54 protein-coding genes (1 of these 54 cut by a window edge) are annotated in these 56,398 nt (G+C 70.0%); 35 read left to right on the top strand and 19 right to left on the bottom strand.

Features of this window, described 5'->3' with window-relative positions; genetic code table 11:
* Both SPR02S_RS25755 and SPR02S_RS25750 read right to left on the bottom strand, forming a co-directional pair.
* On the bottom strand, positions 1-250 hold the 5' portion of the coding sequence (locus tag SPR02S_RS25755) for a hypothetical protein (RefSeq protein WP_019059891.1). 8 nt of this gene lie to the left of the window's left edge; only the first 250 of its 258 coding nucleotides appear in the window; the start codon lies at positions 248-250; the stop codon falls past the left edge of the window.
* A 204-nt stretch (positions 251-454) separates the two neighbouring features.
* A complete protein-coding gene (locus tag SPR02S_RS25750; RefSeq protein WP_026150866.1) occupies positions 455-1,330 on the bottom strand; it encodes a 3-hydroxybutyryl-CoA dehydrogenase in 876 nt (291 codons plus the stop codon).
* A 169-nt stretch (positions 1,331-1,499) separates the two neighbouring features.
* On the opposite strand from SPR02S_RS25750, the gene SPR02S_RS25745 reads away from it, so the two are divergent.
* Positions 1,500-2,744: a glycoside hydrolase family 10-like protein gene (locus tag SPR02S_RS25745; protein ID WP_026150865.1), complete on the top strand. Its 1,245-nt coding sequence runs from the start codon at positions 1,500-1,502 to the stop codon at positions 2,742-2,744.
* Positions 2,745-2,859: 115 nt separating this feature from the next.
* Positions 2,860-3,870 carry an FAD-dependent oxidoreductase gene (locus tag SPR02S_RS59000; protein ID WP_158697867.1) on the top strand — a complete coding sequence of 337 codons (1,011 nt, stop codon included), beginning with the start codon at positions 2,860-2,862 and terminating at the stop codon, positions 3,868-3,870.
* 81 nt (positions 3,871-3,951) lie between these two features.
* On the opposite strand, the gene SPR02S_RS25735 is transcribed toward SPR02S_RS59000, so the two are convergent.
* On the bottom strand, positions 3,952-4,878 hold the full coding sequence (locus SPR02S_RS25735; protein WP_026150864.1) for a DMT family transporter: 927 nt from the start codon (positions 4,876-4,878) through the stop codon (positions 3,952-3,954).
* Between SPR02S_RS25735 and SPR02S_RS25730 the strand changes: the two genes are divergently transcribed.
* From SPR02S_RS25730 to SPR02S_RS25715, 4 genes are all read left to right on the top strand, one after another.
* Positions 4,877-6,379, top strand: coding sequence for an aminotransferase-like domain-containing protein (locus tag SPR02S_RS25730; protein ID WP_019059886.1), 1,503 nt, complete (start codon positions 4,877-4,879; stop codon positions 6,377-6,379). The two genes, SPR02S_RS25735 and SPR02S_RS25730, sit on opposite strands and share 2 nt — an antisense overlap.
* Before the next feature lie 17 nt (positions 6,380-6,396).
* Positions 6,397-6,834 carry a GNAT family N-acetyltransferase gene (locus SPR02S_RS25725; RefSeq protein ID WP_019059885.1) on the top strand — a complete coding sequence of 146 codons (438 nt, stop codon included), beginning with the start codon at positions 6,397-6,399 and terminating at the stop codon, positions 6,832-6,834.
* Between the two features lie 104 nt (positions 6,835-6,938).
* Positions 6,939-7,532, top strand: a complete 594-nt coding sequence (locus SPR02S_RS25720) for a histidine phosphatase family protein (RefSeq protein WP_019059884.1) — start codon at positions 6,939-6,941, stop codon at positions 7,530-7,532.
* Between the two features lie 641 nt (positions 7,533-8,173).
* Positions 8,174-8,989, top strand: a complete 816-nt coding sequence (locus SPR02S_RS25715; protein ID WP_019059883.1) for a class I SAM-dependent methyltransferase — start codon at positions 8,174-8,176, stop codon at positions 8,987-8,989.
* Positions 8,990-9,756: 767 nt separating this feature from the next.
* On the opposite strand, the gene SPR02S_RS25710 is transcribed toward SPR02S_RS25715, so the two are convergent.
* Together SPR02S_RS25710 and SPR02S_RS25705 are read right to left on the bottom strand one after the other, a co-directional pair.
* Positions 9,757-10,200 carry a DUF6314 family protein gene (locus SPR02S_RS25710; protein WP_019059882.1) on the bottom strand — a complete coding sequence of 148 codons (444 nt, stop codon included), beginning with the start codon at positions 10,198-10,200 and terminating at the stop codon, positions 9,757-9,759.
* A 2-nt stretch (positions 10,201-10,202) separates the two neighbouring features.
* Positions 10,203-10,457 (bottom strand): hypothetical protein, encoded by a 255-nt coding sequence (locus SPR02S_RS25705; protein WP_019059881.1) that lies wholly within the window; start codon positions 10,455-10,457, stop codon positions 10,203-10,205.
* A 252-nt stretch (positions 10,458-10,709) separates the two neighbouring features.
* Here SPR02S_RS25705 and SPR02S_RS25700 point away from each other — a divergent pair, with 252 nt between their 5' ends.
* Positions 10,710-13,226, top strand: a complete 2,517-nt coding sequence (locus tag SPR02S_RS25700) for an alpha-L-arabinofuranosidase family protein (protein WP_019059880.1) — start codon at positions 10,710-10,712, stop codon at positions 13,224-13,226.
* Here the strand turns inward: SPR02S_RS25700 and SPR02S_RS25695 are convergent.
* Together SPR02S_RS25695 and SPR02S_RS25690 are read right to left on the bottom strand one after the other, a co-directional pair.
* On the bottom strand, positions 13,213-13,653 hold the full coding sequence (locus SPR02S_RS25695) for a carboxymuconolactone decarboxylase family protein (RefSeq protein ID WP_019059879.1): 441 nt from the start codon (positions 13,651-13,653) through the stop codon (positions 13,213-13,215). The genes SPR02S_RS25700 and SPR02S_RS25695 overlap by 14 nt on opposite strands.
* Positions 13,650-14,108 (bottom strand): MerR family transcriptional regulator, encoded by a 459-nt coding sequence (locus SPR02S_RS25690; RefSeq protein WP_043258478.1) that lies wholly within the window; start codon positions 14,106-14,108, stop codon positions 13,650-13,652. The genes SPR02S_RS25695 and SPR02S_RS25690 overlap by 4 nt, the downstream gene beginning before the upstream one ends.
* Positions 14,109-14,237: 129 nt before the next feature.
* Between SPR02S_RS25690 and SPR02S_RS25685 the strand changes: the two genes are divergently transcribed.
* Positions 14,238-15,440: a DUF6745 domain-containing protein gene (locus tag SPR02S_RS25685; protein ID WP_106437009.1), complete on the top strand. Its 1,203-nt coding sequence runs from the start codon at positions 14,238-14,240 to the stop codon at positions 15,438-15,440.
* A gap of 37 nt (positions 15,441-15,477) precedes the next feature.
* Positions 15,478-15,975: a DUF8820 family protein gene (locus tag SPR02S_RS25680; protein ID WP_019059876.1), complete on the top strand. Its 498-nt coding sequence runs from the start codon at positions 15,478-15,480 to the stop codon at positions 15,973-15,975.
* 13 nt (positions 15,976-15,988) lie between these two features.
* Here the strand turns inward: SPR02S_RS25680 and SPR02S_RS56260 are convergent, their stop codons facing one another.
* Together SPR02S_RS56260 and SPR02S_RS25670 are read right to left on the bottom strand one after the other, a co-directional pair.
* Entirely contained in the window at positions 15,989-17,608 is a 1,620-nt protein-coding gene (locus SPR02S_RS56260; protein ID WP_019059875.1) for an SMI1/KNR4 family protein, read from the bottom strand.
* A gap of 26 nt (positions 17,609-17,634) precedes the next feature.
* Positions 17,635-18,291 carry a TMEM175 family protein gene (locus SPR02S_RS25670; protein WP_026150861.1) on the bottom strand — a complete coding sequence of 219 codons (657 nt, stop codon included), beginning with the start codon at positions 18,289-18,291 and terminating at the stop codon, positions 17,635-17,637.
* 73 nt (positions 18,292-18,364) lie between these two features.
* Between SPR02S_RS25670 and SPR02S_RS25665 the strand changes: the two genes are divergently transcribed.
* The 6 genes from SPR02S_RS25665 to SPR02S_RS25640 all read left to right on the top strand — a co-directional run bounded on the left by SPR02S_RS25665 (position 18,365) and on the right by SPR02S_RS25640 (position 24,189).
* The gene (locus tag SPR02S_RS25665) at positions 18,365-19,204 is read left to right on the top strand and encodes a hypothetical protein (RefSeq protein ID WP_019059873.1); all 840 of its coding nucleotides are present in this window, start codon (positions 18,365-18,367) and stop codon (positions 19,202-19,204) included.
* A gap of 97 nt (positions 19,205-19,301) precedes the next feature.
* On the top strand, positions 19,302-20,330 hold the full coding sequence (gene argC / locus SPR02S_RS25660) for an N-acetyl-gamma-glutamyl-phosphate reductase (RefSeq protein WP_019059872.1): 1,029 nt from the start codon (positions 19,302-19,304) through the stop codon (positions 20,328-20,330).
* Positions 20,327-21,481 (top strand): bifunctional glutamate N-acetyltransferase/amino-acid acetyltransferase ArgJ, encoded by a 1,155-nt coding sequence (gene argJ, locus SPR02S_RS25655; RefSeq protein ID WP_019059871.1) that lies wholly within the window; start codon positions 20,327-20,329, stop codon positions 21,479-21,481. The genes argC and argJ overlap by 4 nt, the downstream gene beginning before the upstream one ends.
* Positions 21,478-22,437 (top strand): acetylglutamate kinase, encoded by a 960-nt coding sequence (gene argB, locus SPR02S_RS25650; protein WP_019059870.1) that lies wholly within the window; start codon positions 21,478-21,480, stop codon positions 22,435-22,437. The genes argJ and argB overlap by 4 nt, the downstream gene beginning before the upstream one ends.
* Positions 22,434-23,630 (top strand): acetylornithine transaminase, encoded by a 1,197-nt coding sequence (locus SPR02S_RS25645; protein WP_019059869.1) that lies wholly within the window; start codon positions 22,434-22,436, stop codon positions 23,628-23,630. The genes argB and SPR02S_RS25645 overlap by 4 nt, the downstream gene beginning before the upstream one ends.
* A gap of 19 nt (positions 23,631-23,649) precedes the next feature.
* Positions 23,650-24,189 (top strand): arginine repressor, encoded by a 540-nt coding sequence (locus SPR02S_RS25640; protein WP_019059868.1) that lies wholly within the window; start codon positions 23,650-23,652, stop codon positions 24,187-24,189.
* A gap of 93 nt (positions 24,190-24,282) precedes the next feature.
* On the opposite strand, the gene SPR02S_RS25635 is transcribed toward SPR02S_RS25640, so the two are convergent.
* The 5 genes from SPR02S_RS25635 to SPR02S_RS25615 form a co-directional block, all read right to left on the bottom strand.
* Positions 24,283-25,086, bottom strand: a complete 804-nt coding sequence (locus SPR02S_RS25635) for an FAD:protein FMN transferase (protein WP_019059867.1) — start codon at positions 25,084-25,086, stop codon at positions 24,283-24,285.
* A complete protein-coding gene (locus SPR02S_RS25630; protein WP_019059866.1) occupies positions 25,079-25,864 on the bottom strand; it encodes an FMN-binding protein in 786 nt (261 codons plus the stop codon). The genes SPR02S_RS25635 and SPR02S_RS25630 overlap by 8 nt, the downstream gene beginning before the upstream one ends.
* A 19-nt stretch (positions 25,865-25,883) precedes the next feature.
* Positions 25,884-27,266 (bottom strand): ferredoxin reductase family protein, encoded by a 1,383-nt coding sequence (locus tag SPR02S_RS25625; RefSeq protein ID WP_019059865.1) that lies wholly within the window; start codon positions 27,264-27,266, stop codon positions 25,884-25,886.
* A 75-nt stretch (positions 27,267-27,341) separates the two neighbouring features.
* Positions 27,342-27,797 (bottom strand): FMN-binding protein, encoded by a 456-nt coding sequence (locus SPR02S_RS25620; RefSeq protein ID WP_019059864.1) that lies wholly within the window; start codon positions 27,795-27,797, stop codon positions 27,342-27,344.
* Between the two features lie 7 nt (positions 27,798-27,804).
* Positions 27,805-29,157, bottom strand: a complete 1,353-nt coding sequence (locus SPR02S_RS25615) for a ferredoxin reductase family protein (protein ID WP_019059863.1) — start codon at positions 29,155-29,157, stop codon at positions 27,805-27,807.
* A 151-nt stretch (positions 29,158-29,308) separates the two neighbouring features.
* Here SPR02S_RS25615 and SPR02S_RS25610 point away from each other — a divergent pair, with 151 nt between their 5' ends.
* Complete coding sequence (locus SPR02S_RS25610) at positions 29,309-30,046, top strand: response regulator transcription factor (protein WP_026150857.1); 738 nt, start codon at positions 29,309-29,311, stop codon at positions 30,044-30,046.
* Positions 30,046-31,554 (top strand): sensor histidine kinase, encoded by a 1,509-nt coding sequence (locus SPR02S_RS25605; protein ID WP_019059861.1) that lies wholly within the window; start codon positions 30,046-30,048, stop codon positions 31,552-31,554. Before SPR02S_RS25610 ends, SPR02S_RS25605 begins: the two co-directional genes overlap by 1 nt.
* A gap of 114 nt (positions 31,555-31,668) precedes the next feature.
* Here SPR02S_RS25605 and SPR02S_RS64955 read toward each other — a convergent pair whose 3' ends face one another.
* Both SPR02S_RS64955 and SPR02S_RS25595 read right to left on the bottom strand, forming a co-directional pair.
* Entirely contained in the window at positions 31,669-32,370 is a 702-nt protein-coding gene (locus tag SPR02S_RS64955) for a L,D-transpeptidase family protein (protein WP_019059860.1), read from the bottom strand.
* A 144-nt stretch (positions 32,371-32,514) separates the two neighbouring features.
* Positions 32,515-33,402, bottom strand: coding sequence for a hypothetical protein (locus tag SPR02S_RS25595; protein WP_019059859.1), 888 nt, complete (start codon positions 33,400-33,402; stop codon positions 32,515-32,517).
* 251 nt (positions 33,403-33,653) lie between these two features.
* On the opposite strand from SPR02S_RS25595, the gene argH reads away from it, so the two are divergent.
* From argH to SPR02S_RS25575, 4 genes are all read left to right on the top strand, one after another.
* On the top strand, positions 33,654-35,084 hold the full coding sequence (gene argH, locus SPR02S_RS25590; RefSeq protein ID WP_019059858.1) for an argininosuccinate lyase: 1,431 nt from the start codon (positions 33,654-33,656) through the stop codon (positions 35,082-35,084).
* 196 nt (positions 35,085-35,280) lie between these two features.
* On the top strand, positions 35,281-36,252 hold the full coding sequence (locus SPR02S_RS25585; protein ID WP_019059857.1) for an aldo/keto reductase: 972 nt from the start codon (positions 35,281-35,283) through the stop codon (positions 36,250-36,252).
* 86 nt (positions 36,253-36,338) lie between these two features.
* Positions 36,339-36,905, top strand: coding sequence for a TetR/AcrR family transcriptional regulator (locus tag SPR02S_RS25580; protein ID WP_019059856.1), 567 nt, complete (start codon positions 36,339-36,341; stop codon positions 36,903-36,905).
* Positions 36,902-38,425: an MFS transporter gene (locus tag SPR02S_RS25575; protein WP_019059855.1), complete on the top strand. Its 1,524-nt coding sequence runs from the start codon at positions 36,902-36,904 to the stop codon at positions 38,423-38,425. The genes SPR02S_RS25580 and SPR02S_RS25575 overlap by 4 nt, the downstream gene beginning before the upstream one ends.
* 81 nt (positions 38,426-38,506) lie before the next feature.
* Here the strand turns inward: SPR02S_RS25575 and SPR02S_RS25570 are convergent, their stop codons facing one another.
* The gene (locus SPR02S_RS25570; protein ID WP_019059854.1) at positions 38,507-39,178 is read right to left on the bottom strand and encodes a lysophospholipid acyltransferase family protein; all 672 of its coding nucleotides are present in this window, start codon (positions 39,176-39,178) and stop codon (positions 38,507-38,509) included.
* A 319-nt stretch (positions 39,179-39,497) separates the two neighbouring features.
* Here SPR02S_RS25570 and SPR02S_RS25565 point away from each other — a divergent pair, with 319 nt between their 5' ends.
* From SPR02S_RS25565 to SPR02S_RS25555, 3 genes are all read left to right on the top strand, one after another.
* Positions 39,498-40,682, top strand: coding sequence for a glycerophosphodiester phosphodiesterase (locus tag SPR02S_RS25565; RefSeq protein ID WP_019059853.1), 1,185 nt, complete (start codon positions 39,498-39,500; stop codon positions 40,680-40,682).
* Positions 40,683-40,755: 73 nt separating this feature from the next.
* The gene (locus tag SPR02S_RS25560) at positions 40,756-41,262 is read left to right on the top strand and encodes a sigma-70 family RNA polymerase sigma factor (RefSeq protein ID WP_019059852.1); all 507 of its coding nucleotides are present in this window, start codon (positions 40,756-40,758) and stop codon (positions 41,260-41,262) included.
* A gap of 46 nt (positions 41,263-41,308) precedes the next feature.
* Positions 41,309-41,806: a GNAT family N-acetyltransferase gene (locus tag SPR02S_RS25555; protein ID WP_019059851.1), complete on the top strand. Its 498-nt coding sequence runs from the start codon at positions 41,309-41,311 to the stop codon at positions 41,804-41,806.
* On the opposite strand, the gene SPR02S_RS25550 is transcribed toward SPR02S_RS25555, so the two are convergent.
* Together SPR02S_RS25550 and SPR02S_RS25545 are read right to left on the bottom strand one after the other, a co-directional pair.
* Complete coding sequence (locus tag SPR02S_RS25550) at positions 41,796-42,254, bottom strand: hypothetical protein (RefSeq protein WP_019059850.1); 459 nt, start codon at positions 42,252-42,254, stop codon at positions 41,796-41,798. The two genes, SPR02S_RS25555 and SPR02S_RS25550, sit on opposite strands and share 11 nt — an antisense overlap.
* A gap of 1 nt (position 42,255) precedes the next feature.
* Complete coding sequence (locus SPR02S_RS25545; protein WP_019059849.1) at positions 42,256-42,615, bottom strand: hypothetical protein; 360 nt, start codon at positions 42,613-42,615, stop codon at positions 42,256-42,258.
* 50 nt (positions 42,616-42,665) lie between these two features.
* Here SPR02S_RS25545 and SPR02S_RS25540 point away from each other — a divergent pair, with 50 nt between their 5' ends.
* The 11 genes from SPR02S_RS25540 to SPR02S_RS25490 all read left to right on the top strand — a co-directional run bounded on the left by SPR02S_RS25540 (position 42,666) and on the right by SPR02S_RS25490 (position 56,311).
* On the top strand, positions 42,666-43,316 hold the full coding sequence (locus SPR02S_RS25540; protein WP_019059848.1) for an HAD family hydrolase: 651 nt from the start codon (positions 42,666-42,668) through the stop codon (positions 43,314-43,316).
* A gap of 332 nt (positions 43,317-43,648) precedes the next feature.
* Positions 43,649-44,683 (top strand): methionine ABC transporter ATP-binding protein, encoded by a 1,035-nt coding sequence (locus SPR02S_RS25535; RefSeq protein WP_019059847.1) that lies wholly within the window; start codon positions 43,649-43,651, stop codon positions 44,681-44,683.
* On the top strand, positions 44,680-45,405 hold the full coding sequence (locus tag SPR02S_RS25530; RefSeq protein ID WP_019059846.1) for a methionine ABC transporter permease: 726 nt from the start codon (positions 44,680-44,682) through the stop codon (positions 45,403-45,405). Before SPR02S_RS25535 ends, SPR02S_RS25530 begins: the two co-directional genes overlap by 4 nt.
* Before the next feature lie 91 nt (positions 45,406-45,496).
* Entirely contained in the window at positions 45,497-46,333 is an 837-nt protein-coding gene (locus SPR02S_RS25525) for a MetQ/NlpA family ABC transporter substrate-binding protein (RefSeq protein ID WP_019059845.1), read from the top strand.
* Positions 46,334-46,353: 20 nt separating this feature from the next.
* Entirely contained in the window at positions 46,354-47,190 is an 837-nt protein-coding gene (locus SPR02S_RS25520) for a MetQ/NlpA family ABC transporter substrate-binding protein (protein ID WP_019059844.1), read from the top strand.
* A gap of 145 nt (positions 47,191-47,335) precedes the next feature.
* A complete protein-coding gene (locus SPR02S_RS25515; RefSeq protein ID WP_019059843.1) occupies positions 47,336-47,974 on the top strand; it encodes a GNAT family N-acetyltransferase in 639 nt (212 codons plus the stop codon).
* Between the two features lie 115 nt (positions 47,975-48,089).
* Positions 48,090-49,313: a precorrin-6y C5,15-methyltransferase (decarboxylating) subunit CbiE gene (cbiE, locus tag SPR02S_RS25510; RefSeq protein ID WP_019059842.1), complete on the top strand. Its 1,224-nt coding sequence runs from the start codon at positions 48,090-48,092 to the stop codon at positions 49,311-49,313.
* 384 nt (positions 49,314-49,697) lie between these two features.
* Positions 49,698-53,624, top strand: a complete 3,927-nt coding sequence (gene cobT, locus SPR02S_RS25505; protein ID WP_026150856.1) for a nicotinate-nucleotide--dimethylbenzimidazole phosphoribosyltransferase — start codon at positions 49,698-49,700, stop codon at positions 53,622-53,624.
* A 149-nt stretch (positions 53,625-53,773) separates the two neighbouring features.
* The gene (gene cobA / locus SPR02S_RS25500) at positions 53,774-55,006 is read left to right on the top strand and encodes a uroporphyrinogen-III C-methyltransferase (RefSeq protein ID WP_019059838.1); all 1,233 of its coding nucleotides are present in this window, start codon (positions 53,774-53,776) and stop codon (positions 55,004-55,006) included.
* Positions 55,007-55,088: 82 nt separating this feature from the next.
* Positions 55,089-55,907 carry a TrmH family RNA methyltransferase gene (locus tag SPR02S_RS25495; protein ID WP_019059837.1) on the top strand — a complete coding sequence of 273 codons (819 nt, stop codon included), beginning with the start codon at positions 55,089-55,091 and terminating at the stop codon, positions 55,905-55,907.
* An 8-nt stretch (positions 55,908-55,915) separates the two neighbouring features.
* On the top strand, positions 55,916-56,311 hold the full coding sequence (locus SPR02S_RS25490; protein ID WP_019059836.1) for an NUDIX domain-containing protein: 396 nt from the start codon (positions 55,916-55,918) through the stop codon (positions 56,309-56,311).
* The last annotated feature ends 87 nt before the right edge of the window (positions 56,312-56,398 follow it).

The raw sequence follows: 56,398 nt of genomic DNA, 5'->3' as shown, positions 1-56,398 counted from the left end.
CCAGCACCTGCCAGACCGTCACGACGAGTGCGCCCACGGCGGTCAGTGCGGCGATGGCCGGCAACGGCCACCGGGTGTGCTCCAGTGCAACGATGCGTGCGCTCAGGTCATCCACTTCCTTGTCCGTTTCCTCAGTGCGATGGCTGAGCAGCGCCAGCCCTCCCTCGACCCGCGCGTAGGCGACGTCGAGGCGGCGGCGTAACTCTGCGAGTTCTCCATGGACCACGGGATGCTCGGGGTCGGCGGTCACGGGTCCGCTCCTTTCCGTAGTCGGAACATCCCTTGCATGCGCATGAAGAGTCAACTCGCCTGGTGGACACCGGGGGAGAGTGTGCGAGCGGCATATGCGGGCCCGGCGCGCACACGGTGTGTGAATGGCGCGGGCCCGGCGCTCCGAAGAGTGCCGGGCCCGCAACCGCCAAAGTATTACGGTGAGTTGCCGCGAGGGAAGTGCTCAGCCGTAGGTGTAGAACCCCGAGTTGGACTTACGGCCCAGGCGTCCCGCGTCGACCATGCGCTGGAGCAGCGGCGGAGCGGCGTACAACGGCTCCTTGTACTCGTCGTACATCGAGAAGGCGACCGAGGCGACCGTGTCCAGGCCGATCAGGTCGGCCAGCTTCAGCGGGCCCATCGGGTGGGCGCAGCCCAGCTCCATGCCGTTGTCGATGTCCTCGCGGCTGGCGATGCCCGACTCGAACATCCGGATCGCGGACAGGAGATAGGGGATCAGCAGCGCGTTGACCACGAAGCCGGAGCGGTCCTGCGCGCGGATCGCGTGCTTGCCGAGCGCCTTCTCGGCGAACAGCTGGGCGCGGCTGAGCGTGCCCTCGGAGGTGGTCAGCGCCGGGATCAGCTCGACGAGCTTCTGCACCGGGGCCGGGTTGAAGAAGTGGATGCCGATGACCTGGTCGGGGCGCGAGGTGGCGACCGCGAGCTTCACCAGCGGGATCGAGGAGGTGTTGGAGGCCAGGATCGCGTCGGGGCGGGTCACGACCTGGTCGAGCACCTGGAAGATCTCGGTCTTGACCTGCTCGTTCTCGACGACGGCCTCAATCACGAGGTCGCGGTCGGCGAACTCGCCGAGGTCGGTGGTGAAGCTGAGCCGCGCCTGCGTCTCCGCCAGCTCCTCCGCCGAGACCTTGCCGCGCTCGGCCGCCTTGGTCAGCGAGTTGAACAGCCGGGTCCGGCCGATCTCCAGGGCCTCGCCGGTGGTCTCGGCGACCTTCACGTCCAGGCCGGAGCGGGCGCACACCTCGGCGATACCCGCGCCCATCTGGCCGCAGCCGACCACTCCGACGCGCGCAATGTCTCCCGCTGGGATGCCCGTCACATCGTCCCCTTCGCTGATCTACGGCTGGTCGCAGGACCCCGTTGTTCGACGCCTGCTCCGATCGTGCACGTTACCCGCAAGTATCGATGATCGATCGCCGGGGTCGGGCATTCTGGGGCGCGGAGACGATCCGTGACGGCACGGATCCACAGCGTATGGGGGTGTGCAGATGGGGCGATTGTCACGTCGGGCGTTCGCGATGGCCGCGCTGTCGACGCTGGCCACGACGGGCAGCGCGGCGGCCGACACCGGGTATGCGTCGAGGCCGGCAGGGCGTCCGCGCGCGGTCACCGAGATGCGGGGCGTGTGGCTGGCGACGGTCGCCAACCGGGACTGGCCCTCCCGCCCGGGTCTGACTCCGGCACAGCAGCGCACCGAACTGATCGCCCACCTCGACACGGCCGTCCGTGACCGCCTCAACACGGTGATGTTCCAAGTACGGCCCACCGCCGACGCGTTGTGGCCCTCGCCGTACGAGCCGTGGTCGCAGTACCTGACCGGCACCCAGGGCGTGGCCCCCGGCTGGGACCCGCTGAAGACGGCCGTGGAAGAGGCGCATGTGCGGGGGCTGCAGCTGCATGCCTGGTTCAACCCGTACCGGATCGCCAACAACACCGACCTGACCAAGCTCGTCGCCTCGCACCCCGCGCGCAAGCACCCGGACTGGGTGGTGGCGTACGGCGGGAAGCTCTACTACAACCCCGGGTTGCCTCAGGTCCGGGCCTTCGTCGAGGACGCGATCCTCGACGCGGTGGAGAAGTACCCGGTCGACGGGGTCCACTTCGACGACTACTTCTACCCGTACCCGGTGGCCGGCCAGACCTTCGACGACGACGCGGCCTACGACAAGTACGGCGGCGGATTCGCCGACCGGGCCGCCTGGCGGCGCGACAACATCGACAAATTGATCCGCGAGACCGCGGCCCGTATCGAACAGATCCGCCCGGGCACGCGCTTCGGGATCAGCCCCTTCGGCGTGTGGCGCAACATCGCGACCGACCCGCGCGGCTCCGACACCCGCGCGGGGGTGCAGACGTACGACGACCTGTGCGCGGACACCCGCAAGTGGGTGCGGGAGAACTGGATCGACTACATCGTCCCGCAGCTGTACTGGAACATCGGCTTCGCCGCCGCCGACTACGCCAAGCTGCTGCCCTGGTGGGCGGAGGTCGCGCGCGGCACGAAGACGCGGCTCTACGCGGGTGAGGCGCTGTACAAGGCGGGCGACCCGGCGCAGCCCGCGGCCTGGCAGGATCCGGCCGAGCTGTCCCGGCATCTGACTCTCGCCGCCATGTACCCGCAGTTCGGCGGGCATGTGTTCTTCGCCGCCCGGGACGTCGCGGTGGACCCGGTCGGCGCGATGGCGCGGGTGGTCGCCGACCACTACCAGCAGCCGGCGAAGGCTCCGCGCTGACGGGCGGCTCCGGGGGGACCGTGAACCGCATTGCGGTCATGCGCGTAGCGACGCATGAGCAATGGCTTCCCCCTAAGGGGGCCCGGTCGCGCAGGAGCTGATCACGATGCACGCCATGCACGTACTGGTACTCGGAGCCGGTCCGACCGGGCTCGGCGCGGCGATGGTGCTGGCCAAGGAGGGGCATCGGGTCACCGTCGTAGAGCAGGATCCGCCGCCGCCCGTCGGCGGTGCCGACCGGGTCTTCGCGGACTGGAAGCGGCCAGGAGTGGGGCAGTTCTCCGTCGCGCACATCCTCCTGCCCGCCGGATACGGCCGACTGCGCCACGAACTTCCCGACGTCGTCGACCACGTCCTGGAGCGGGGCGGCCGGCCCCACAACGTGATCGCCGGAGCGCTGCGTCTGATGCCCCGGGGGGTGGCCGAGCCGGACGACGCGCGGTTCGCGACGGTGGCGGCGCGGCGGCCTGTCCTGGAGGCGGCGTTGCTCGCCGCGGCGGAGCACACCGAAGGGGTCACGGTACGGCGCGGCACCCGCGCCCGAGGACTCCGCACCGAAGTGCCGTCCGGCGCGGGCGTCTCGCATGTCACGGGGCTCGTCCTGGACGAGGGCGAGCACCTGTCGGCCGACCTCGTCGTCGCGGCCTCGGGCAGGTCCGACCTCGCCGCGCTGTTCCCCGAACTCGGCAGACAGCCGCGGCACATCGAGCGAGGGTGGCGCTACTACACCCGGCATTTCCGGTCGTCCGACGACGGCGCCGCCCCGCACATGCCCTGGCCCCTGCACCACCACAACAGCGTGTCGATCATCGTCGTGCCGGGCGACAGCGACACCTGGTCCGTCTCCCTGGTCACCTCGGACCGGGACCAGGACCTCAGAGGCCTCGCCCGGGAGGACGTCTGGCACCGCGCGATCGCGCTGTACCCGGGGCCGGCACCGTGGGCGAAGGGCGAACAGGACGCCGCCGTCATGCGCGCGATGGGCGAGATCGGCTTCCTGCTCGTGGACCCGGCGACCGCCATGTCGAAGCCCGGCCTGACCGCCCGTTTCACCGAACTGGCGGCCGGCGCGCCACGCTACGCCGAGGGCCCGGACCGCGGCGAACTCCTCGCGGCCGTGGGCTGAACCACCGTTCCGCATCCGGGGACTTGAGGGCCTGGTGCCTGGTGCCTGATCTCGCAGTCGGTGTCGGTACGCGCGCGCCGCTCAACTCCGAGCCCGCTGGGTGACGGCGATGCACACCAGCACCGCCGCCGCGGTCAGCGGGGCGGCGACTGTCAGGTGCTCGCCGAGCAGCAGCACCGACCACACCAGCGTGAGCAGCGGCTGGGCCAACTGCAACTGGCTCGCCTTCGGGACACCGATGGCGGCCATGCCCCGGTACCAGACGACAAGCCCGAGGAACTGCGAACCGGCGGCGACCCACAGCAGCCCGGCCACGCTGTGCGCGGTGAGCTGCGGGGTGTCGTACGACAGCGCGATCGCGGCGGCGGGCACGCTCAGCGGCAGGCACAGGACCAGTGCCCAGGCGATAACCTGCCAGCCGGGCATGACCCGGGCCAGCCGGCCGCCCTCGGTGTAACCGGCCGCGCAGACCAGCAGCGCGGCGAGGAGATACAGATCGGCGGTGGTCACGGCGCCGCCGCTCTGCTGCACCGTGAAGGCGAGCACCGCGCCGGCGCCCGCGAGCGCGGCCGTCCAGAAGGTGCGCGAGGGGCGGATGCCGGTGCGCAGCGCGGACAGGGCGGCGGTCGTCAGCGGCAGCAGACCGACAACCACCGCCGCGTGCGCGGTGGTTGACGTCTCCAGTGCGAGCGTGGTGAGCAACGGGAAACCGACCACCACTCCGGCGGCTACGACGGCCAGCCCGCCCCAGTGCCGACGGCTGGGCACGGAAACCCGCAGCGCCAGCAGACACCCGCCCGCGATGACCGCGGCGAGGACGCTGCGCACGGCCACCAACGACCAGGCACCGAAGCCTTCCAGTCCCCAGGCGGTGGCGGGGAAGGTGAGGGAGAAGGCGATCACACCGAGCGCGGCCTGGACGGTACCGGAGCGGACCCTGGGTGTCGTAGCGGGGGAGGTGCTGACCGCTATCGGGCTGGGGGCAGTAGCGCTATCGTGTGCTCTCATGCAAGAGCGTAGCAGTGTCGGCGAACTGGCAAATCATCTGCGACAGGAACTCAACCGCTACTCTCCCGGTGGAAAGCTGCCGTCGAGCCGGGCGCTCGTCGAACGGTTCCGGGTGAGCCCCGTGACCGTCTCGCGCGCCCTCGCGCAGCTGGCCGCCGAGGGACTGGTGGTCACCCGGCCCGGTGCCGGCGCGTTCCGGGCGACACCCCGCCCCGTGACCGCCACCGTCGCCGGGGACACCTCCTGGCAGGAGGTCGCGCTCAGCGCGGACGGCACCGCCGACTTCGTGCCGCGCACAGTGGACGCGTCCGCGGTCCTGGCCACTCTGGCCGTCCCGCCGCCGGGCGTGATCGAGTTCAACGGCGGCTATCTGCACCCGTCCCTGCAGCCCGAGCGCGCGCTGGCCGCGGCCCTGTCCCGGGCCGGCCGCCGCCCCGGCGCCTGGGGCCGCCCGCCGATGGAGGGTCTGCCGGAACTGCGCGAGTGGTTCGCGCGCGGCATCGGCGGAACGGTGACGGCCGCCGACGTCCTGGTCAGCGCGGGCGGTCAGACCGCGCTCACCACCGCACTGCGCGCCCTCGCACCCCCCGGCGCACCCGTCCTCGTCGAATCCCCCACGTATCCAGGCATGTTGGCGATCGCGCGAGCGGCGGGCCTGCGTCCGGTCCCGGTGCCGGTGGACGCGGACGGAGTGAAACCGCCCCTGCTCGCCGACGCGTTCCGCGCGACCGGCGCCCGCGTCTTCGTCTGCCAGCCCCTGTTCCAGAACCCGACCGGCGCGGTCCTCGCCCCCGCCCGCCGCCCGGAGATCCTGCGCATCGCCCGCGACGCGGGCGCCTTCGTCATCGAGGACGACTTCGTACGACGGCTGGTGCACGAGGACGCGGGCCCGCTGCCGCGCCCGCTCGCCGCCGACGATCCCGACGGAGTCGTCGTCCACGTCGGCTCGCTCACCAAGGCGACCTCACCCAGCTTCCGGGTCAGCGCACTCGCCGCGCACGGCCCGGTACTGGAACGCCTGCGCGCCATCCAGGTCGTCGACACCTTCTTCGTCCCCCGCCCGCTCCAGGAAGCGGCCCTCGAACTCGTCGGCTCCCCGGCCTGGCCCCGCCATCTCCGCGCGATCTCAACGGAGTTGAAGACCCGCAGGGACACGATGACGACGGCCCTGCGCCTCGAACTCCCCTCCCTCTCCCTCCCGCACATCCCCTCCGGCGGCTACCACCTCTGGCTCCGCCTCCCCGACGGCAATGGGGGCACCTCCCAGGCTTTCGGCTCTGGGGGAGAGCAGTCCCTGACCACGGCGGCCCTCCGCGCGGGCGTCTCCATCACCCCGGGCCGCCCCTACTTCAGCGCCGAACCCCCGGCCGCCCACGTCCGGTTGAGCTTCGCGGCGGTCGCGGGGACGGGGGAGATCGTGGAGGGAGTACGACGGCTTCGGGCGGCCTGCGAGGAGGTGCTCCAGCCACCGGCCAAAACCGCTCGACACCTCGCCCTCTGACCTGCAAGCCTCCCGCCATGAGCGACATCCCGAGCCTCCCCGAAGGCTATGAGTTCTCCGCCGACTCCGCCCGCGTCGACCTCGACCGCACCTACCACTGGCTGTCCACCGACGCGTACTGGGCGAAGGGCCGCCCCCGCGAGCAGCACGAACGCGCGGTCGCGGCCTCGCTGAACTTCGGGGTGTACGACACGGCTTCGGGGGAGCAGGTGGCGTACGCGCGGGTGGTGACCGACGGGGCGTTGTTCGCGTGGCTGTGCGATGTGTACGTGGACCCGTCGGTGCGCGGCAAGGGCGTCGGTACGGCGTTCGTCGGCGCCGTACGGGAGGAGCTGCGGCCGTCCGGAGTGCGCCGGGTGCTACTCGCGACGCACGATGCGCACGGGGTGTACGAGAAGGTCGGGTTCAAGCCGTTGGACCGGCCCGACCGGTGGATGGCCTTGTATTTCGAGTGACTTGTCCGCCTGGTCCCGACCGCGAAGTAAGGCTTCGCAAACCCTGAGTAACTCTCATCCGGCCCCCCTTGACCTGCGCACTTCAGCGGGATCACGATCGCCGCATGCAACTTCGGGTCACGTTCGTCGCCGCCGCACGCAGCTCTCCGCTGCTCGCGGAGCGCTTCGAGGACGACCGCCCGCTGGACCAGGCGGGCTGGGACGAGGTGCAGCGCGCCGCCCCGGTTCTGCTGCCGCTGGCGGCGGCGGAGCTGCGCTACTGCTCGCCGACCCCGCGCAGCCGGACCACCGGCGACGGCCTCGGTTACACCCCGCTGGTGCAACTCGCCCTGCGGGACTGCGACATGGGCCGCTGGCGCGGCCTGACCCTCGGCGAGGCGATGGCCCGCGAACCGGCACTGGTGGACACCTGGCTCGCCGACCCGCGTTCCACCCCGCACGGCGGCGAGTCCCTGCTGTCCTTCATCTCCCGCGTCGGCGGCTGGCTGGACACCCGCCCCATCGAGGACGGCGACCGCATCGTCGCCGTAGCCGAACCCTCCGTCATCCGGGCCGCGTTGGTCTACGCCCTCAAGGCACCCCCGTCGACCTACTGGAACATCGACGTGCGCCCCCTCTCGACCACCACGGTCACGGGGCATGCGGGGCGGTGGAATCTGCGGTTCGACGGGGCGGGGGGTCAGTCGAGGCGGGTGTAGGGAGGGGTGGGGCTTGTTGGGCGGTTCGGGGTTCTTGTCGCCCAGTACGTGTGCGCGTGGCTGGCGTGAACTCCGCTTTGGACGGGCCGGGTTCGCTGACCGTGTCGCTTTCCGTGGGTGTCATTTCGACGCGGTTAGTGCCGAGTGTTCGTCCTTGCTCGGGGGCGCGGGGTGGCGGGGTGGCGGGTGATCCGGCGTAGACGGACCAGACCTGACCGAGCGTCATGCCCGCCCATCGGCCGGTGGGGCGTACGCGGTCTCACAGGAACTCGGGCCTTCGCGATCGAGCACCGTGGTGACCCTCCGCGACCGCTTCCCAAGATGTGTGACAGAGCCCGAAACGAACCGACATCGCAAACTCGACCTGAAACTCGATGTGCCGGTGGCTCCGGGAGTCGCCTCGACCGGAATCGCCTCGAAATGATTCCCGCACTGGGGCTCTGATCCACTTCATGTGGTCGCGTACACAGGGTGACCGTTGATCTTTGCTCGCCCAATGGTGGGTTTAGTGGTCGTAGGCGGACAGTGCGCGCATGACCGGCCGGCCGTGCAGAAGGGGGCTCCCCTCATCAGGCCCCTGGGAATCGGTCTTCTAGGCTGGCGCGGTGACTGATGAGCAGGAGTGGGTGCAGCCGTCGGGAGTGTGGGCCACGGCGGTGGGGGTGGCCAGGGTGCGGGCGCTGGAGACCGAGCGGGAGAACGCGCTGTTCCGCGACCCACTGGCACAGGCTTTCGCCGCCGCCGGAGGCATGTGGCCCGCCTCGCCGCCGCTGCCCGATGACGAGGCCGCACGACGTCGCCGGCTGGCCGTGGCGTTCTCCATCGTCATCAGGACGAAGTTCCTCGACGACCTGTTGCAGCAGGCCTCCGCGTCCGGGGTCCGGCAGGTCGTGCTGCTCGGTGCCGGCATGGACAGCCGGGCCTTCCGGATGGACTGGCCCGAGGGCACCCGGCTGTTCGAGGTCGACACCGCCGCGCCACTGGACTTCAAGGCTTCGGTGCTGCGCCAGGAGCGGGCCGTCGCACGCTGCGAGCGGATCACCGTAGCGGTGGATCTACGTGAGGACTGGCCAGGCGCGCTGGCCGCCGCAGGGCACGACCCGGCCGTGCCGACCGCGTGGATCGCCGAAGGGCTGCTGATCTATCTGCCCGAGGACGCGGTGGAGCTGCTGCTGGCCCGGATCGGCGCGCAGTCGGCGGCCGGCAGCCGGATGGGGCTGACATTGGGCTCGCGCGGCGTGATCGAGCGCTTCGGCGCGGACGCCGTGCCGGGATCGGCGGCGTCCATGTGGATCTCGGAGATGCCCGACGACCCGGTGGGCTGGCTGGCCGGGCACGGCTGGGAGGCCGAGAGCCACACCCTGCGCGAGCGCGCTGTCGCCTACGGCCGCCCGATCAGCACCCCGCCGCAGCGCGAGGAGCGGCCGGGCGGCCTGATCTCGGCGGTCCGGCGGTAGAGCGCCTCCCGGTTCCCTGCATGATCGATTCCAAGGGGCCTGCCTGATGAGTGGAGCCAGGTTCATGCGCGGCCGGCCGGTCATGCGCGCACTGACTGCCTGCGACCACTGAGGTCCGCCCGAAAGCCGCCTGGGTGGACGGTGGTGTGGTCGGCAGGCCTTCGCCGGGCAAGTACCTGGTCTCACCCGTAGGTTCGGGGGACGGACGCCTTCAAGGTTCCGGTCAGCCGGAACACCCTGTTGAGGCTGATCGCCTCGCTTCCCGACCCCGCCACCGTGATATCCCGCGTGGACGAGTACGCCCAGCGCACGGGCAGTTGTGGGTGATTGATGCGGGCTTCGCTTGCAACAGATCGGGTTGATCGACGCGCAGTCCATGTGAGCGGGATTGGGTGCGAACTCCGTCTGAAATCAGCCGGATTCGTTGGCGCTCGGTGCACGCGTGCGGAAGCGGTGCGAACTCCGGGTGGATCGGGCCGGCTTCGCTGACGCCCAACCCGCACCCGCCTGGCCGTTGTCGCGCCCGCCCATTCCAGCTTGCCGGTGTGATCGCCAACCCCACGCCCGCCCGGAACCCACGCCCGCGCACCCCGGCACCAACTCAGCCTGAAACCAGCTGTATTAAGGGAAACCCAACGCGCCCGCCCGCGCAGTCACCATAATCCCCGCACGGCACGGCACGGCACGGCACGGCACGGCACGGCACGGCACGGCACGGCACGGCACGGCACGGCACGGCACGGCACGGCACGGCACGGCACCGCCCCTCACCCCCCGCGCACATACTCCGTACGCAGCACCAAATCCTTCGCAGGCCCACCGACCCGCCACACCGTCCGCCAGTGGTCCGCGTCCAGGACCGTGAACTCGCCCCGGTAGAGGTCCGCCGAGCACGGATGGTCGGCGACATGGTGCCCGGAGGTCAGGTCCAGGTCGTGGAAGGGCCGGCCGTCGCCGAAGCGGACGTCGGCCGTACCCGGCGTACCGCCCGGCAGGAACCGTAGCGTCCGCTCGGCGGGGCGCGGCACGCCCTGCCAGGTGAAGGTGCCCAACTCGGCGTGCAGCAGGCCCCCTTCCGGCAGCGCGCTGAAGACGGTCGTACCCGAGAAGTCGCCCTCGTCCCCGGTCGCCAGGTCACGTACCGTCCGCCGCACCCGCCAACTCCCGGACAGATACGCCAGGACATCAGACACCGGCCAGAACTCGCCCATCGTCACCCCTTCCTGCGCCGCCGCCGACGCAGGCCGTCCGGCGAGTCCGTGGGCGCCTTGCGTTCGCCCTGGGCCCGGATCTCGTGGTGCGAGGCGTGACTCGTGGCCCGGAAGGCCTCCTCGTATGCGGCAAGGGCGCCGCTCATGCCGCCCCCGGCGGTGCCACGGCGGCGGATCCGCCGGGCCAGCCAGGTGAAGAACCCGAGCACCGCGGCGAGGAAACCGAGCAGGGTCAGGTAGGGCAACAGCGCATGCACGCCCTCGACCCTACGTCCCCCTCACCTACGGCCCCCACCTACGTCCCCCTCACCTACGTCCCCCTCCCGCCTGCGCCGTCCCTCCCCGCCTATGCCCTCACCAACGTCCCCCACGCACCCTTCCCATTGACGTGCTCACGCCGCTTCCCTATCTTGCCGTTCGAAGTGCTGACCGACGTCCGATATATCGAACCACGTCGAACCATGCGTTCGAGGTGTCGCGCACGATCCGACAAGAGCCGCGGAGTATCCATGTCACGCACCAGCCGCACCCGCCTGAGACTTGCCTTAGGGGCGAGCGCTTTCCTGCTGGCGACGGCCGTCGTCCCCGCACCGGCCCACGCCGAGGACGTAACCGATGCCACCGACGTAGCCGACGTCACCGACTACGCGATCACCGTCGACCCGTCGACGCGGGGCGCCACGATCGACAAGACGATGTACGGCGTCTTCTTCGAGGACATCAACCGCGCGGCCGACGGCGGCCTGTACGCCGAGCTCGTGCAGAACCGGTCCTTCGAGTACTCCACCGACGACAACAAGTCGTACACCCCGCTGACCGCTTGGACGGTCGCAGGTCAGGCCCAGGTGGTGAACGACTCCGGCCGTCTCAACGAGACCAACCGCAACTACCTTTCCCTGGCGGCCGGTTCGTCCGTCACGAACGCCGGCTACAACACCGGTATCGCCGTCGAGGACGGCAAGAAGTACGACTTCTCCGTCTGGGCCCGCGCCGACAGCGGCACCACGCTCGGCGTCAGCCTCCAGGACGCGGGCGGCACCCTGGCCGCCGCACGGCAGGTGGAGGTGAAGAAGAGCGGCTGGGCCCGGTACAAGGTCACGTTCACCGCGACCCGCACCAGCGCCACCGGCCGCCTCACCGTCGCCGCCTCCGACGCGACCGCCCTCGACATGGTGTCCCTCTTTCCCCGAGACACCTACAAGCATGAGCCGAACGGCCTGCGCAAGGACCTCGCCGAGAAGATCGCCGCCCTGCACCCGGGCTTCGTGCGCTTCCCCGGCGGCTGCCTGGTCAACACCGGCTCCATGGAGGACTACAGCGCCGCCTCCGGCTATCAGCGCAAGCGCTCGTACCAGTGGAAGGACACGATCGGCCCGGTCGAGACGCGCGCCACGAACTCCAACTTCTGGGGCTACAACCAGAGTTACGGCCTCGGCTACTACGAGTACTTCCGCCTCGCCGAGGACATCGGCGCGATGCCGCTGCCCGTCGTGCCCGCCCTGGTGACCGGCTGCGGCCAGAACAAGGCCGTCGACGACCCGGCGTTGCTCGAGCGGCACATCCAAGACACCCTGGATCTCATCGAGTTCGCCAACGGACCGGTGACATCGAAGTGGGGCAAGCTGCGCGCCTCGATGGGCCACCCCAAGCCCTTCCGCCTCACCCACATCGAGGTCGGCAACGAGGAGAACCTCCCCGCCGAGTTCTTCGCCCGCTTCACCCAGTTCCGCGCCGCGATCCAGGCCGCTTACCCGTACATGACCGTGATCTCCAACGCGGGCCCGGACGACAGCGGTTCGACCTTCGACACGGCCTGGCAGCTCAACAAGGACGCCAAGGTCGACATGGTCGACGAGCACTACTACAACAGCCCGCAGTGGTTCCTCCAGAACAACGACCGCTACGACTCCTACGACCGCACCGGCCCGAAGGTCTTCCTCGGCGAATACGCCTCCGGCGGCAACGCGTTCAAGAACGGTCTCGCCGAGGCCGCCTACATGACCGGCCTGGAACGGAACGCGGACGTCGTCAAACTCGCCTCCTACGCACCGCTGTTCGCCAACGAGGACTACGTCCAGTGGCGCCCCGACCTGGTGTGGTTCAACAACCACGCCTCCTGGGGCTCCGCCAACTACGAGGTCCAGAAGCTCTTCATGAACAACGTCGGTACTCGCGTGGTGCCGTCAACAGCCACCGGTACACCCTCACTTGTCGCCCCGATCTCCGGCGCGGTCGGCCTGTCGACCTGGGCGACGAGCGCGGCGTACGACGATGTGAAGGTGACCGGCGCCGATGGGACGTCCCTGCTGAGCGACGACTTCTCCGGTGACACGGCGGACCGGTGGACCCATACGGGAGGCGGGAGTTGGAGCCTCGATGACGGGCAGTACGTCCAGACCGACACCGCCGCCGAGAACACCATGGTGTCGGCCGGCGACCCGGCCTGGCACGACTACGACCTGCACGTGAAGGCCACGAAGAGGGCGGGGAAGGAAGGCTTCCTCGTCGCGTTCGGCGTCAAGGACACCGGCAACTACTACTGGTGGAACCTGGGCGGCTGGAACAACACCCAGACCGCCGTCGAACAGGCCGTGGACGGCGGCAAGTCGACGCTGATCGCCAAGCCGGGGACCATCGAGACGGGCCGTGCCTACGACGTCGATATCAAGGTGAGGGGCCGTCAGGTCACCCTCTACCTCGACGGGCAGGAGTGGGGCAGCTTCGCCGACGACAAGCCGGCCGAGCCGTTCCGTCAGGTCGTCACCAAGGACGCGATGACCGGTGACCTGATCGTCAAGGTCGTCAACGACCAGTCCTCGGCGGCCCGTACGGCGATCGACCTGGGCGGTACCAAGGTCGCGTCCAAGGCGAAGGTGACCACGCTCGCCGCCGCGCCCGACGCGGTGAACAGCGAGACGGCCACGGCGGTAGCGCCGGCTGTCTCCACCTTCAACGGCGTTGCCGACAAGTTCAGTTACACCTTCTCGGCCAATTCGGTCACGTTCCTGAGGATCAAGCAGAGGTAACCGGTGCTTCTTGCGTGGGCTGCTGTCCCAGCGGCAGCAGCCCACGCTCGGCGAAGACCTTCTTCGCGGCGAAGGTCGCGTTGAGTGCCTTGGGGATGCCGCAGTACACCGCCGAGTGCGTCAGGGCCTCGATGATCTCCTCCGGCGTGAGGCCCACGTTCAGTGCCGCGTTCACGTGCACATCGAGCTGCGCCTCGCAGCCGCCGAGTGCGGTGAGCATGCCCAGCGTCACCAACTGCCGGTCGCGCGGGGCGAGTCCGGGGCGGTCGTAGATCTCGCCGAAGGCCCAGGCGACGACCTGGTGGCCCAGTTCGGGGTTGATGTCGGCGAGCGAGTCGACGACCCGCTGTCCGGCCTCGCCGTCGACCCGCTTCAGGACCTCCAGGCCGTGGGTGAAACGCTCTTCACGGGTGGTGCTCGCGCTCATGTCGTTTCGTCCGATCCCGGCTGCTCGTGCTCGACCTCGTCGAGGAGCAGCTGTTCGTAGTGGTCGATCTTGTGGTCCAGCACTGTCGCGTTGCGGCGCAACGCCCTGATCCGGTCGGCCAGTTCGGCGCGGTGCTCACGGAGCATCGCCAGCCGGTCGGCGACCGTGATGTTCCCCGCCGTCCGCAGCGCCGCGAACCGCTGCATGTCGGCGATCGACATGCCCGTCTCGCGCAGCCGCAGCAGGAACTCCAGCCAGGCCAAGTCCGCTGCCTGATAACGCCGTTGGTTGCCGGTGGTCCGGCCGACCCGCTCGATGAGGCCTGCCTTCTCGTAGTAACGCAGCGTGTCGTGCGAGAGACCCGTGCGCTCGGCGACCTGGGCGATGGTCAGGGTCGGTTCCCGGTCCCGGTCCTGGTCCCGAGGGAGGGGCTTCAGGGGCTGTCCGCTGCTCATGAACACAACGGTAAAACCTGGAGCGCGCTCCAGGTCAAGGACTAATTTCCTTGCGTCGCGATCCCGGTGCTGTCACGCTCCCCGCATGATGAATCGAAAGGCGGACCTCGAAGTCCTCCGGTGACCCCCGTGTCAGCCCTGTCCCAGGGCGCCCACCGCCTCGCACTGGCCCGTCGCCTGAGCGACGAGTGGCGAGCGCACGGTCTGGCGGCACGCCCCGCCGACCGTCCCGCGGCCGAAGCCGCCGTCGTCGCCCTGTACCGACTGATCGACGCCCCAGCCCCGGAGTTCGTCTGGGTGCCGTCGCCCACCGCGGCCCTGTCGATCGTCCACGACGACCCGCACACCTTCCCACCCGTCCACTTCCAGGGCGCCAACCTGCCCAAGTACCCGGAGGGTTGGCCCCTGGCGGCACAACTGGCCAACCTCGTGCAGGACTTGCGCCGCGGCCTCGACCGGGCCGTCGGGCACGGTGTGTCGAGGGGTTCGTGGTGGCGGCCCCTCGCCATCCCCGCCGAACGGGCCCTGACCACGGGAGTGGCCATCCCCGCCATCATCGACATGGTCGTCGGCGACGCGCTGTACGCCACCCTGCACAACTGCGTCCGCGCCCTGATCCGCGCCGAGTCGATGCCCACGACCGGCGGCACGGACGGCATGACCTGGTACGGGCAGCACGACGCCCACTGGATCGGCCACTACGACGTGTACGCCCGCCTGGGCCTTGCCCAGTACCGGCGCTCCGACGCCGAACTGCTCGCCCTGCTGGCCGAGTTGGCGCGCTCGACCGGCTGGTGGTGGCCCGGTGAGGGCCGCTGCGTGATGGCGGAACGCCCCACCGAGGTCCACACCGAACCCCTCCCCGACGCCCTCAACGGCGAAGTGCGGCTGCACCGGGACGACGGCCCCGCCGTCCGCTTCGCCGACGACACCCAGGTCCACGCCCTGCACGGCACCCACGTCCCGACCTGGGTGATGACCGACCCGTCCGTCGAGCGCATCCACGCCGAACGCAACATCGAGGTCCGCCGCAGCGCCATCGAACGCATCGGCTGGGACACCTATATCGCGCAGGCCCGCCTCCGCCACATCGCCACGTCCGGCGACCCGGGCAACCCCGGCTCCGCCCTCCATCTCTACGACGTACCACGGGAGTTGTGGAGCCGCCCGGCCCGTCTCCTCCTCGTCGTCAACGGCTCCGTCGAACCCGACGGCACCCACCGCCGCTACGGCCTGAGCGTGCCCGCGCACTTCGACGACCCGGTGGCGGCGGCGGGTTGGACGTACGGCCTGTCCGGCGAGCACTACGCGCGGCTCGCCCGCCGCACCTGATCCCGAACACACCCTCCAGACACCCGAGGTGATGCCCATGACCACAACCATGCCCGCGACTCCGACTCCGACTCCACTCACCACCCCGACCATGACCCTCGCCGACCTGACCCGACGCTCCGGCCTCGACGTCCTCGACCACCTGGAACGCCAGGTCACCATCCCCGTCGTCGACGGCCTCCAGGCCCAGGGCGATCTGATCGTCGTCCCGTACGCGTTCGTCACCCGCGCCGTCACCCTCACGAGCGGCAACTGGCGTGAAGTGCCCGCCGCAGGCGTCGAGTTGCTGCGCAGCGCGGCCGGCGGCAACCCACACACCCTCGTCGCCGACCCCGGCACCTGCCGCTGGACCCGGCAGGTCCGCGACACCATGGGCCTGGCCATCGCCATGATCGAGACCTCGGCGGTCGCCTACCTCATCCACCCCGAACACGGCGGCACGGGCATCGCGCCCGGCCGTTATGTCGTACGACGGCAGCGGGAACGCGACACCGAGCGCATGGGATGGCGCGGCGACCGGATGATCGCCGACTGAGGCTCCCGCCGTCTCACCAGTACGCGCTGTCGTCCCACGCGTCGAAACCGGCCTTCTCGACGGGGTCGTCCTCCTCGTCGAGCCCGGCCAGCCCCTCCGTGACCAGGGCGCCGCGCTGCCACGCGAGCAGCGTGTCGATCAGGCCGTCCGCCAGCGCCGGGCCCTGCTCCGCATGGCGGGGCCAGACGATGAGCGGCCAGGCGTCCGGGTCCGGGCCTGCTGTGAGCCAGCCGAGGTAGTCGTTGTCGTAGGAGTTCGCGAAGGGCAGGAAACCGTCGGGCTCCGGCCACGGGACCAGCGGATAGTGGTGCGGGTGCCTGTCCTTGTGCATCCGGTAGGCGCCGAGAACCTGCTCGACGCGGGTGACGAAGCGTCGCTCCCCGGTGCGCAGCGGGGTCAGGAAACGCAGCCACTCGCCCCAGTCACCGGCGCCGTACACCTCCATCAGCTCCACGTACTCCGTCGGCAACCGCGTCCCCAACTCGGCGAAGAGCCCCTCCCAGGTGCCGCCGCCGAGATACGGGCGCTCAGGGGGCGGCGACAGCAGCCGCAGCGCGTCCAGGCCGGTGCCGGTCTCCATCGCGATGCGGCGCTCGGCCTCGGTCAGCCGGGGTGCGGTGGGTGCGGGCGGGGTCCAGGGCTCGGCCGTGGGCAGGTACCTGGTGCGGGCGATGCTGCCGGGCAGCGGCCCGAGCAGCGGACCGGGCGGGAACGGCTGCTCCCCGGCGGCGCGGACGGTGTGCCGTAGATAGCCGGTGAGCGTCAGGTCGTAGCGGTGGAACGGCAACAGGCCGCTGCCGGGCGCCGGGTGGGAGTGCTGGACGACGACCGTCCATCGGCCGGGGTCCTCGGAGACCGACGTGTCCCAGAACAACACGTCACCGCCCCGGCTGTGGCCCCACGCCAACAGCCCGCAGGGATGCGGATGTACGGCCGGCCGCTCGCCCTCCGGCAGCTGCCGCGCCGCGATCCGGGCCGCGCGATGCGTCTCCCGCAGCCAGTCGCCGTAGTCGAAGTGGTCCTTGCGGACGCAGGGCACATGGATCCAGAGGTACTCACCGAAGTCCAACGGCCCGTGACGGTCGGCCAGTTGCTTGTAGTCGTCCGGCAGCCGCGACCCGAGCCACGTCTCTACGGCCGTCCAGTCGACGGGGTGGGGGAGGGGAGCGGGCGGGCTTTCGGCGGAGGGGGTGGTGAAGGACGCGATGTCGGGGTGGGCGTCGTTGAGCGCCTCGGCCGCGTTCGCGAGCAACTCGGACACCGATTCCCATAGGGGCACGCCGAGTTTGGGCGTCTCGTGGTCCCAGAGGAAGACGGCGCCGAACGTCGGCTCCCCGGACCGGAGATCGACCAACAGGTGGTCGCCGCCCGCGTTGTCCGCGATCGGAAGGAACCCGGGGAGGTACTCCGCGGCGGCGGCATGGGCGTCCGAGTGCGCTGCCTCCTCCCGGGCGACCCGCACCAGGGTGTCCCTGACGTCGAGCGCCTCAGCCGGCTCCAACGGGGCGAAGTCCAGGGGGATCCACACGGTGGCGGCCACACCGTCGAGCCGCCACCACGCGACCAGGTCCGTCGGCAGAGCAGCGCCCGGCACGCTCGCGACCACCGCTTCTACGTCGTCCGTGTCGTCCATGGTGAGAAGTCTGCCGCGCGTTGGTGTCAGGCCTGCGTGAGCCGGCGGCGGTGGTGGCCGATGACGTAGTGGGCCGGGACGAGCGTGATCCAGAACCACATGGCGGCCTCGGCGTCGATGAAGGCCAGTGGAATGGACAGGCCGAACACCAGGACGCTGGACGCGAGTTGGGCGGTGAAGCGGCGGCGGGCCGCGGCCGCGGGGGACTTGGGTGAGGGGTGCACCTGGCGTTGCGTGAGCAGGAGCAAGGTGGCGTGTACGGCGTGGATCGCGGCCATGGCGCTCGCGTAGAGGGCGACGGCGTCGGGCTGGGAGGCGTACTCGGCCAGGAGTCCGGTGGGGAAGGGCAGGAGGGCGACCAGGCCTAGGCCGAGCAGGACCAGGCGGGTGACCACGGTCGTCTCCACGGGCAGGGTGGTGAGGATGCGGCGGTGGTCGCGCCAGAACCCGGCGATGAGGGTGAAGCTGAGCGCGAAGGCGCCGAGGCTGGGCAGCGCGTCGTTCAGGGCCTTGTGGAAAGCGGCGGCGGGCAGATTCGCGGGGACCGCGACATTGATGACGAGCAGCGTCATCGCGATGGCGTATATCCCGTCGGACAGAGCGATCAGGCGTGCCTTGCCCGGGGCGTTCTCGTGCGGATGGGGCGGTGGGGAAGGGTCCGTCGCTGCCACTGGCTCCGTCATGCCGATGACGGTAGGGCGTCGCGTCCTTAAACGGTGGTGCCGATCAGCTGAGTCCGCTTACGGTCGGTTCGTGATGATCAAATGTGACGAGCCGCGCACGCTCGGTGTCCCGGCCCCCGAGGCGAGGCTGCGCTTCGAGGCGGAGGAGGTGGAGAAGGCGGAGCGCGAGGGCCGGTCGAGGCGCCGGTTGCTCGTGGTCGACGGTGAGCCCGCCTTCGAGCTCAGCCACTGGTGCGGAACCTGCCCGTTGCTGTTCCGCCGGTTGGTGACCGCGACGCAGAAGCTGTCGCTGGAGGACGTACGGGAGCGGCTCACCGGGACGCTGGCCGATCCCGGCGACGGCGGTGTGATCGACGCGTTCGGCGCGTTGCTGCCCGAGGGCGAGTACCTTCCGGTGCTGCTGCGCGTGGAACCCCGTCTGGTGATCCCGGGTCGGGAGGGCGACTACTTCAGCGGCGAGCAGGTGGACTCGTGGGGGATCGACCAGTTCTGGGGCCTGCCGGAGTATCCGCACACGCCGTACTACCGGACCTTCGAGACCGCGGTCGGCTCGTCCGCCCACCTGTATGAGTTCGTCGTGCCGATGGTTCCGCCGACGTGGAACGAGCGGGAGCGCGTCGAGGAGTACGTCGAGCTCATGGGCCGGGGCGCGGTCCCGACGGCCGTGGCGGTCTCGACGCTGGACGTGTGCCAGGCCGAAAACGCCTTCGGGGACGACCAGTCCCCGCACTGGGGCCTGACCCACTTCCTCCTCGACGGCCACCACAAGCTGGAGGCCGCGGCCACCGCCGGCCGCCCGGTACAGCTCCTCTCGCTGCTGGCCCTGGGGGAGGGCCTGGCCGACGCCGAGCAGTGCGCTCGACTGCCCGCCCTGCGCGCCCAGTCCCGCTCGGCCCGGAAGGCCGGTGCCTGAGCCGACTCATCGCGGCGGTCTGAGTGCATACCCACTCATCCAGATTGCATAAACGTGCAACGAAACGTATAGTCATGCCATCGATGAGGAGGGTTCCATGGCGGTACGTGCGGCAGTGGCCGGAGCGAGTGGATACGCGGGTGGGGAACTCCTGCGTCTGCTCCTGGCGCACCCCGAGGTCGAGATCGGCGCCCTGACCGGTAACTCCAACGCCGGACAGAAACTCGGTGCGCTCCAGCCGCATCTGCTGCCGCTGGCCGACCGGGTCCTCGAGGAAACTACCCCCGAAATCCTCGCCGGGCACGACGTCGTCTTCCTCGCCCTGCCCCACGGTCAGTCCGCCGCCGTCGCCGAGCAGCTCGGCCCGGACGTCCTCGTCGTCGACATGGGTGCCGACTTCCGGCTCAAGGACGCGGCCGACTGGGAGCGCTTCTACGGCTCCGCGCACGCCGGTACCTGGCCCTACGGCCTGCCCGAACTCCCGGGTGCCCGCGCCGCGTTGGAGGGGGCCAAGCGCATCGCCGTGCCCGGTTGCTATCCGACGGCCGCCTCCCTCGCGCTCTTCCCGGCGTACGCCGCAGGGCTCGCCGAGAACGAGGCCGTGATCGTCGCCGCGTCCGGGACCTCGGGCGCCGGCAAGGCACCCAAGGCGCACCTCCTCGGCAGCGAGGTCATGGGCTCCATGTCGCCGTACGGCGTCGGCGGCGGACATCGGCACACCCCCGAGATCATCCAGAACCTCGGCGCGGCCGCCGGTGAGACCGTCACCGTGTCCTTCACGCCCACCCTCGCGCCGATGGCCCGCGGCATCCTCGCCACGTGCAGTGCCAAGGCCAAGCCCGGTGTCACCGGCGAGTCCGTGCGTGCCGCGTACGAGAAGGCCTTCGCCGACGAGCCCTTCGTGTTCCTGCTCCCCGAGGGACAGTGGCCCGCGACGGCATCCGTCTACGGTTCCAACGCCGTTCAGGTGCAGGTCGCGTACGACGAGGCCGCGGGACGCATCATCGCGATCAGCGCCATCGACAATCTGACCAAGGGCACCGCGGGCGGTGCCGTCCAGAGCATGAACCTCGCCCTCGGGCTCGACGAGACCACCGGGCTTTCTACGATCGGAGTCGCGCCGTGAGTGTGACGGCAGCACAGGGATTCACGGCCGCGGGCATCGCCGCCGGGATCAAGGAGAACGGCAACCCGGACCTGGCCCTCGTGGTCAACACCGGGCCCCGCCTCGCCGCCGCGGGCGTCTTCACCTCCAACCGCGTCAAAGCCGCGCCGGTGTTGTGGTCCGAGCAGGTACTGAAGGGCGGTCAGGTGTCCGCCGTCGTCCTCAACTCCGGTGGTGCCAACGCCTGTACGGGGCCGAAGGGCTTCCAGGACACCCACGCCACCGCTGAGAAGGTCGCGGACACGCTCGGGCTCAACGCCGCCGAGGTCGCCGTCGCCTCCACCGGGCTCATCGGGCTGTTGCTCCCGATGGACAAGCTGCTGCCGGGAGTCGAGGCCGCCGCCGGTCAACTCTCCGAGCACGGTGGTGAGAAGGCCGCCATCGCCATCAAGACCACCGACAGCGTGCACAAGACCGCTGTCGTGACCGCCAAGGACGGCTGGACCGTCGGCGGGATGGCCAAGGGTGCCGGCATGCTCGCCCCCGGCCTCGCCACCATGCTCGTCGTCCTCACCACCGACGCGGACGTCCCAACCGACGTACTGGACAAGGCACTTCGGGCCGCCACCCGCACCACCTTCGACCGGGTCGACTCCGACGGCTGCATGTCCACCAACGACACCGTGCTGCTGCTCGCCTCCGGTGCCTCCCAAGTCACCCCGGGGTACGAGGAGTTCGCCGAGGCCGTGCGCGCCGTCTGCGACGACCTCGGGCAGCAGCTCATCCGCGACGCCGAGGGCGCCAGCAAGGACATCAAGGTCGAGATCGTCAACGCGGCGAGCGAGGACGACGCCGTCGAGGTGGGCCGTTCCATCGCCCGCAACAACCTCCTCAAGTGCGCGATCCACGGTGAAGACCCCAACTGGGGACGGGTGTTGTCCGCGATCGGCACGACCAAGGCCGCCTTCGAGCCCGACCAGCTCAACGTCGCCATCAATGGTGTGTGGGTCTGCAAGAACGGGGGCGTCGGCGAGGACCGCAACAAGGTCGACATGCGCTACCGCGAGGTGCACATCGTCGCCGACCTGGCCGCCGGCACCGAGACGGCCACCATCTGGACCAACGACCTCACCGCGGACTACGTCCACGAGAACAGCGCGTACTCGTCATGAGCGCTACTCGTAAGCACACCGCGCTGCCCAAGGCGCAGATCCTCATCGAGGCGCTGCCCTGGCTGACCCGGCACAACGGCAAGACCGTTGTCATCAAGTTCGGCGGCAACGCCATGATCGACGAGGACCTGAAGGCCGCGTTCGCGCAGGACGTCGTGTTCCTGCACCACGCGGGGCTCAAGCCCGTCGTCGTGCACGGCGGCGGCCCGCAGATCAGCGCCGCCCTCGACCGGCACGGCATCGTCAGCGAGTTCAAGGCCGGCCTGCGCGTCACCACCGAGGACGCCATGGACGTCGTACGGATGGTGCTCGCGGGGCAGGTGCAGCGCGAGTTGGTCGGGCTGCTCAACCAACACGGGCCGCTCGCCGTCGGGTTGACCGGCGAGGACGCGCACACCATCACCGCCACCAAGCATCTGCCGGAGATCGACGGGGAGTTGGTCGACATCGGGCGGGTGGGCGAGATCACCGCGATCGACACCGGCGCGATCGAGGCACTGCTCGCGGACGGCCGTATCCCGGTCGTCTCGTCGATCGCCAGGAGCGAGGACGACGGACATGTCTACAACGTCAATGCTGATACGGCGGCTGCGGCACTCGCTGCTGCGCTGGGGGCCGAGACCCTCATGGTCCTCACGGACGTCGAGGGTCTCTACGAGGACTGGCCCCACAGCGACGAGGTGATCAGCCGCCTCACCGCCACCCAACTGGAGAAGCTGCTCCCGGAGTTGAGCTCCGGGATGGTGCCGAAGATGGAGGGCTGTCTGCACGCCGTGCGCAACGGCGTGACCACCGCCCGGGTCATCGACGGCCGGGTCCAGCACTCGATCCTGCTGGAGATCTTCACCGACGAGGGCATCGGCACGATGGTCGTGCCGGACGAGTTGCCCGACCAGAAGTCCGCCAAGAAGAAGTCCGCCAAGAAGGCCGGCAAGAAGCAGGGGGATGCCGGATGACCGAGAACGTGACGAATGCAGCGCTGACCCAGCGCTGGCAGGGGTCGCTCATGAACAACTACGGCACCCCGAAGCTCCCCCTCGTCCGCGGCGCCGGCGCCAAGCTCTGGGACGCGGACGGCAACGAGTACACCGACTTCGTCGGCGGTATCGCGGTCAACGCCCTCGGACACGCCCACCCGGCGATCGTCGAGGCCGTCAGCAAGCAGATCGCCGAACTCGGCCATGTCTCCAACCTGTTCATCGCCGAACCGCCCGTCGCCCTCGCCGAACGGCTCCTTGAGCGCTTCGGCCGGGACGGCAAGGTGTTCTTCTGCAACTCGGGTGCCGAGGCCAACGAAGGCGCTTTCAAGATCGGCCGGTTGACGGGCCGTCAGCACATGGTCGCCACCGAAGGCGCCTTCCACGGCCGGACGATGGGCTCCCTCGCGCTCACCGGCCAGCCCGGCAAGCAGGCGCCTTTCCTGCCGCTGCCCGGCGACGTCACGCACGTGCCCTTCGGCGACGCCCAGGCCCTCGCGGCCGCCGTCACCGACGAGACCGCGCTCGTCATCATCGAGCCGATCCAGGGCGAGAACGGGGTCGTCGTACCGCCCGCCGGATACCTGAAGGCGGCCCGCGCGATCACCGCCGCGCACGGTGCGCTGCTGGTCCTGGATGAAGTGCAGACCGGGGTCGGCCGTACCGGGCACTGGTTCGAGTACCAGGCCCACGAAGGCGTCCTGCCGGATGTCGTAACCCTCGCGAAGGGGCTCGGCGGCGGGCTGCCGCTCGGTGCCACCGTGGCCTTCGGGCGCGCGGCCGAGCTGCTCCAACCGGGCCAGCACGGCACGACGTTCGGCGGCAACCCGGTTGCCTGCGCCGCCGGACTCGCCGTACTCGACACCATCGAGGCCGAAGGCCTGCTGGAGAACGTCAAGCGGCAGAGCGAGAAGCTGCGCGACGGAATCGAGTCGCTGGGCGACCCGTTGATCGATTATGTCCGGGGTGCGGGCCTCCTCCTGGGTATCGTGCTCACCGAGCCGCTCGCGCCCCAGGTGCAACAGGCGGCTCAGGACGCCGGTTTTCTGGTCAACGCGCCCGCTCCCGATGTCGTACGGCTGATGCCACCGCTGAACCTCGGCGACGACGAGGCGGACGCGTTCCTCCGGGCGCTGCCCGGTGTCCTGGACGTGGCCAAGGGGGACGGATGATCCGGAGAATGAGTCGACGATGAGTCAGGCGCAGGAGCACGAGCACACCGCGGGACCTGCCGTGCCGCAGACCCGCACCGCCCGCCACCGCCGGATCGTGGACATCCTCAACCGGCAACCGGTGCGTTCCCAGAGCCAGTTGGCGAAGCTGCTGTCCGACGACGGGCTGAGCGTCACCCAGGCGACGCTCTCCCGGGACCTGGACGAGCTGAACGCGGTGAAGATCCGCAACAACGACGGCGACCTCATCTACGCGGTACCGAGCGAGGGCGGTTTCCGCACCCCGCGCGTCCCGCTGGGGGAGTCGGCGAAGGAGGAGCGGATGCGGCGGCTCTCCTCCGAGCTGCTGATCTCCGCGGAGGCCTCCGCCAACCTCGTGGTCCTGCGCACTCCGCCGGGCGCCGCCCAGTTCCTCGCCTCGGCGATCGACCAGGCCGAACTCCAGGACATCCTCGGCACCATCGCCGGCGACGACACGCTCCTGCTGATCAGCCGGGACCCGCTCGGCGGCCAGGCCCTCGCGGACCATCTGCTGCGGCTGGCGCAGAACGACCACTGACCTACGCGAAAAAAGACTGATAAAGACTGACGCGGACCAACGAGTCGGGGGTGCACCGGAGTTGTCCGGTGCACCCCCGACTCGCATGGGGCTTCAGCCGAGTCTGGCCGCCAGGCCGCCCGTGCAGCGGACCTCGTCGCCCGCAGTGATGAGCAGGGCTTCTACGTCCGGCAGCGACTCCAGCCAGGCCAGACCCTCCCGCGAACCCATCGCGAACGCGGCCGTGGCCCAGCAGTCGGCCCAGGTCAGACGCGGCGCTACGACCGTGACGGCGACCAGGTCCGTCACCGCGGACTTGCCGGTCGACGGGTCCACGATGTGCGCCCCGCGCTCCGCCGTACCGGAGGTGGCCACGGCCAACTCGTCAACGCCCGCAGCCGAGATGACAGCCGCGAGACCGCCGGGACGGAGCGGATCGGAGACGCCGACCCGCCAGGGGCGGTGCGGTCCCGGGGTGCCGAACATCTGGACGTCACCGCCGCCGTTCACGCTGACCCCGCTCACCCCGTCCGCCGCCGCGATCAGCTCGGCCGCCCGCTCGGCGGCCCAGCCCTTCACGATGCCGGTCGGGTCGAGCTGTCCCTCGTACGTGGTGCTGAACCAGCCGGCACTCACCCGCTCCGCCTCGGCGCCCAGCTCCAGCACCTCGGCGACGTCGGCGTCGCACTCCGCGAGGGTCAGGTCGCCGCGGGCCAGCCGGGAGACCTGGCTGTCGTCGCGGTAGGTGCTGAACACCTCGTTGACGCGGTGCAGTTGGGCGACCGCCTGCTCCAGCGCGGTCCGGACGGCCTCGGGCTCCCCGCCGCGGATGTCGAAGGAGAACACCGTCCCCATGACCTCCTCGGCGTGCCGCAGTTCGGCGGGAGCCGCCGCGGGATCGGTCACCGTGTCAGCCACCGGCCTTGTCCAGCGCCGACTGCAGGGACTTCTTGTAACCGCCGCTCGTGTACGACGCACCCGACACGGAGTCGATGTTCGCGTTCCCGGCGGCCACGGCCTCCTGGTTGAGCTTGGGGATCGCCAGCGCCGTCTTCTGGTCGCTGGTCCCGCCGCTCGGGGCCTGCACGGCATCGGCCTTGGTGATCTTGCCGCCCGCGACGGTGATCCGGACCTGGACCGGCCCGTACTCGGTCGACACGACCTCACCGGTGACGGTCTTGGCCTGCGCGGCGGGCGCCGCGGCGGCCGAACTCTGGGACGGGGCGGCCGTGTTGGCGCCGGCGGCCTTCATCTTGTCGATGGCCGACTGCAGGGACTTCTTGTAGCCGCCGCTGGTGTACGTCGCCCCGGACACGGACGTGATGTCCGCGCTCTGGGTGGCGACGACCTCCTGGTTGAGCTTCGGGACGGACAGCGCGGTCTTCTGGTCGCTGGTGCCGCCCTTGGGCGCCTGGACGGCCTCGGCCTTGGTGATCTTCCCGCCTGCGACCGTCAGCCGTACCTGGACGACCCCGTACTCGGTCTGGGTGGCGGCGCCCGTGATCGTGGAGGTCCCGGCCGCCGCGGCACCGCCCTGGGGCGATTCCTGCGCGGCGGCGGTCTCCTGGGCCGCCGCACCTTGCGCGGACGCCGAGTTGGAGTCGGTCGCCGGCTTCAGGGAGAGCAGCAGAACGATCCCGGACACGGTGGCGGCGCTCGCGAGCAGAACACGCCGGATGGGGTGGCTCTTCTTCATTGCTCCTGACTCCCGTCGCTCACATCTCGAACGACTCGTGATGGATACGGCGGGCGGGGACCCCCGCGCCGCGCAGTGCTTCGTAGACCGACTGCGCGAAGCCGGGCGGCCCGCACATGAAGACGTCGTGGTTGTCGATGTCGGGCAGCTTGCGGCGCAGGGAGTCCGCCGAGATGTCGGGGCGCTCCCCGTCGGGGCTGTTGACCGCGTACATGAGGCGGGCGCCGCGCTCGTCGGCGATCTTCGCCAACTCGTCCCACAGCGCCAGGTCCTGGGTGGTGTTGGCGCGGTAGAGCAGCGTGATGTCACCGGCCGCGCCGGGCAGTGTCTCGAACAGTGCCCGCATCGGCGTGATGCCGACGCCGCCCGCGACCAGCAACACCTTGCCGCGCGTGCGCCGTTGGGAGGTCAGCGCGCCGTAGGGGCCCTCGGCCCACACCTTCATGCCGGGCCGCAGTTCGCGCAGCCGGGCGCTGTGGTCGCCGATCGCCTTGACCGTGATCCGCAGCATGTTCGGGCGGGGGGCCGCCGACAGCGAGTACGGGTGCGAGCTGAACCGCATGCCCGGCGCCAGGAAGCGCCACCGGAAGAACTGCCCGGCCTCCGCGCCCATCCGGTGCAGCTTCCGTCCGCCGATGAGCACGGACACGATGCCGGGGGTCTCCTCGATGACCGCCTCGACCCGCATCCGGTGCCGCATGTTGAGCCGGATCGGGGTGAGGATCCGGTACCAGACCACCAGCGCGGTGACCGTGCCGTAGAGCCCGTACCAGACGGTCTTGGCGATCGGCGTCAGCGCGAAGTCGTTGCCGGTGGTGATCTGGTGCCAGAAGGTGAAGAACACCGCCGCGTACGTCAGCAGATGCACGTGGTACCACAGGTCGTACGGCAGCCTGCGGCGGATGCCGCCGATCGACGAGAGGCCGATGAGCAGGAACAGGCCGGTGCCGATGGCGGCCTTGCCCATGTCGGGCAGCTGGTTCACCGAGTCGATGGTCTGCTGGACGATGTCGCTCAGCGTCTTGCCCGCCTGGAGGGCGTAGCCCCACATGATGAGGAAGACGTGCGCGAAGACCAGGCAGAGCGTGTAGCGACCGCTCATCGCGTGCCAGCGGGCGACCCGGTCGGAGCCGACCCGGCGCTCCAGGGCGGGCACGCGGGCCATCTGGAGCACGACGAGTGCCATCAGATATCCGGCCAACAGGCCAGTGATACGGCCCGCGTTGAGGATCTTGCCGTTCTGGTCGGCGATGGACGGCGTGTTGTGCCACCACAGCCACAGCACCCCGACCGCGCCCGCCCAGACGGCGAGCAGCAGCAGGGTCGCTGGGGAGCGGCGCGGGCGGATGCGGCGCATCGTCTGGCGGCGGGCGGCACGTCCGCCTGCGAGCGTGGTGGTCACGGTTCCTCCGTGGACGGGGCAAGGGGGGTGGGCTGGTCCCTTGGCCCTGAAGTACGTGCCGTTGCGCCTGTGCGTTCAGAGTCCCGCAGAGTCCAGTGCGGACTGGAGTGACTGGCGGTAACCGTCACTTGTGTAGGTGGCTCCCGACACGGTGTCGATGCTCGCGCTCTGCGCGGCGAGGGCCTCGCTCTTCAACTCGGGCAGGGCATAGGAGTTGATCTCCTGATCGCGTGGATTCTCCGACGGCGACTGGAGCACCGTGACATCGGTGAGCTTCCCGCTCTTCACCGTGATTTTCACCTGGACGGGGCCCCACTGGGTCTGCGCGGTGTCGCCGGTGACGGTCTTGGTGCCCGTGGTGCTCGAACCGCCGGAACCAGTACCGGAGTTGGAACTGGCCGGCGCGGGCGCCACCGCTATCGCGGGCGTCGTGTGCGGCTTCAGGGCCAGCAGCAGTACCAGACCGGACGCGGTGACCGCGCTCGCCAGCACGATGCGGCGCAGCGGACGGTTCTTCTTCAACGGATGCACGACGGCCTCACAGCTCGAACGACTCGTGGTGGATACGACGGTCCGGCACACCGGCGGCGGACAGCGCGCCGTACAACTCCTGGGCGAACGCGTGCGGACCGCAGATGTACACGTCGTGCCCGGCGAGATCGGGCACGGCCTCGCGCAGTGCCCTCACGCCGAGCGAAGGCCGTTGCCCCTTGGGCCCGTTGAGCGCGTACAGCACCTTCGCCCCGCGCCACTGAGCGATCGCCTCCAACTCCGCGCCCAACGCCAGGTCTTGGGCGGTACGCGCCCGGTACAGCAGCGTCACCTCGCCGGGCAGCGTCTCGAACAGCGCCCGCAGCGGGGTGATCCCGACCCCGGCCGCGATCAGCAACGACCGCTGCCCGGAACTCCGCTGGGCGGTCATCGACCCGTACGGCCCCTCCGCCCACACCCGGGCCCCCGGCCGCAGCAGGGCTATGGCGGCACTGTGGTCGCCGAGCGCCTTGACCGTGATCCGCAGCAGGTCCCGGCGGGGCGGCGCCGACAGCGAGTACGGCGTCGAGGTCCAGCCCATGCCCTCGCCGAAGAACCGCCAGCGGAAGAACTGCCCTGCCTCCGCGCCCAGTTCGTGGACCCGCCGCCCGCGTACGACGACGGAGTACACACCCGGAGCCTCCCGGTGCACCGACTCCACCCGCAGCCGGTGCCGCAGGTTGAGCCGCACCGGGGCGAGGATCCGGTACCAGAGGACGAGGGCCGCGACACCGAGGTACAGCGCGTACCAGGCGTCCGTGGCCCCGGCCCGGCCGCTGAACTGCTCGCCCAGGGACAGCTGGTGGAAGAAGGAGAGGAACACGGCGACGTACGTGAGGAGATGGACGTAGTACCAGAACTCGTAGCTCAGCTTCCGTCGCGCCGCGCGTGCCGAGGTGATGCCGACGGCGAAGAGGATGACCGCCCCGAAGGTCGCCTTCAGCATGTCCGGATAGTCGAGCACGACGGTGACCGTCTCGTGCACGATCGAGGCACGGTCCTGGGCGGCGTACCCGAGCAGGATGAAGACGACATGCGCGACCAGCAGACACACCGTGTACCGCCCGGCCATCGCATGCCAGCGCGCCACCCGGTCCGACCCGATCCGCCGCTCCAGCAACGGCACCCGAGCCATCAGCCCCACGAGCACGGCACAGGCATACCCGCACAGCAGCCCGGCGAGCCGCCCGGCCCCGGTCAGCCAGCCCGCCGCCCCGACCACCGATCCGGTGTCCGCCCACCAGAGGGCGACCGAGGCCGCCGCGCCCGCCCACAGCAGGGCGAGGACCAAGCCCGCCGGCGAGCGCCGGGGAACCGGCGGCACGGGCGGCGCCTTCCGCTGCTCGTACACGGTGGTCATGTGTGCGTCCTTTCACCTGTCCTGCACGCAACTGTGCGGGCCGAACCTCTGAGGGATCTCTGAGCGAACCCGTTTCTCAGCGTTCTCAGAAGAAACTCAGAGGGGCCGACGGCGGCCGAGGACGCGAAGAGGGGAGATGCTGGTGAGCGAGATGAACACGACCCGCTCCGGCCGACCGGCCCTCACCCGCCCCGACGGCACCCCCGTCCGCGTCCTGGTCGTCGACGACGACCCCGACCTCGCCGAGGTGCTCTCCGGCGCCCTGCGCTACGAGGGCTGGGAGGTCCGCGCGGCCGGCGACGGCGCCTCCGCGCTCGCCGGGGCGCGCGAGCTGCGGCCCGACGCCGTCGTCCTCGACGTGATGCTCCCGGACACCGACGGCTTCGCCGTGCTGCGCTCCCTGCACGAGGTGAAGCCCGACGTGTGCGTGCTCTTCCTCACCGCCCGGGACACGGTCGAGGACCGCATCGCCGGCATCACCGCGGGCGGCGACGACTACGTGACGAAACCCTTCAGCCTGGAGGAGGTCGTCGCCCGGCTGCGCGGACTGCTGCGCCGCGCGGGCATGGCCCGCCAGCAGGAGGAGGGCCCCCGGATGACCGTCGGGGACCTGGTCATGGACGAGGAGGCCCGCGAGGTCACCCGCGCGGGCGACCTCGTCGAACTCTCCCCGACCGAGTTCGAACTCCTCCGCTTCCTCATGCGCAACCCGCGCCGCGTCCTCAGCAAAGCCCAGATCCTCGACCGCGTCTGGTCCTACGACTTCGGCGGCCAGGCCCATGTCGTCGAGCTGTACATCTCGTACCTGCGCAAGAAGGTGGACGCGGGCCGGGTACCCATGATCCACACCGTGCGCGGGGCCGGTTACGTGCTCAAGCCGGTCGTGTGATGGACACGGGACGCCGGGCCGTCGGGCGGTGGCTGCGCCGACTGCCCCGCCCGTACACCCTGAGGGCGCGCCTGACGGCGGGCCTGGTGGTGCTGCTCGCGGTCAGCTGCGCCGCCGTCGGGGTGGCCGCGGTGATCGAACTGGACGGCTTCCTCACCGGACGCCTGGACCAGCAGCTGATCGAGGTCGGGACCCAGTTCCCGGCCAGCCTGGAGCACAAGGGCCAGACGCTGACCGACCACGACGCCGACGACCGGGAACGCGGCGACACCCGTCGTCAGGCACCGCACACCTTCGGTGCCCGTCTGGTCGACGGCGTCGTCACCAACTCGGGGGTCGTGCCCGCGGACAAGGACGACACCACGACCGACCTGAAGGTGGCGCTGACCGAGCGGGACCGGAGGGAACTCGCCGCGGTGCCGGTCGGCGGCACGGCCCGCACCATTCACCTCTCGTCCCTCGGCAAGTACCGCGTCCTCGCCGCCAAGGGCCGGGACGGCGACGTGATGATCACCGGACTCCCGCTGGAGTCCGTGGAGGCCACGGTCCACCGGCTGGAGGCGGTCGAGGCGATCGTCTTCGGCGCGGCCCTCCTGATCGCCGGATTCGCGGGCGCGCTCTGGGTGCGCTGGTCCCTACGGCCGCTCAGCCGGGTCGCCGCCACGGCCACCCGGGTCAGCGAACTCCCGCTGGCCAGCGGCGAGGTGACCCTGCCGCCCCGGGCACCCGAGTCCGATCCGCGCAGCGAGGTGGGCAAGGTCGCCGGTGCCTTCAACCGCATGCTCGGCCATGTCGAGGACGCGCTCACCCACCGGCACGCCAGCGAGGAACGCCTACGCAGCTTCGCGGCCGACGCCAGCCACGAACTGCGCACCCCGGTGGCGTCGATCCGGGGCCACGCCGAACTCGCCCTCCTCCACCCGGACCCGGTCCCGCCGAAGGTGACCCGGGCGCTGGAACGCATCACGGCGGAGTCCGCCCGCATGGGCGTCATGGTCGACGAGATGCTCCTCCTCGCCCGCCTGGACGCGGGCCGCCCCCTCGAACGCCGCCCCGTCGACCTCACCCACCTGGTCCTCGACGCCGTAGCCGACGCACGCGCCGCGGGCCCCGACCACCGCTGGGCCCTGCAACTCCCCGAGGAACCGGTCACGGTGACGGGCGACGCCCACCGCCTCCAACAGGTGTTGGCCAACTTGTTGGCCAACGCGCGTTTGCACACGCCTGTTGGTACGAAGGTGACGGTCGGGGTGGAGACAGGTGAGGGGGCGACCTCGCTGACGGTCCACGACGACGGCCCGGGCGTCCCGATGGAGGTCCAGCCGGGAGTCTTCGAACGCTTCACCCGCGGGGACCGCAGACGAACGGAGGGCGGCGGAGGGAGTGGAGGAGGAGCGGGCCTGGGCCTGTCGATCGTGGCGGCGGTGACGGAGGCGCATGGGGGAAGCGTGAGGTTGGAGAGCCGCCAGGGTTCGACGACGTTCACGGTGTGGCTTCCGGCGACCTGAACCCCCTAAGGGGCGCGGGGCTGTGTCGATTTGCGGCTCCGCCGCGTGGGCGCGACCAGCCACAGTGGGCCCGCACCCGCCGTACAACCGATACCTGAACGGCGCCTTCGCGAATCAGTACCGAGTGATCGCCGTAACCCCACCAGCCGTCCCAATCGCAATATGCGGCGACCGCCCAGGATCAGCCCACCGCAAAATCCTCCGCATCGCATCCCCCGGCACAGACACACAACCGGCGGTAGCCCCACGCCCGTTGACATGCAAAAAGATCCCGGCCCCCCGCCCCTTCACAGGCTTGGCGTAGTTGAACCCGACGACGAACCCATACGCATACTGCGTCGCATAGGAGATCAACCGCTCGGACTCGGACGCCCGACAATCACGCGCCAGGGGCTCACTCCACCGGTTGTAGACCCGAGACCGCGTGTCCTCACACCACCACGAACTCCCGCCCACCCGCCGGTACTTGGCCTTGGTCCCACCCGGAGCCGCCTTGATCCCAAAGGCATAAGGCAGGTCGTACAACCCGGTCGGAGTCGTATAGGACCCCTGCTTACGGGACCCACCCTCGACAAGCCCCTTCGCCCCGAACCGAGCCGCCACGGACCCGACCTTCACCCAGGCACCACCCCGCCGCTCCCACCAACTCAGCGTCCCCGCAGTGGAATTGGCACGCGGAGCCTGAGCGAGGATCAGCTGACTCCCACCCCCGGTATCCGCGAGCAACGACGGAATCGGCGGCGCCGCGGCCCGTGAGGGAACCGCGGCGAGCAGCAGAAGGGACGCGGACGCGAGGGCGACGACACCGGAGCGCATGGCTCAGACGGTAGAGGTCACCGGCGGCACAGGCAGCCCGGATGAGCCATTCAGGGCCGGTTGGAGTGCGGTCCGGTGTGTCGCGGGCGTCACCGTGGCCGCCCCGGCCGGCGTTCATCGGGGCGGCCACGGCTGCCTGTCACGTCACTTGGTGAGCGTGCAGGCGGCCAGGGAGTCGAGGCCGCTGGGCTTGGTGCCCTGACGCCCGATGGCGATGGCGATCCGGTCGATGGTGGACGTGCGCTTGTCCTCCAGCGGGCCGAGGATCGCGTTCTGGACGAAGTTGGCGCCACCCTGTCCGACGGTGTCGACGAGTCGCTTGTTGGCCTCGGCGATCTGCGTGTCGAGAAGGGCGAGGTTCCGGTCGACCTCGGCCTGCGCGGAAGCCGGAACGGCGGGCAGCTGCGACTTCACGTCCGGGCAGGTGATCGTCCCGACCGCACTCGCCGCGTCGCCAGTGTCCTCCGTCCCCCCGGCAGCGTCCGCGGCGGACTCCGTGGCGCTCGGGGTCGCGGTGTCGGTCGCACCGGTATCGGTGCCGGTGTCGGTCCCGCCCGTCTCCGTCCCGCCGACGTCGGTCCCACCGGTGTTCAGGGCGCAGGTGGCCAGCGAGTCGAGACCGGTCGGCTTGGTGCCCTGACGCCCGATGGCAATAGCGATCCGGTCGATCGTCGACACCCGCTTGTCCTTCAGCGGGCCGAGGATCGCGTTCTGAACGAAGTTCGCCCCACCCTGCCCCACCGTGTCGACGAGCCGCTTGTTGGCCTCGGCGATCTGCGTGTCGAGAAGGGCGAGGTTCCGGTCGACCTCGGCCTGCGCCGACGCCGGAACGGCAGGCAGCTGCGACTTCACATCCGGGCAGGTGATCGTCCCGGTGTCGGCCAAGGTCCGGGCGCTCTGCGCCGTGCTGCTCTTGTCCGGCGTCCCGGCAAGAGCGGACCCGGCGATGACCGCGCCGGACAGCACCACGGCGGCGGCACCGCCGATGAACACGACGCGACGCTTGTTGTACTTGGGGAGAGCCCTGGACATGCGAATGCCTCACTCGGGTCAGGGGTGAACTGGGGGTGACTCTTGGGTGACTCGTGGGGAGAAACGCGGCGCCTGCGTCCGGCGAGAGGTACGGGTAAGCGGTTGCTGCCGTTCAAGGGACGCTAAAATTGACGAATCATGCAGAGCTCTGCATAATCATGCATGAGAGACAATGCAGGGAAACTGCAGGGACGACACAGGGACAACGCGGAACATCGCGACCCACCCACGGCCTTTGAGGAGCAGCGCAAGTGAGCAGCAACAGCGGTGACGTACGGCTCTGGGGCGGTCGTTTCGCCGACGGTCCCGCCGAGGCCCTGGCGAAGCTGTCCGCGTCCGTCCACTTCGACTGGCGGCTCGCGCCCTACGACATCGCCGGTTCCCGCGCCCACGCGCGCGTGCTGCACAAGGCGAACCTCCTCACGGACGACGAGCTGAACCGCATGCTCGCGGGCCTGGACCAGCTCGAAGCGAACGTCGCCGACGGCTCCCTCGTCGGCACGATCGCCGACGAGGACGTCCATACGGCCCTGGAACGCGGCCTGTTGGAGATCCTCGGCCCCGACCTCGGCGGCAAGCTGCGCGCGGGCCGCTCCCGCAACGACCAGGTCGCCACCCTCTTCCGGATGTACCTGCGCGACCACGCCCGCACGATCGGCGGCCTCATCGCCGACCTCCAGGACGCGCTGGTCGGCCTCGCGGAGGCCCACCCGGACGTGGCGATGCCCGGCCGCACCCACCTTCAGCACGCCCAGCCGGTGCTGTTCGCCCACCACGTGCTGGCGCACGTACAGCCTCTGTCCCGGGACGCGGAACGCCTCCGTCAGTGGGACGAGCGGACGGCCGTCTCCCCGTACGGCTCGGGAGCGCTCGCGGGTTCCTCCCTCGGCCTGGACCCGGAGTCGGTGGCGAAGGACCTCGGCTTCGAGCACGGCTCGGTCGCGAACTCCATCGACGGAACGGCCTCCCGTGACTTCGTCGCGGAGTTCGCCTTCATCACGGCGATGATCGGGGTGAACCTCTCCCGGATCGCCGAGGAGATCATCATCTGGAACACGAAGGAGTTCTCCTTCGTGACCCTGCACGACGCGTTCTCCACGGGCTCGTCGATCATGCCGCAGAAGAAGAACCCGGACATCGCGGAGTTGGCGCGCGGCAAGTCGGGCCGCCTGATCGGCAACCTCACGGGCCTGATGGCAACGCTCAAGGCCCTCCCCCTCGCCTACAACCGCGACCTCCAGGAGGACAAGGAGCCGGTCTTCGACTCCATCGACCAACTCGAGGTCCTGCTCCCGGCGTTCACCGGCATGATGGCCACCCTCACCATCCACCGCGACCGCATGGAAGAACTGGCCCCGGCCGGCTTCTCCCTCGCCACGGACATCGCCGAGTGGCTGGTCAAGCAGGGCGTCCCCTTCCGGGTGGCCCACGAGGTCGCCGGCGAGTGCGTCAAGGTCGCCGAATCCGAGGGCATCGAACTGGACGGCCTCACGGACGAACAGTTCGCGAAGATCTCCGCCCACCTCACCCCCGAGGTCCGGTCCGTCCTCAACGTCCCGGGCGCCCTGGCCTCCCGCAACGCCCGTGGCGGCACGGCCCCGAGCGCGGTAGCAATCCAACTGGCAGAGGTGAAGCGCGACTTGGCGGTTCAGTACGAGTGGGCCACGGCGAAGAAGAAGTAGGGCCGCGCGCCCAAGGGCCGCAGGCCCTCTGGGGGCGCGGGGCTGTATCGATGTGCGGCTCTGCCGCGTGGGCGCGACAAGCCACGACGTACCTGCACTCGCCAATCCACCGCAAGCCCCCGAGCTCTGAAGCGCAGGTCATCCCGGGTTACGTTGGTCAGCAGCCCTACCGGAGCCGACCAAGACGGAGCCCGCGATGCCCTTCGCCCGACTGGCAACAGCAACAACCCCCACCAGCCACCTCGGACTGGGCCTCGCCGCAGTAGGCCGCCCCGGCTACATCAACCTGGGCCGAGAAAAAGACCTCGGAGAGACCCGCACCGTAGAAACCCTCCGCACCCGCACCCACGAACTCCTCGACGCCGCCTACGCGCAAGGCGTCCGCTACTTCGACGCAGCCCGCTCCTACGGCCGCTCCGAGGAGTTCCTGGCCGACTGGCTGAAGACCCACCCCGACCTGGACGACATCGTGGTCGGCAGCAAATGGGGCTACACCTACACCGCCGACTGGACCACGGACGCGGAGAAGCACGAGGTCAAGGACCACAGCGTCCAGACCTACGACCGCCAGCGCGCCGAGACCGCCGAACTGCTCGGCGCCCACCTCGACCTCTACCAGATCCACTCGGTGACCCCCGACAGCCCGGCCCTCACCGACAAGGAACTCCACGCGAAACTGGCCGAGTTGGCGGCAACGGGCGTCACCATCGGCTTCTCCACCAGCGGCCCCGCCCAGGCGGACGCGATCCGCGCCGCCCTCACCGTGACGGTGGACGGCGAGCCCCTCTTCCGCACCGTCCAGTCGACGTACAACGCCCTGGAGATCTCTGCGGGCCCGGCCCTCACCGAGGCTCACGACGCCGGCCTCGCGGTGATCGTCAAGGAGGGCATGGCCAACGGAAGGCTGGCGGACCCGTACGCCCCGGACGCGCTGAAGGCCGTGGCCGAGGAAACGAACACGGGCGCCGACGCGATCGCCCTGGCCCTGATCCTGCGCGAGCCCTGGGCAGGCGTGGCCCTGTCCGGCGCCGCGACCGCCGCCCAGCTCGCCTCCAACCTGCACGCGGCGGCCGTGGACCTGAACGACGACCAGCTGTCCCGCCTAGCGACGCTCGCCGAGGAGCCGCGCACGTACTGGGAGAAGCGCGGCCGGCTGCCCTGGCACTGAGAAGCCCCTGACTACTGGCACTCCCCTCGTGAGACGACCATGCCCGCGATGAGACATGAGTGTCTCATGTGGGTTATGGTTGTCTCATGGCTCTCGACCGTGACCACGCTCTCCGCGCTGCCGCGGCCCTGCTGACCCGTAAGTCCACCGCGACCATGGACGAGGTCGCCAAGGCGGCCGGGATCAGCCGGGCCACGCTGCACCGCCAGTTCGCGGGTCGGGACGCGCTCGTACGGGCGCTGGAGGCGCTCGGCATCGCGGAGTGCGAGACCGCGCTGGAGGCGGCGCGGCTGGATGAGAACCCCGCCGAGGACGCCGTACGACGGCTCGTCCGCGAGGTCGAACCGGCCGCCGGCCTGCTCGCCTTCCTCTACACCGAGAACCAGCTGTTCGAGGGCGAGGAACAGCACGCGGGCTGGGCCCGGATCGACGACCGCATCACCGCCGTGTTCCGGCGCGGCCAGCAGAACGGCGAGTTCCGCATCGACCTGACGCCCGCCTGGCTCACCGAGGCACTGTTCGGCCTGCTGGCCTCCGGTGCCTGGATGGTGCAGAGCGGCAAGGGCGCCCCCAAGGACTTCACCCGCATGATCGCCGAGCTGCTGCTCGGCGGCGCACTGCGACGAGACGAAACACAGAGAGAGGGATCATGATCAGCACCCTGCAGCCGGCGATCGCGACGGAGACGGAGAAGCGCCCGGGCCGTTGGCTCGCGCTCTCCGTCCTCGTGCTCGCCGTGCTGCTGGTGGCCGTGGACGCGACGGTCCTGGGCCTCGCAACCCCGTACATCAGCGAGGACTTGAAGCCGACCGGCACCCAACTCCTCTGGATCGGCGACGTCTACTCCTTCGTCATCGCGGGCCTGCTCGTGTCGATGGGCAGCCTCGGCGACCGCATCGGCCGCAAGAAGATCCTGCTGATCGGAGCCACGGCGTTCGGCGCGATCTCGATCCTCAACGCCTATGCATCCACACCCGAGTTGATGATCCTGGCCCGGGCGCTCCTCGGCGTCGCGGGCGCGACCCTGATGCCCGCGACCCTCGCCCTGATCCGCAACATCTTCCACGACCCGCGCGAACGCAGCCTCGCGGTCGGCATCTGGGGCGCAACAGCCTCCGCCGGTACGGCAGTCGGCCCGGTAGCGGGCGGCTTCCTGCTCGAACACTTCTGGTGGGGCTCGGTCTTCCTGATCAACCTGCCGGTGATGGCGGTCCTGGTCCTGGTAGGCATCAAGACGCTCCCGGAATCCAAGAACCCCAACCCGGGCCCGTGGGACCTGATCAGCGTGGTCCTGTCCCTGATCGGCGTGATCGGAGTGGTCTACGCGGTGAAGGAGGCCGCGACCCGCGGCTTCGAGCTGCCCTCACTGGCGGTAGGCATACTCGGTGCGGCGGCCCTGTACTGGTTCGTCCGCCGCCAACTCACGCTCCCCGCCCCCCTGTTGGACATGCGCCTGTTCCGCAACCGCGGCTTCAGCGCGGCCGTCCTGGCCGACCTGCTGACCATCATCGGCCTGTCCGGCCTGGTGTTCTTCCTCTCCCAGTACCTGCAACTGGTCCAGGGCAGGGGCCCGTTCGAGGCGGGCCTGGCCGAAATCCCCGCAGCGGTGGGCGCGGTGGCGGCCGGCCTGATCGCGGGAAGGGTGGCCCGCCGCTTCTCGGTGCGCGCGGTGGTCGCCGGCGGCCTGGCGGCAGTGGGCCTGGCACTGGCCGTACTGACAACCCTCAACCAGTCGACCGGCTACCCACTCCTGGGCGCCGCCCTCCTGGTCGTCGGCGTAGGTGCCGGCTTCTCCTTCACGGTGACAGCCGACGTCATCCTCTCCTCCGTACCGAAGGAGCAAGCGGGCGCGGCCTCAGCAGTCTCGGAAACGGCCTACGAGTTGGGCGCGGCCCTGGGAATCGCCGTACTCGGCTCGATCGTGACAGGCGTGTACAGGGGCTTCGCAGCTCCGGCGGGAACACCGAGCGGGGCGCACGAGTCGTTGGGCGGCGCGGTGGAAGCGGCGGCAAGTATGCCGACCCAGGCGTCCCAGGAAATGCTGACGTCGGCGAGAGAAGCCTTCGTCAGCGGCCTCAGCGTGGCATCAGCGGTAGGCGCAACAGTCCTACTGGCAACGGCAGTTGCAGCATGGTTCATGCTGAAGAACCAGGAACTGGAAGACGCCGGGTAGGGCGATGCCTTAAGGGGCGCGGGGAACTGCGCGACCAGCCACAACGCACCCGCACCCGAAAACCGGTCGACCGCCGGAGGCTTACGCAGCCTTGGCTTTCGTGGCGTACATATCCACGTACTCCTGCCCCGACAACCGCATGACCTCAGTCATCACGGAGTCAGTCACAGCCCGCAACACATACCGATCCCGATCCATCCCCTCATACCGAGAGAACTCCATCGCCTCACCGAACCGAACAGTGACCTTCCCCGGTCGAGGGAACCCCGCCCCGCCCGGCTGCAACTTGTCCGTCCCGATCATCGCGAACGGAACGACAGGCGCCCCCGTCATCATCGTGAGCCGAGCAATCCCGGTCCGCCCCCGGTACAGCCGACCGTCGGGCGACCGCGTCCCCTCGGGATAGATCCCGAAGACCTTGCCCTCCTCCAGGATGCGCCGCCCGGTCATCAGGGCCGCGACCCCACCGTTCGCCCCGTCCCGATCCACCGGAATCATCCCGACGCCCGTGAAGAACCAGGCCATGAGCCGCCCCTTGAACCCCTCACCGGTGACGTACTCGTCCTTGCCGATGAACAGCACCTGCCGGTCGCAGACCAGCGGAAGGATCATCGAGTCGATGAACGTGAGGTGGTTGCCGGCCAGGATCACCGGACCGTCTCCCGGGATGTGCTCGATTCCCTCCACCCGGGGGCGGAACATCAGGCGCATGATCGGTCCGAGCAGTGCCTTGATGAGCGCGAAGCGGGACAACGGGCCCTCCGGTGTCAAGGGGTTCGATATAAATCGGTGCAGGTGAGGACGATACTCGCGGCGCCCGGGGTATTGCACATCGGGTTCACCGAGGTCTTACGCAGTGTTGACGCACGTTTACCTGCGGTGCCGCGCCAGGACCGTCCCGTAACCGGGCCGCCATGTTGTGACACATCTCGCGTTCCTTGCTGATGCCGTGTCAAACCTCGCCTTGCTCAGGACATCCAGCGTCACCGCCGTGTTCCGGCCGAGGTCTCCCGTTCGTCATGTACGCGCACCTACGATCGGCGCGCAGCGACGGGGCGACGCAGGAGGTTTCATGGACACGCAGGGAACACAGGGGCCGAACGAGCGACTGAACGGCACCGGACGACGGGCGCTGCTCGGCGCCGCCGTACTCGGCGCGGGAGTGGCCGCACTCGGACCGGCGGGCGCGGCGAGAGCCGCCGAGGCCACGACGGCCCGCCACGGAGGCGGCGGCCTGAAGGACCTGCCCAAGCCGACGATCGTCGGTCACCGCGGCACCAGCGGCTACCGCCCGGAGCACACCTTCGGGTCGTACAACCTGGCCCTCGACATGGGCGCCGACATCGTCGAGGCCGGTGACCTCGTCCCCACCAAGGACGGTCACCTGGTCTGCCGGCACGAGCCGGAGATCGGCGGCACGACGAACGTCGCGGACCACCCCGAGTTCGCCTCCCGCAAGACCACCAAGCTGCTGGACGGTGTCTCCACGACCGGCTGGTTCACCGAGGACTTCACGCTCGCCGAGCTGAAGACCCTGCGCGCGATCGAGCGCATTCCGGTCAACCGCCCGCACAACATGCTCTACAACGGCCGCTGGGAGATCCCCACCTTTGAGGAGGTCCTCAAGTGGCAGGACGAGCAGACCCGTAAGCGCGGCAAGCAGGTCTGGATCTACCCCGAGATGAAGCACCCCACCTACTTCCGCAAGCGCGGATTCGAGATGGAGAAGCTGCTCTCGACGATCCTGCGCAAGCACGGCAAGGACCGTAAGAACTCGCCCGTCCTCATCCAGTCCTTCGAGCCGACCAGCATCGCGAAGATCAACAAGCTCGTCGGCAACCCGCTGGTCGTGCTGCTGTCCGGCACGGGCACCCAGCCCTTCGACTTCATCGACCAGGGTGACCCGCGCACGGTCGACGACCTGGTCACGCCGAAGGGTCTCGCCGAGATCGCGCGGTACGCGGACGGCCTGGGCCCGACGCTCGACCTGATCATCACGAAGAACGCCGACGGCAGCCTGAACAAGGAGACCACCCTGGTCGCCGACGCGCACAAGGCGGGCCTCATCCTGCACCCCTACACCATGCGCAACGAGAACCCCTTCCTGCCGCTGGAGTACCGCAAGGGCAGCGCCGCGGACGCCTACGGCGACGCGTTCGGCGCCTTCAAGCGGTACTTCGCCACCGGCATCGACGGTGTCTTCACCGACAACGCCGACACCGGCCTGCTGGCCCGCGCGGACTTCGTCAACGGCTGAGCCCGCCGCCCCGTTGGAGTGACAGACGGCCGTCCCGGCAACCTTGTGCCAGGGCGGTCGCGTCGTGCCGCATATGACGCACCAACTTGTCGCCACCTTGCGCCCCTTGCTCGCCGCCGAGGCCTCCGCCGAGGCATATGCCGCCGGAACCGAGCCCGGCGACCTCGAACAGGCCGTCTGGCTCCGCCTCCTGGAACGCCTCGACGCCTCCGGCCCCCCGGTCGACCCCCAGCGCTGGCTCCGCCGCGCGGTCCGCTCGGAGGCCCAGCGCACCCGCCGTACCGCCCGCCTCGAACAGTCGTACGACGATGACCCTGCCGACGACAGCGACCGTGGCCCCGAGCAGGCCGCGCTCACGGCGGCGCGGCATCGTGCGCTGCATGACGCGGTGAGGCGATTGCCGGGCCGTTGCCCGCGGCTCATGGAGGCGCTGCTGTCGCCCAAGGACCTCACCTACCGCGAGATCGCGGGGGAGTTGGGTATCTCACAGGGCAGTCTCGGCCCGGAACGTTCCAGATGTCTGGGATGTCTTCGGCGATTGCTGACGCCGGAGGTTGCGGCCCACGAAGCACGGGGATAGGAGTGAGGAACCACATGGCGATCAGGTGAGCGGGAGGCGTGCGCACATGGGCATGAGCGTGACCATCTCGGTGGCGACCGAGCAGGACTCAGAGCAGATCTTCAGGCTGCAGTACCTGTGCTTCCAGAGCGAGGCGGCGCTGTACGGCAACTACCGCATCGACCCGCTCGTCCAGAGCCTCGACTCGGTCCGGGACGAGGTCGGTTCCGACTGCGTCTTCGTCGCCCGGCTGGGCGAGGAGGTGGTCGGATCGGTCCGCGGCACGGTGACCGAGGACGGCGCTGCGGCCATCGGCAAACTCTGCGTCCACCCGCGCCTCCAGGGCCACGGCATCGGCGCCCGCCTCCTCCGCGCGGCCGAATCGGCCCTCGCCGGAGAGCGCGGCGCCAAGAAGTTCCGCCTGCACACCGGCCACCGCAGCGAGGGCAACCTCCGCCTGTACCGCCGCGTCGGCTACGAGACCGTAGGCACCTCCCAGGGCGACGACGGCGTACCGATGATCGTCCTGGAGAAGCCGGTCGAGGCATACGTCGCTACGGCGTGACGGTGTCGGCCGTGTCGCCGGCGTCGGCCGTGCGGTTCTTCCGCAGCCAGTACAGCGCGGACAGCGGCAGCAGCACGGGGATGAAGATGTACCCCGCGCCGTAGTACGACCAGACCGTCGCGTCCGGGAAGGCCGAGCTGTCGATCACGGTCAACGTACCGACGACGAGGACACCCGCGAGTTCGGCGGCGCAGCACGCCTGTGCCGCCAGGCGGGCCCTTTCGCCGCCGCGGATCAGGGAGTACGTGATGAATCCGTACACCACACCCGCGACGGCGGACAGCGAGTAGGCGAGCGGGGCCCGGTCGAACTCGGTGGCGATCTGGTAGACGGAGCGGGACACCGCGCCGACGACCATCACGCCGTAGAACCAGACGAGCAGCATGCCGGGCCCGCTGATGAGCCGCTTCGGCTTCTCTTCCACGGTGTTCTCTTCCACGGTGGTCATCTCAGCTTCCCCAGATGTCGTAGAGCCGCACTTCGAGCACGGCGAGGACCACACCGCCGGCCGCGACCGTGATCGAACCCCAACGTGTGCGCTCCGTCAGTGACATGAGACCCGCCGCAGGGACGGTCGCGAACGCGCCCAGCAGATACGCCACGAAGATCACGGTGCCCTGCTCCGCCTTCTCGCCGCGCGCCAACTGCACGATGCCGACCACCAGTTGGACCAGGGTCAGCAGGGTGACGACGGCCATGCCGATGAAGTGCCAGTCCTTGGTCGGCTGATCACGGTAGGCCGCCCACCCGCACCAGGCGGCGAGCAGCAGCGCGGCGACACCGGTCGCCAGCGTCAGGGCATCAAGCATGCAGTGACCCTATTACGGGCCATAAGGCCGCTGACCGTAGGGTCGCGTGCATGAAGATCCACGCTGAAGCCCTCCTGTTCGACAACGACGGCACGCTCGTCTCCTCCCTCGAATCCGTGCGCCGGTGCTGGACCCGGTGGGCGGCGGAGTTCGGGATCACCGCCGAGGACTTCGCCCGGGTCGAGCTGCACGGGCGGACCGCCGTGGCGATAGCCGCCGACCTGCTGCCCGCCGATGTCGTCCCGGCCGCGGTCGCCCGGATCGAGGCGCTTGAGGTCGAGGACGTGCCCAACGGGGGTGCCGTTCTGCTCCCTGGCACCCGGGACTTCCTCGACTCGCTGCCCGCCGACCGCTGGGCCGTCGTCACCTCCGCCACCCGTCGGCTCGCCGAGGCCCGGCTCGCGCACGCCGGCATCCTCCCCAAGACCCTCGTGGTCGCCGAGGACGTCACCCGCGGCAAGCCCGACCCCGAGCCCTACCTGCTCGCGGCCCGCCAGCTGGGCGTCGACCCGGCCCGCTGTGTCGTCTTCGAGGACGCCCCGGCGGGACTCCAGGCGGGCCGCGCGGCCGGGATGATCACCGTGGCATTGGCCACAACCCACCAGGCCCACGAGCTCGACGCCGACCTTGTTGTGAGTGACCTGTCAGCCTTGTCCGCGCTGGTCAGCGAGGGGGGAGTGGAGATCTCCGTGCGTGGCTGACGGGCGTCCGCCGCTGTCCGGCATGCGGACAGCGGCCCTTTGTCAGGACCGTACGTCTGCTTTACTGATTCCATGACCACGACGAGCTACCGCACCCTTGCGACCGAGGCGACCCTGACGCCCGGTGCTCGTTGTATGTGTCGAATGTGCGCCTTCTAGAGGGCCCCCGCACCACCTCCGGGCTTTGCGCCCCGAGCCTCGCGCCCCGAAGCGAGCCGCTGTGGCATGTCCGTACCTCGTATGTCGTACGTGACTGACGCCGCCCCGCGCACATTTCCCCCCTCGTACCAGGGCACACCCACGCCCGCGTACCCGACAGTCATGGAACCCCAGTGATCACCACATCGGGCCTGACCAAGGTCTACCGCTCACGCGGCCGTGAGGTCACCGCCCTCGACGGCGTCGATCTCCACGTCCGCGAAGGCGAGGTGTACGGCGTCATCGGCCAGTCCGGCGCCGGCAAGTCCTCGCTCATCCGCTGCGTCAACCTGCTGGAGAAGCCCACCGCCGGGACGGTCACCGTCGCCGGGCAGGACCTCACCGCCCTCGCCGGGCGCGGACCGCGTGCCGGACGGGAACTCCGGCAGGCGCGCAGCCGTATCGGCATGGTCTTCCAGCACTTCAACCTGCTCTCCTCGCGGACCGTGCAGGACAACATCGAGCTGCCCCTCGAAATCCTTGGCAAGTCCGGGAAGGAACGGTCCGCCAAGGCCCTCGAACTCCTCGACCTCGTCGGGCTCGCCGACAAGGCGAAGTCCTACCCGGCGCAGCTCTCCGGCGGCCAGAAGCAGCGCGTCGGCATCGCCCGCGCGCTGGCCGGCGACCCCAAGGTGCTGCTCTCCGACGAGGCCACCAGCGCGCTCGACCCGGAGACCACCCGCTCGATCCTCCAGCTGCTGCGCGACCTGAACCGGCAGCTGGGCCTGACCGTCCTGCTCATCACCCACGAGATGGACGTCGTCAAGAACGTGTGCGACTCGGCCGCCCTGATGCGGAACGGCCGCATCGTCGAGTCCGGCACGGTGAGCGAACTGCTCGCGACCCCGGGCTCCGAGCTGGCCTCCGCGCTCTTCCCGGTCAGCGGCGAGGCGCACAGCGCGGACCGCACGGTCGTCGACGTCACCTTCCACGGCGAGGCCGCCACCCAGCCCGTCATCTCCCAGCTCTCGCGCACCTACAACATCGACATCTCGATCCTCGGCGCCGCCATCGACACCGTCGGCGGACTCCAGGTCGGCCGCATGCGCATCGAACTGCCCGGCCGCTACGAGGACAACGTCGTGCCGATCGGCTTCCTGCGCGAACAGGGCCTGCAGATCGACGTGTTGGGCCAGGAGCCCGTACTGCTGAAGGAAGGTGCCAAGTGACCTGGTCGGAGATGCAGCCCCTGCTGTCCCAGGCGTGTTGGGACACGCTGTACATGGTCGGCTGGTCCACGGTCATCGCCGTCGTCGGCGGACTTCCGCTCGGCATCCTGCTGGTCCTGACCGACCGCGGCGGACTGCTCCAGAACGTCGCCGCGAACAAGGTCATCGGGCAGATCGTGAACGTCGCCCGCTCGCTGCCGTTCATCATCCTCATGGTCGCGCTGATGAACTTCACGCGGACCATCACCGGCACGACCATCGGCCGCGAGGCCGCCATCGTGCCGCTCGCGATCGGCGCAATCCCCTTCTTCGCGCGCCTTGTTGAGACGGCTGTCCGGGAAGTGGACGGCGGGCTCGTCGAGGCCGTGCAGTCGATGGGCGGCAACACCTGGACCGTCGTACGCAAGGTCCTCGTACCGGAGTCCCTGCCCTCGCTGATCTCCAGCACCACGACCACGATCGTCGCGCTCATCGGCTACTCCGCGATGGCCGGCACGGTCGGCGCGGGCGGCCTCGGCGACATCGCCATCCGCTACGGCTACCAGCGCTTCGAGACGCAGCTGATGTGGATCACCGTGGCGATCCTCGCGGTCGTCATCTCCCTCATCCAGTTCGCCGGCGACTACGCGGCCCGCTCGCTGCACCGGCGCGGCGGACAGTCCGGTGCCGGGCCGAGGCTCCGGCTGCTCAAGGCGTCCACCGCGACGAGCGAGACCGTCTGAGCCGGGGCGCTTGTCCCACCCTCCCCATAGCTCCCCGCACCACCCAACGCGGGGTCGTACCACGCAACACCCTTCAGGAAAGGCACTTTTCGTGCGTAACACCGCAAAGCTCACCACCGCCGTCCTCGCCGCCGGAGCGCTCACCTTCGCGCTCTCGGCCTGCGGTTCGGACAAGGGTTCCTCCTCGGCCTCCTCCGACTACAGCGGACCGTTGGTCGTCGCCGCGAGCCCGACCCCGCACGCCGAGATCCTGAACTTCGTCAAGAAGAACCTGGCGAAGAAGGCCGGACTCGACCTGGAGGTCAAGGAGTTCACCGACTACGTCACGCCGAACACGGCGACGGAGGACGGCTCGGTGGGCGCCAACTACTTCCAGAACCAGCCGTACCTGGACGACTTCAACAAGAAGAACGGCACCCACATCGTGCCCGTCGTCACGGTCCACCTGGAGCCGCTCGGCCTCTACTCCCACAAGGTCAAGAGCGCCGACGCCCTCAAGAGCGGCGCGACCGTCGCCGTCCCGAACGACAGCGTCAACGAGGCCCGCGCCCTCAAGCTGCTCGCGGCGAACGGGCTGATCACCCTCAAGTCCGGTGTGGGCAACGAGGCGACCCCCGCGGACATCACCAAGAACCCGAAGAAGCTCAAGTTCAAGGAGCTGGAGGCGGCCCAGACCCCGCGCTCCCTGGACGACGTCGACGCGGCCGTCATCAACGGCAACTACGCCATCTCCTCGGGCCTGAAGCCCGCCAAGGACGCCCTGATCCTGGAGTCCGCGACGAACAACCCGTACGGCAACTTCCTCGCCGTGAAGAAGGGCAACGAGAAGGACCCGCGCGTCAAGAAGCTCGCGAAGCTGCTCACTTCGCCCGAGGTGAAGAAGTTCATCGAGGACAAGTACGCCGGTTCCGTCATTCCGTCCTTCTGATCCGCATCGGGGGAATCACCATGCGCAAGAGCATCGCCATCACGGCGGCGGGACTCGCCGTGACCGTCTTCGGCCTCACGGCCTGCGGTTCGGGCTCCGACTCGGGCAAGAGCGGTGGCAAGGCCGACGGCACTCTCGTCGTCGGCGCCACCGCCGTACCGGCCGGCGAGGTCCTGACGTACATCAAGGACGACCTGGCCACGAAGGCCGGACTGAAGCTGGAGATCAAGGAGTTCACGGACTACGTCCTGCCGAACACCGCGCTCCAGGAGGGCTCGCTGGACGCGAACCTCTACCAGAACCAGCCCTTCCTGGACGAGTTCAACAAGTCCAAGAACACCGACCTGGTCTCGGTCGTCAAGGCGTACCTGCCGCCGATGGGCGTGTACTCCAAGAAGATCAAGGACATCGCGAAGCTCGCCGACGGCGCCACCGTCGCCGTGCCGAACGAGACCACCAACGAGGGACGCGCCCTCAAACTCCTCGCCGCCAAGGGGCTGATCACCCTCAAGAAGGGCGCCGGTACGGACGCGTCGCCCGCCGACATCTCGTCCAACCCGAAGCACCTGAGGTTCAAGGAGCTCGACCCGGCCCAACTGCCGCGCTCGCTCGACGACTTGGACGTGGCCGTCATCAACAACAACTACGCCCAGGACGCGGGCCTCAGCCCCGCCAAGGACGCGATCCTCCTGGAGCCGGCGAAGGACAACCCCTACGCCAACCTCCTGGCCGTCAAACGCGGCAACGAGGACGACCCCCGGGTCGAGAAGCTCGCGAAGCTGCTCGTCTCCTCCGACGTGAAGAAGTTCATAGCGGAGAAGTACAAGGGCTCTGTCCTGCCGGTCACTTCCGGCTGACGGGGGGCGTATACGGCGTATCACCACGCACGGGGTCCACGCCCTCACGATGAGTGGACCCCGTGATGCGGTTCCCTGCTTTCATGCTGCATGCTGGGCAGTTCAGGTAGGCCCGGAACATTTTCCGAAGGTTACGGAGCGGCGCATGACGAGCACCTTCCCCAACATCTCCATCAGCACGGAGCGGTTGGTGCTGCGGCCCCTCGACGAGGACGACATCCCCGCGCTGACGGAGATGATGAACGACGAGCAGGTCGGGTCCTGGACCGACGTCCCCCAGCCCTACACCGAGGCCCGGGCCCGCCGTTGGATCACCGAGTACGCGCCCGACGAACGCACTTCGGGCCGCGGCCTCGACCTCGCCGTCACCGAGTTCCTCACCCAACGGCTGGTCGGCATCGTCCAACTCACCAAGACCGACTGGCACATCAGGTCCACCGAGCTGTCGTACATCATCGCGCCCTGGGCCCGCGGTGAGGGCTACGCATCCGAGGCCGCGCTCGCCACCGCCCAATGGCTGTTCGGGGACCAGAAGTTGGAGCGCATCGAACTGCGCACCGCCGCCGACAACACGGCCTCCCAGCAGGTGGCCCAGAAGATCGGCTGCATCAGCGAGGGCGTCCTGCGGGGCGCGTGCATAGCGCATGTCCACGGCGACGACGGCACCTGGACCGACGTCCGCACCGACTTCATCGTGTGGAGCCTCCTCCCCGAGGACCTGGAGGGCACGGCCGAACAGCTCGAAGACGTCGACGGTTTCACGTCGTTCGCCGACTGGAACTGAAACCGGCGGGTACAGCCCAGGGAGCACCGCCCAGCCGCACCAGGTACCCTCACGGTGCCCGCGTACGGGCCGCTTTCCCCGACGACCTGCGAATTACCCCTGGAGACTGACGACGATGGCCGACCGCGTCACGGTGATCGGCTGGGACGGCTCTCCGCTGACCGCCGCGGCACGCTCCGCCCTCGCGGCCGCCACCCTGGTGGCCGGCGCACCCCACCATCTCTCGCTCCCCGAGGTACCGGAGCGCGCCGAGCGCATCCGCCTCGGCAGCGTCGCCCTCGCCGCCCGCCGCATCGCCGGGCACCGCGGCACGGCGGTGGTGTTCGCCGACGGGGATCCGGGCTTCTTCGGCGTCGTACGGACCCTGCACGACCCCGAGTTCGGCCTGGAGGTCGAAGTCGTCCCCGCGGTCTCCTCCGTGGCCGCCGCCTTCGCCCGCGCCGGTATGCCCTGGGACGACGCACAAGTGGTGGTCGCACACAGGCGCACCCTGCGACGCGCGGTGAACGTGTGCCGGGCCCACACAAAGGTCGCCGTCCTCACCTCACCGGGCGCCGGCCCCGCCGAACTCGGTCTCCTCATGGAGGGCGTCCACCGCACCTTCGTCATCTGCGAGGAACTCGGCACCGAGCACGAGCAGGTCACCGTCCTCACCTCCGACAAGGCCGCCGACCGCACCTGGCGCGACCCCAACGTCGTCATCGTCATGGGCGGCCCGGTCGGCCCGGCCGTCCCCAAAACCAGCGGCGAGGGCTGGATCGCCGGCCGCGACCCGGCCGCCGTCGCCCGCGGCTGGACCCTGCCCGCCGAGGCCTACGGCGGCGAGCTCGGCGAAGGTGAGACGGATCTGCTCCGGGCCGCCCAACTCGCCCGCCTGGGCCCGCGCGTCGGAGACCTGGTGTGGGACATCGGCTGCGGCAGCGGCGCCTTCGCCATCGAGGCGGCCCGCGCCGGAGCAGCCGTCATCGCCGTCGACCGCGACACCCAGGCCTGCACCCGCACCGACTCCGCGGCACGCAGCTTCGGCGTGCACCTCCAGATCGTCCAGGGCGACGCCCCGCACATCCTGGAGAACCTCCCCGAACCTGACGTAGTACGGGTCGGCGGCGGGGGAGTGGCCGTCGTCTCCGCGGTCGCCGACCGGCGCCCGCAGCGCATCGTGGCGCACGCCTCGACCCGCGACGAGGCGGAACTCGTCGGCCGCGACCTCACGGAGCACGGCTACCACGTCGAGTGCGCCCTCCTCCAGTCCGTCGAACTCGACACCAGGGCCTGGACGGAGACGGAACGGAGCGTCGCGTTCCTGCTCAGCGGCCTCCTTCCGGAGCGCGTTTCCTGACCCCTCGAACCGTCCCCGTGATCCTGTTGTCGTACTGCGCGCGGTAGGCTGGCGGACTGTTGTACCGCATCGGGTGACCCGGCACTTCGTTCGTCAATGTCCGGAAAACCCGCCCGTTTTGGGGTGAGTGTGGTACGGCGGAACCGGAGGACGCGCAACGTGGCGCAGTCCACAGCGGGCCGTCGCGGGTCAACCTGTCGCGACGGCGCAACGGCCGCGACAATGCCAGTCAATGGCTTTGTCGTCTAAATGGCTTTGTCGCTTTTTGGCGTCGGGTCGTTCGTGCCGCTGGACAGGCACGCTCGTTCTCCACTGCGGGGCGGTCGGTGCGCCGTTCCCGGTGAGCGGGTCGTAGAAGCACTAACCGATGGGCAAGGGGTACGCATGACCGACACCGGCCAGATCCCGGCCGAGGGGCTGCCGGAGAACGCAGGCATGGTGGAACAGCCAGGCGTTCCCGCGCACGGCGCGTACACCTACCTCTCCGAGACCCCCGCCGAGGACGAGGACCTGTTGCTGCTGCCGGGCGCCCAGGGCGCCTGGGGCAACGAGGTCCCGCCCCCCACCCCCGAGCCCGTCGTCGAGACGGTCCAGGAGCCCGCTCCGCACGAGGCCGCCGCGCATGAGCCCGGTCCGCATGAGACCGCCGGCCGTGACAGCGGTTCGGTCGATCTGGGTGGCGTCCGGCTGCCCGCATCGCCGCCGCCCGCGCCGGTTCCGCCGCGCCGCCCGCTGCACCTCGGCCCGCCCCTCCCCGACACCTCCGCGAGCCCGGTCCGCTCCCTCGCCGACCGAGGCCCCGCGGGCGCGCCGGTACGGCAGCAGGGCCCGCCGACGACCGGCCCCGAGTACTTCGACGCACCCCAACTCCGCGACCTGCCCCCGCAGGGCGCGGCTCCCTGGGGCGCGCAGGTTCCGGTGAGCGCAGGGGTGCAGGGAGCGGAAACGGTTGTTCCGGTTGGCGAATCGGCGGGTGGGTCCGTCGGCGGTGGCATCGCCATGGCCTTGGACGCCGGGGTTGTCGTGCCTGAGCCGGATCCGGTCAAGAGCGTTGGCGTAAGTACAGGTACGGGTGCCGGCTTGGCGCAGGCTCCCGATGCCGGTGGAGCCTGGCAGGGGCATGGGCAGTCGTTCGCGGGGGAGCCTGCCGCTGCGTTTGCCCACGTGAGCACGGAGAGTTCCGGAAACGCCGGTGTTCCCGAGGCGGGCCAACTGCCGGAGGGCGCCGAGGGTTTGATCGCCGGGAAGGACCAGGCGCAGGTACCGGAGCAGTCACCAGCGCAGGTTCAGGTGCAGGTTCAGGCGCCGGTGGATGAGCAGGGCCCCGAGGCGGGGTTCGCGCCGGGCGGCGACGGACACGGTGTTGACGCCGGGTACGTGCCGGAGGGCGCGGGTGCCCTGGTGGCTGACCCGGTGGCCGAGGACGCGTTTGCTGTGAACGCCGGGCAGGAGCCGGAGCAGGTCGCCGCTGCGGTTGCCGTGCCGGGTACGGAGGTTGCGCCGGAGGCGGAGGCCGCCGTGCCGGGGACCGAGGTCGCGCCGGGGGCCGATGCCACGCCGGAGTTCGAGATCGTGCCGGGTTCCGAGGGGGCGTTCGCTTCCGAGGGCCAGGTGCTGCCGGAGGCCGTTGGCGTGGCGGGAACCGGAGAGGGCTTCGACGCCGGGTTCGCTGCCGTTGACGAGCAGGGCACCGCTGACGAGCAGGGCGCTGAGGCCGAGGCGGTCCACGGTGCCGAGCAGGTTGCGGAGCCGGCGTTCGCTCAGGCCGCTGAGCCCTTCGGCGCCGAGGCGGGTCCCGAGACCGGACTCGCGTACGGCGTCGACCAGGCTCCCGAAGACGTCCTCCCGCAAGCCGTCGACCCGGCCCCCGCCTTCCACCCCGCACCTGAAGCCGTAGTCATCCCTGACCAGATCCCCGAAGAGGTACTCGCCCCGGAGCCGGTCCAGGCAGAGGACGTCGCGTACGCCCCCGTCCCCGTCGTCCTTGCCCCCGACCAGGTTCTCGAGGCCCCGCACGCTCACGAGATCACCCCGGTCGACGAGACCGCTGACGATATTCAGGAAGTCGGGCCAACTCCGGTCGCTTTCGCGGGAGTTGAGGCACCTCTCACCCCCGAGGTCGTACCCCTTGCCGTCCCCGAGGCCGAAGCAACTCCGGCCCCCGAGCCCGTCGTAGCCGCCGAATTCCATGTGACGGAGCCGACAGCCCCCGAGGATGCCGCCTTCCCGGCCGCTGCCCCATCGGAGCCGGAGCCGCAGCCGGAGTTGCAGCTCCAGCCGCAGCCCCACCCGGACGACTCCCTGGGCCGTTTCGTCCCGGTGGAAGGCTCCGTGCCCACCACCCCGCACCTCGCACCGACCCCGCCGCACCCGCTGACCCTCCCCGCCGAGGAGCAACCGGCGCAGCAAGTGGGCGGCACAGAGGACGCCTTCGCCGCCGTCCCCGCGCCCCGCGAGGCGGACCCCGGCTCGGAGCTCGAACCGGAACTCGTACAGCACGCGGAGGACCTGGACACCCGGGCCGCCGACCAGGAAGAAGAGAGCACGGCCGCAGTGGAAGAGGTACGAGAGTCCACCGGCCCTGCCGCACCCGCCTACAACGACGCCGAGCGCGAGGCCGTGCTCAAGGTGATGCGCGAGCGTCGGGATATCCGCAACGGCTTCCGCAGCGACCCGATCCCGCACGACGTGCTGCTGCGCGTCCTGGAGGCGGCGCACACCGCGCCGTCCGTCGGCCACTCGCAGCCGTGGGACTTCGTGGTCATCCGTTCCGCCGACACCCGCCGGAACATGCACGAACTCGCCCAGAGCCAGCGCGAGGCGTACGCGAAGTCGCTGCCGAAGGGCAGGGCGAAGCAGTTCAAGGAACTGAAGATCGAGGCCATCCTCGACACCCCGGTGAACATCGTCGTCACCGCCGACCCGACCCGCGGCGGCCGCCACACCCTCGGCCGCCACACCCAGCCGCAGATGGCGCCGTACTCCGCCGCCCTCGCCGTCGAGAACCTCTGGCTCGCCGCCCGCGCCGAGGGCCTCGGCGTCGGCTGGGTCAGCTTCTTCGACGAGCGCGAGATGGTCCGCGCGCTCGGCCTGCCGGAGCACCTGGAGGTCATCGCGTACCTCTGCGTCGGCTACGTCGACGAGTTCCCGGACGAGCCCGAGCTGATGCAGGCCGGCTGGTCCAAGCGCCGCCCGCTGTCGTGGGTCGTGCACGAGGAGACGTACGGCCGTCGGGCGCTGCCCGGCGAGGACCCGCACGATCTGCTCGCCGAGACCGTCGCCGGTATCCGCCCGCTGGACGCGAAGGCGCTCGGCGAGGCGTGGGAGCGGCAGAAGCGGATGACGAAGCCGCCGGGCTCGCTCGGCATGCTGGAGATCATCTCCGCGCAGCTGTCCGGCCTGTCCCGCCAGTGCCCGCCGCCGATCCCGGAGCCCGCGGCCGTCGCGATCTTCGCCGGCGACCACGGTGTGCACGCGCAGGGCGTCACCCCCTGGCCGCAGGAGGTCACGGCCCAGATGGTCGCCAACTTCCTTGGCGGCGGGGCGGTTTGCAACGCCTTCGCGAGCCAGGTGGGCGCCGAGGTGTGCGTCGTGGATGTCGGCGTGGCCTCCGAACTCCCGGCAACGCCAGGCCTGTTGCCCCGCAAGATCCGCGCCGGTACGTCCGACATGACGACCGGTCCGGCGATGTCCCGCGAGGAGGCCAAGCAGGCCATCGAGGTGGGCATCGAGACGGCCCGCGACCTGGTGGCGGCCGGCAACAAGGCTTTGCTCACAGGTGAGATGGGCATCGCGAACACGACGGCGTCCGCAGCCCTGATCTCGGTCTTCACGGACACCGACCCGGCGGAGGTGACGGGCAGGGGCACCGGCATCAACGACGAGACCCTCGCCCGCAAGACGGAGGTCGTGCGCCGCGCGATCGAACTCCACCAGCCGGACCCGGCCGACCCCATCGGCGTCCTCGCCGCGGTCGGCGGCTTCGAACACGCGGCCATGGTCGGCCTGTTGCTCGGCGGCGCGTCCCTGCGTACGCCGGTGATCCTGGACGGCGTCAGCGCGGGCGCGGCGGCTCTCGTGGCCCGCGCGATCGCGCCCGAGGTCCTCGCGGCCTGCATCGCGGGCCACCGCAGCGCCGAACCCGGTCACGTGGCCGCGCTCAACAAGCTCGGCCTGCGCCCCTTGGTCGACCTGGACCTCCGCCTCGGCGAGGGCACGGGCGCGCTGCTGGCCCTGCCGCTGGTGCAGAGCACGGCGCGGGCGATGCACGAGGTGGCGACATTCGACTCGGCCGGCGTCACCGAGAAGTAGACCGACCCGGACCGGGGGTGGGGTGGGCACGCGTTCCGTCGCGCCCACCCCACCCCCGCCGTACGCTGAACGCACTCTAAAATCCGCACGTCAGGGCCGCTCCAGAGCCGTAGCGCCCACCGCACGCCCGTCCGAGGAGCCGCACCCTCATGGCCGAAAATCCCGCCTACCCCGTAGGCCTCCGCCTCACCGGCCGCAGGGTCGTCGTCCTCGGCGGCGGCCAGGTCGCCCAACGCCGCCTCCCCGCGCTGATCGCGGCAGGCGCGGACATCACCCTCGTATCTCCCGAAGCGACCCCCTCCGTGGAGGCGATGGCGGACGCGGGCGAGATCACCTGGGAGCGCCGCCCGTACGCGGAAGGCGACCTGGCGAACGCCTGGTACGCCCTGATCGCCACCACGGACCCGGAAGCCAACAACCGGGCCTCCGCCGAGGCGGAAGCGCACCGCGTCTGGTGCGTCCGCTCCGACGACGCCGACCAGGCCACCGCATGGACCCCGGCGACGGGCCACAGCGAGGGCGTCACGATCGCCGTACTCACCACGGACGCGCGCGGCCGCGACCCCCGCCACACCGCCGCGATCCGCGACGCGGTGGTCGCGGGCCTGCGCGACGGCACCCTCGTCGCCCCCCACCACCGCACCCGCACCCCGGGCGTCGCCCTCGTCGGCGGCGGCCCCGGCGACCCGGACCTGATCACGGTCCGCGGCCGCCGCCTCCTCGCGGAGGCCGACGTGGTCATCGCCGACCGCCTCGGCCCCCGCGACCTCCTCGCCGAACTCCCCCCGCACGTCGAGGTGATCGACGCGGCGAAGATCCCCTACGGCCGTTACATGGCCCAGGAGGCCATCAACAACGCCCTGATCGAACACGCCAAGCAGGGCAAGTCGGTGGTCCGCCTCAAGGGCGGCGACCCCTTCGTCTACGGCCGTGGCATGGAGGAGGTCCAGGCGCTGGCCGAGGCAGGCATCCCGTGCACGGTCGTACCCGGCATCTCCAGCTCGATCTCGGTACCGGGCGCGGCCGGAATCCCCGTCACCCACAGGGGTGTCGCACACGAGTTCACGGTGGTCAGCGGCCATGTGGCCCCTGACGACGAGCGTTCGCTGGTCGACTGGCCGTCCCTCGCCAAGCTCACCGGCACCCTCGTGATCCTCATGGGCGTGGACAAGATCGGAAAGATCGCCGAAACCCTGATCGCGCACGGCAAGTCGGCCGACACCCCCGTCGCCCTGATCCAGGAGGGCACGACGGCCGCCCAGCGCCGCGTGGACGCAACGCTCGCGACGGTCGGCGAGACGGCACGCGCCGAGGACGTGAAGCCGCCGGCGGTGATCGTCATCGGCGCGGTGGTCACCGTGGGCCCGAAGACCTCCGCGTAATCCGTGGCATCTGCGTAACCCCGGGTAACACAACCCGTTCCCAGCCGTTGGCACCACACCCAGGACAAGGCAGTATCACCCTGTGGCCGATCTCATCACCGTTGAGGATCCCGACGACCCGCGCCTGCGTGATTACACGGGCCTGACCGACGTAGAGCTGCGCCGCAAGCGCGAACCGGCCGAGGGCCTGTTCATCGCCGAGGGCGAGAAGGTCATCAGACGGGCCAAGGACGCGGGCTACGAGATGCGTTCGATGCTGCTGTCCGCGAAGTGGGTCGACGTCATGCGGGACGTCATCGACGAACTCCCGGCCCCGGTCTACGCGGTGAGCCCGGAGTTGGCCGAACGCGTCACGGGCTACCACGTCCACCGAGGCGCACTCGCCTCCATGCAACGCAAACCGCTCCCCACGGCGGACGAACTCCTCCAGACCACCCGCAGGGTCGTCGTCATGGAGTCGGTCAACGACCACACCAACATCGGCGCGATCTTCCGCTCGGCGGCGGCCCTGGGCATGGACGCGGTCCTGCTGTCTCCCGACTGCGCGGACCCTTTGTACCGCCGCAGCGTGAAGGTCTCGATGGGCGCGGTCTTCTCGGTCCCGTACGCCCGCCTGGACAGCTGGCCCAAGGGCTTGGAGTCGGTCCGAGAGGCAGGCTTCACACTGCTGGCCCTGACTCCCGACGAAAAGGCGAAGAGCCTCGACGAGGCGGCCCCGCACCGCATGGACCGGGTCGCCCTGATGCTGGGCGCCGAGGGCGACGGCCTGTCGACCCAAGCCCTGGTGGCGGCCGACGAATGGGTCCGCATCCCCATGGCCCACGGCGTCGACTCCCTCAACGTCGGCGCCGCAGCTGCCGTAGCCTTCTACGCGGTGGCCACCGGCCGCCCCGAACTCTAGGAGCCCGCTTGGCCCAGCGTGAGGCGATCGTCGCCGTCCTCCGACGAGCGGACCGGGTCCTGGTCATCCGCCGCGGCCCCGACTCGGCCCGCTCCGGCTACTGGGCCCCGCTCAGCGGCAAACTGGAACCCGGCGAGACCCAGGAAGAGGCCCTGGTCAGAGAGGTCCACGAGGAGGTCGGCCTCACGGTCTCCCCCCTGTCCAAGGTCTGGCAGTCCGAGACGGACGACGGCACCTTCCGCCTCCACTGGTGGACCGCCACCGAAACAGGCAACGGCACGATCGTCCCCGACCCGGGCGAGGTCTCCGAGGTCCGCTGGGTCACCTCGGCGGAGTTCCTGACGATGACTCCGCTGTTCGACGCGGACAGGGAGTTCTTCGCGCAGGTGCTGCCGGGTTTGTAGGCGCAGTCGGGAGGGGGGCTTGCCTCTTCAGTGCGTGCGGACAACATCCAGCCCGTCCGACTTCTGGCCCCGGGTCGGCACAAATCA

It is taken from the genome of Streptomyces prunicolor NBRC 13075 (assembly GCF_000367365.1).
GTDB lineage: Bacteria > Actinomycetota > Actinomycetes > Streptomycetales > Streptomycetaceae > Streptomyces > Streptomyces prunicolor.
Note: the sequence above shows the minus strand (reverse complement) of the source record. Positions and strands in the feature narration are given on the sequence as shown.

Excerpts from the sequence above, each read along its gene's own strand:
- SPR02S_RS25745 (WP_026150865.1), top strand. The coding sequence starts at position 1,500 with ATGGGGCGATTGTCACGTCGGGCGTTCGCGATGGCCGCGCTGTCGACG.
- SPR02S_RS59000 (WP_158697867.1), top strand. The coding sequence starts at position 2,860 with ATGCACGTACTGGTACTCGGAGCCGGTCCGACCGGGCTCGGCGCGGCG.
- SPR02S_RS25730 (WP_019059886.1), top strand. The coding sequence starts at position 4,877 with ATGCAAGAGCGTAGCAGTGTCGGCGAACTGGCAAATCATCTGCGACAG.
- SPR02S_RS25735 (WP_026150864.1), bottom strand. The coding sequence starts at position 4,878 with ATGAGAGCACACGATAGCGCTACTGCCCCCAGCCCGATAGCGGTCAGC.
- SPR02S_RS25725 (WP_019059885.1), top strand. The coding sequence starts at position 6,397 with ATGAGCGACATCCCGAGCCTCCCCGAAGGCTATGAGTTCTCCGCCGAC.
- SPR02S_RS25720 (WP_019059884.1), top strand. The coding sequence starts at position 6,939 with ATGCAACTTCGGGTCACGTTCGTCGCCGCCGCACGCAGCTCTCCGCTG.
- SPR02S_RS25710 (WP_019059882.1), bottom strand. The coding sequence starts at position 10,200 with ATGGGCGAGTTCTGGCCGGTGTCTGATGTCCTGGCGTATCTGTCCGGG.
- SPR02S_RS25700 (WP_019059880.1), top strand. The coding sequence starts at position 10,710 with ATGTCACGCACCAGCCGCACCCGCCTGAGACTTGCCTTAGGGGCGAGC.
- SPR02S_RS25695 (WP_019059879.1), bottom strand. The coding sequence starts at position 13,653 with ATGAGCGCGAGCACCACCCGTGAAGAGCGTTTCACCCACGGCCTGGAG.
- SPR02S_RS25690 (WP_043258478.1), bottom strand. The coding sequence starts at position 14,108 with ATGAGCAGCGGACAGCCCCTGAAGCCCCTCCCTCGGGACCAGGACCGG.
- SPR02S_RS25680 (WP_019059876.1), top strand. The coding sequence starts at position 15,478 with ATGACCACAACCATGCCCGCGACTCCGACTCCGACTCCACTCACCACC.
- SPR02S_RS56260 (WP_019059875.1), bottom strand. The coding sequence starts at position 17,608 with ATGGACGACACGGACGACGTAGAAGCGGTGGTCGCGAGCGTGCCGGGC.
- SPR02S_RS25670 (WP_026150861.1), bottom strand. The coding sequence starts at position 18,291 with ATGACGGAGCCAGTGGCAGCGACGGACCCTTCCCCACCGCCCCATCCG.
- SPR02S_RS25665 (WP_019059873.1), top strand. The coding sequence starts at position 18,365 with ATGATCAAATGTGACGAGCCGCGCACGCTCGGTGTCCCGGCCCCCGAG.
- argC (WP_019059872.1), top strand. The coding sequence starts at position 19,302 with ATGGCGGTACGTGCGGCAGTGGCCGGAGCGAGTGGATACGCGGGTGGG.
- argB (WP_019059870.1), top strand. The coding sequence starts at position 21,478 with ATGAGCGCTACTCGTAAGCACACCGCGCTGCCCAAGGCGCAGATCCTC.
- SPR02S_RS25645 (WP_019059869.1), top strand. The coding sequence starts at position 22,434 with ATGACCGAGAACGTGACGAATGCAGCGCTGACCCAGCGCTGGCAGGGG.
- SPR02S_RS25640 (WP_019059868.1), top strand. The coding sequence starts at position 23,650 with ATGAGTCAGGCGCAGGAGCACGAGCACACCGCGGGACCTGCCGTGCCG.
- SPR02S_RS25630 (WP_019059866.1), bottom strand. The coding sequence starts at position 25,864 with ATGAAGAAGAGCCACCCCATCCGGCGTGTTCTGCTCGCGAGCGCCGCC.
- SPR02S_RS25615 (WP_019059863.1), bottom strand. The coding sequence starts at position 29,157 with ATGACCACCGTGTACGAGCAGCGGAAGGCGCCGCCCGTGCCGCCGGTT.
- SPR02S_RS25610 (WP_026150857.1), top strand. The coding sequence starts at position 29,309 with ATGAACACGACCCGCTCCGGCCGACCGGCCCTCACCCGCCCCGACGGC.
- SPR02S_RS25605 (WP_019059861.1), top strand. The coding sequence starts at position 30,046 with ATGGACACGGGACGCCGGGCCGTCGGGCGGTGGCTGCGCCGACTGCCC.
- SPR02S_RS64955 (WP_019059860.1), bottom strand. The coding sequence starts at position 32,370 with ATGCGCTCCGGTGTCGTCGCCCTCGCGTCCGCGTCCCTTCTGCTGCTC.
- SPR02S_RS25595 (WP_019059859.1), bottom strand. The coding sequence starts at position 33,402 with ATGTCCAGGGCTCTCCCCAAGTACAACAAGCGTCGCGTCGTGTTCATC.
- SPR02S_RS25585 (WP_019059857.1), top strand. The coding sequence starts at position 35,281 with ATGCCCTTCGCCCGACTGGCAACAGCAACAACCCCCACCAGCCACCTC.
- SPR02S_RS25580 (WP_019059856.1), top strand. The coding sequence starts at position 36,339 with ATGGCTCTCGACCGTGACCACGCTCTCCGCGCTGCCGCGGCCCTGCTG.
- SPR02S_RS25575 (WP_019059855.1), top strand. The coding sequence starts at position 36,902 with ATGATCAGCACCCTGCAGCCGGCGATCGCGACGGAGACGGAGAAGCGC.
- SPR02S_RS25565 (WP_019059853.1), top strand. The coding sequence starts at position 39,498 with ATGGACACGCAGGGAACACAGGGGCCGAACGAGCGACTGAACGGCACC.
- SPR02S_RS25560 (WP_019059852.1), top strand. The coding sequence starts at position 40,756 with ATGACGCACCAACTTGTCGCCACCTTGCGCCCCTTGCTCGCCGCCGAG.
- SPR02S_RS25555 (WP_019059851.1), top strand. The coding sequence starts at position 41,309 with ATGGGCATGAGCGTGACCATCTCGGTGGCGACCGAGCAGGACTCAGAG.
- SPR02S_RS25550 (WP_019059850.1), bottom strand. The coding sequence starts at position 42,254 with ATGACCACCGTGGAAGAGAACACCGTGGAAGAGAAGCCGAAGCGGCTC.
- SPR02S_RS25545 (WP_019059849.1), bottom strand. The coding sequence starts at position 42,615 with ATGCTTGATGCCCTGACGCTGGCGACCGGTGTCGCCGCGCTGCTGCTC.
- SPR02S_RS25540 (WP_019059848.1), top strand. The coding sequence starts at position 42,666 with ATGAAGATCCACGCTGAAGCCCTCCTGTTCGACAACGACGGCACGCTC.
- SPR02S_RS25520 (WP_019059844.1), top strand. The coding sequence starts at position 46,354 with ATGCGCAAGAGCATCGCCATCACGGCGGCGGGACTCGCCGTGACCGTC.
- SPR02S_RS25515 (WP_019059843.1), top strand. The coding sequence starts at position 47,336 with ATGACGAGCACCTTCCCCAACATCTCCATCAGCACGGAGCGGTTGGTG.
- cbiE (WP_019059842.1), top strand. The coding sequence starts at position 48,090 with ATGGCCGACCGCGTCACGGTGATCGGCTGGGACGGCTCTCCGCTGACC.
- cobT (WP_026150856.1), top strand. The coding sequence starts at position 49,698 with ATGACCGACACCGGCCAGATCCCGGCCGAGGGGCTGCCGGAGAACGCA.
- cobA (WP_019059838.1), top strand. The coding sequence starts at position 53,774 with ATGGCCGAAAATCCCGCCTACCCCGTAGGCCTCCGCCTCACCGGCCGC.